This is a genomic window from Sphingobacterium sp. E70 (assembly GCF_019285695.1).
In the GTDB taxonomy this organism is placed as follows: Bacteria; Bacteroidota; Bacteroidia; order Sphingobacteriales; family Sphingobacteriaceae; genus Sphingobacterium; species Sphingobacterium detergens.
This window is the reverse complement of record NZ_CP079104.1, coordinates 3,775,630-3,832,599: the sequence shown is the minus strand read 5'-3', so window position 1 is coordinate 3,832,599 and position 56,970 is coordinate 3,775,630. Positions and strand designations below refer to the sequence as shown.

Here is a 56,970-nt window from a genome sequence, read left to right as displayed (position 1 = left end):
GTCCCTTCCCGGCTTAAATGCATCCGATCCAAAGGCAAAATAAGGTTCGTCATAATGAAGGTAATTTAATACCGTTGGCATAATATCGATCTGTTGGACCAGTTTATCGGCCTTGCCGACCAAGCCATCGCCCGGCGCATAAAATATAATCGGGATCTGGAAGCCCCGGCTGTGGTCTGGTACTCGGGAAGGTAACTTACAGTTGCATGATCAGCACAGATCACAAATAAGGTATTGTTGAACCAGGGCATTTTAGATGCTGTGGCAAAAAACTCGCGAAGTGCATTGTCAGTATAACCAATAGGTTCCTGTACCGGTAGCGGTCCTTTCGGAAATTTTCCTTGATACTTCTCTGGCACCTTAAAGGGATGGTGTGAGGACAGCGAAAAGAAGCTCGCAAAAAACGGTTGTTTTAACGTATTGATTTTATTCGCAGTAAACTGTAGAAAAGGTTCATCCCAGATCCCCAGATACCATCAAAATCCCGATCATTGTTATATTCGTTTTTACCAAAATAATGTTGAATTCCGGCTAACTTCATATAGGCGGAAAAACCCATACTTCCATTCGGCGCTCCGTGGAAAAATGCTGTTTCATACCCTTTTTCCCCAGGAGTTTAGCCAAGCTAGTGGTTTCATTACCCGAATACACCGAAAGCACAAAGGGTTCGCCAATGGAAGGGATACCTGTAATCACCGAAGGCAAAGCGTCGATGGATTTGCGACCATTCGCATAGGTATCTGTAAAGGTATAGCCGTTGCGAATCAAAGAATCTAAAAAAGGAGTATAACCTTTATATTTCCCACCTTGAATATCTTTATTCAGTTCACCAAAATGTTCCTTCGCGAAGCTTTCCAAAATCAAGACAACAACATTCTTTTTATTGAAGGGTTTGTCCGTTTGTGGAAAATGGATTGGATCATACAACTTGCTCAACTCTTGCTCTGGATAATAGTTCACCGGCTTGAGACTAACAGCTTTTAAGGTTTTCAATATACTAAATGGCGTATTCAGTACAATATTCATTTCTTCGGGGTGTCCACATAGTCACCGGCATTGCTCAATGTAATCGGACGGGTACTGTGTGCCCAGCCGCCACGAACGCCACCTATAAAAAAGAAAAGCCGTCAATAAAAAGAAAGGAACCTGAACAAGGAAAGATTTCCAGGAATAACGTTTTGGTCTTTCCAGTTGGATCAATTGATACGATTTCGATAAGCCATAAACGAGCAGTGCAAATACCAGCAGGAGATACCAGTAATCAAGACAAAAGTCAAATGCCAATTTAAACAAGTTGGACTCATTTGAAAACTGGCTCAATACCGTACCGGTGGTCCGTTTTAGTGTAAACGGGTAATAGGCATAGTCAATCAGATTCAAGGCGATCCCTAGTGAATTGACTACGACAAAGATCCATTTGGAAATCCGTTGATAGATTGGATTAGTTATGAATGATCCGGGGACCGTCTGCATAACAATGTAAAGAATATTTAGATAGAGCAAAGCAACAGTATCAAAACGCACACCTCCACCAAACATCACAAACAGTTTCCCTGCATTTACATTAGGAAATAATGAGGCATTAAGTAGGTAAAACCCCATCTAAGCAGGGCGTAAACGATTAAAAGAAAGGCAAAGCGAATGGCGACTGCAAAATAGGGTGCTAATATTCCTCTTAACTTCATCCGGTTAATATTTTAGAAATTCACGATAAACCTGCTGATAATACGCTTTGGCAATATTCAATATACTATCGGTTTTGGCAGCAGGATATTCTTTATTGGATCTATAATTGATGATACGGCCAACATTATCAAAAGATACCGACTGTTCAGGTGTAACTGCTCCAAAGGCATCTTTGGAATTATAGAAAGCGATCTGTGGTGTCGTCGGATTAAATAAATCCCGACTCCAGTGATATCTATTGGTCGGAAGTTTCAACTGCGTCAACAGCGTCGTGGCTAAATCCGTTTGGTTTCCGATCCGATTGAAGATCTTACCCCGGTATTCCGGTTTGATAACATCACCGAAAAAGATCAATGGGATATGGAATCTATTTGGATGGAAAAGCTCCCATTTTCCGATGGCAAGCGATGGCCATGATCCGCAACTATCACAAAAGGGTATTTTTGTACCAGGCTTCTTTCTTGGCTTTACCAATAAAATCGAAAACAGCCGAGTCCGTATAATTCGCTGTGCTTCTGAACTTATCGGCATTGTTGGTACTACCAAATTTATAACCGTGCTTTAATTCAAATGGTTCGTGATTGATCAATGTAAATATCGTTGAGAAAAAGGCTGTTTCTCCTTGTTAAAATCATGAATCATCTGGTTGAACACCACATGATCGTAGACTCCCCAGGAAGCCCGCTCGGCATCCAAACCAAAATTAGCGTTATCAACCACTCTGGAAATACCATGTGTCAACATATAGGACTTGAAATTATAAAACTCACTTTGTCCACCATGATAAAAAGAAGTTTCATAACCTGCATGGTCAAATTCCTGCCCAATAGCAGGCATATTTTCGTGCTTGTCGATATATTTAATAATACTTTCTGGTCCCTGTGCCGGAAATCCACTGAGTATAGCAACCATCCCCTTATCCGAACGATCGGCGGCAGAATAGATGTGATCAAATAAAATTCCACCTTTGATCAATTCTTCCATATGTGGCGTTATGCCCTTCTCTCCTCCCAAAGACTGGATGAGGTCACCGACAAAACTTTCCAGCATGATGATAACGACATTGGGGCGTGTCGTAGATAAAACTTCGACCGCAGAATCAGGTTGACTTTGGAAGGCAGGCTTCAACTGCTCCTGAATAACTTGTTGGTCTGAGCCGTAGAAATCATAAGGGCTTTTCAGTTTTGTGCTCTTGGTAAAAAAGTCGCGCAAAAGCGACCATTGTGTATTCACAGCCGCATGATTATAAAAGGTAACCTCAGAATAATAAGCTTTACTAGGGTTTAGTGTTGCGCGGCCATAGCCCCCACGGATAAAGGTAAAGAGAACAAAAACGCCGACGGCCAATTTTAAAAAGTTGCCAATCGGTGATTTAACATTAAAAAAATACACTTTTTGAACATCCAACGGTAGAGAAAATACCCACAAAATATCCCCACCAACATCCCGAGGATCGGAAGAAAAACAGGTGTAGACTCTGCAGAAGCTACCGCACCGGATGGTGATGCCAGGAAAGCATCTATAGCTCGTTTTGATATTTTATCCCCCATTCTCGATAGATATTAACATTGATAAAACTCGTCACAAAAAATAAAACCAGTACAACAATTGTGTAAATATCAAGGATGATGCGTTTTGGCTGAACCTTTGGGAAAAAGCTTAGTATGCAATAAACAACAAATGGAATAGCACATATATAGGATACGGCTGAAAAATCGAGGCTTAATCCATGAAAATAGATTCTAAAAATCTCCGTAAAATTGGCTGTTCCTATTTTCTCAAAAAAGCTGAAATAAAAATAAATCTATCTATAAAACAGATAATTAGCCAAAACAAAAATATTGTGTTAACGCTCTAAGTTCGTTCGCAAATCGTTGCATCCCTTCGTGTAAAAATAAAACAGGCAAATTTACATTAATTTACATTAAAACTAGGCTAATCGACTAGTAATATGAAGAAAAGATTAAAAAGTGTTAAGGGTTGAGTATTGAGTAGTGAGTAGTGAGATTCTGCTTGTACAAGCCTTCGGCTTATTCGGATGGTTCCGACTTTTTAATTTTTGCTCTTTAGACATTGTCTTCGATCTTTCATCTCTAATGCTTGCCCTTTTCATCTTTAGTTCCTCGTCCTTGATCTACAATCAATAACAAGATCAATGATAACAAGGAAAATAACATAGAATTCCTTACTTTTGTATTCCTTAAAAAATTGAATATAGAATTTAAAATGAGCATAGCGAAAACTTACAATCAAAAAGAAGCTGAAGAAAAATGGTACAGCTATTGGAAAGCGAACGGATTTTTCCGGTCTACTCCTGACGAACGTGAACCTTATACGATTGTAATGCCGCCACCGAATGTCACTGGCGTATTGCACATGGGTCATATGCTGAACAATACGATTCAAGACGTTTTGATTCGCCGCGCACGTATGCAAGGTAAAAACGCTTGTTGGGTACCGGGGACAGATCACGCCTCCATTGCCACTGAAGCTAAGGTCGTCGCTATGTTAAAGGAGCAAGGCATTGACAAAAGATCCTTATCCCGTGAGGATTTTTTAAAGCATGCTTGGGAATGGAAAGAAAAGTACGGTGGTATTATCTTAAAGCAACTGGAAAAACTAGGCGCTTCCTGTGATTGGGATCGTACCCGTTTTACCATGGATCCTGAATTGTATCAATCGGTGATTCGCGTATTTGTTGACCTTTACAATAAAGGGTTAATCTATCGTGGTTACCGCATGGTTAACTGGGATCCAGAAGCCAAAACCAATATCTCTGACGAAGAAGTGGTCTACAAGGAAAAGAACGGTAAATTATACCATCTGAAATATCAGGTTGAAGGAACGGACAAATATATTGTCGTTGCCACAACCCGTCCTGAAACGATCTTTGGTGATACAGCAGTATGTATCAATCCAAACGACGAACGCTACACCTGGTTAAAAGGAAAACAAGTGATTGTACCAATCGTCGGACGTAAAGTGAATATCATTGAAGATGAATATGTGGATCTTGAGTTTGGTACCGGCTGTCTTAAAGTAACTCCAGCGCACGATATCAATGACTACGAACTAGGTAAAAAGCATGATCTGGAGTTTGTGGACATCTTTACCGATGAAGCGAAATTAAACGACAACGGCTTACATTATGCTGGTATGGATCGCTTCAAAGTACGTAAAGAGATCGAAAAAGAACTGGAAGAAAAAGGATTATTGGAAAAAGTAGAAAACTACACCAATAATGTCGGAACATCTGAAAGAACTGGTGCTGTTATTGAGCCTAAGATCTCTAACCAATGGTTCCTGAAAATGGAAGACCTCGGAAAACCTGCACTGGATAATGTCATGGATGACACCATTAAATTCCATCCGACAAAGTTCAAAAATATCTACCGCAACTGGATGGAAAATGTAACAGATTGGAACATTTCAAGACAATTGTGGTGGGGGCATCAAATACCTGCTTACTTCTATGGTGATGGTAACGATGATTTTGTCGTTGCACAGACTGCCGAAGAAGCACTTTCACTGGCACAGCAAAAATCGGGCAATGCGGGTCTAACGCTTGCGGATTTGCGTCAGGACGAAGATGTGCTTGACACTTGGTTTTCAGCTTGGTTATGGCCAATTTCTGTATTCAACGGTATCAATGAGCCTGAAAATGAAGAGATCAAGTATTATTACCCAACGCAGGATCTAGTCACTGCACCCGATATTATTTTCTTCTGGGTAGCACGCATGATTGTATCGGGTTATGAATTCCGTGGACAGCTACCTTTTGAAAATGTTTATTTTACAGGTATTGTACGCGATAAATTAGGGCGCAAGATGTCAAAATCTCTGGGTAATTCACCTGATCCTATTGATTTGATGAACGAATATGGTGCTGATGCAACGCGCATGGGCATGTTATTGACAGCTCCTGCAGGAAATGACTTACCTTTTGACGTTGAGCTTTGTGTACAGGGCCGTAATTTTGCCAATAAAATCTGGAATGCCTTCCGTCTGGTAAAAGGCTTAGAGGTTATCGATGCTCCAGCTTCAGCAGCAGACAAAATCTCCGCTGCATGGTTTGATTCTCGATTCAATCAAGCATTAACTGAAATTGAAGAAAACTTCAAGCATTACCGTTTATCAGATGCCTTGATGACAACTTATAAATTGGTATGGGATGACTTCTGTGCCTGGTACCTTGAACTGGTGAAACCAGCTTATGGCTCACCTATTGCTTCGGAAACTTTGGAAATGGTAAAATCCTTCTTCCAACGTATATTGACTTTGGTACACCCTTTTATGCCTTTCCTAACGGAAGAACTGTGGCATGATGAGTTGTTCGGCACAAAAGAGGAAAAAGACTGTATCATTGTCGCTGAATTTCCAAAAGTTAGTGCATTTGATGAGCATATTATCAAAGATTTTGCTGTAGCACAACAGATCATTTCCGAAGTTCGTAATATCCGCAATTCGAAAGGTATCTCACCAAAAGTAGCATTACCTTTGGCAATCAACCAACAGTCTGACATTGATCTGGCACAGTATATTGCGATCATCACGAAAATTGCCAACCTAGAAGCCGTGACATTTGTGACAGAAAAAGTAGCTGGTGCAACAAGTTTCTTGGCGGGTAAGGATGAATGTTATGTACTCTTGGAAAACAATATTGATGTAGATGCAGAACGCGAACGTATTGAAAAAGAACTGGACTACCTGAAAGGATTCTTGGTGTCTGTAGACAAAAAACTTTCGAACGAACGTTTTGTACAAAATGCAAAACCGGAAATCGTTGAAAACGAAAAAAGCAAGAAAGCTGATGCAGAAGCTAAAATCAAGATTCTTCAAGATAGCTTGGCCACTTTAGCTTAAAACATATAGACAATATTTCCCTATAGGGGCCGTCCAAAAGAAAATCGGATGGCCCCTATTTTCTTTACGCCTAATCGTATTTCTCATCCTATTCCTATCCAAACAGCTCAGAGTTCGTTTTTACTTTGGGGCTTCTCCTTTTCACTTTCATACCCACATCTGATGCGATCGGACGATAAAAACTTTACGCTATTGTCTATCTGTTGATTTTTAACTTTATAAGAATTCCTGTAAAAAATGAATAACTTTATAAGAGCGAACTTAAATTATAGCATTATGGGATTCAAGGAAACATTTCAAATCAACGGTGAAAACCTTTACAAAAGATCAAAGAAATCATTGCAGAGGGCAATGTAAATAAAATCAGCATTTCGGACAAACATGGCAAAGAAATCATGAGTTTTCCAATTACTGTTGGCGCAATAGGGTTGATTTTAGCACCTGTATTTGCGGCTATTGGTGCAGTAGCGGCCCTGCTCACCGAGTGTACAATTACTGTGGAGCGAAACAGCGAAAAGAAAGAAGAGGAAAAGCCGGACGATTCTGCTGAGCCTCCAACAACAATCACCGTTAAATAATTGACCCTTAAATTTTACGATCATGAACATCATAAAGAATATCCTTTGTGTTTTGTTTGGCCTTCTTTTTGTCAATGCGGGCTTAGATAAAATCTTTCATTATATGCCTGTTCCACCTATGGACATGGATATGCAAAAGGTATTTCAGGCATTCATCACGATAAAATGGCTAATGCCGCTCGTTGCAATCATCGAAATCCTGGGCGGCTTATTATTTCTCCTCCCAAAGACGAGAACCTTAGGCGCATTGGTTATCTTTCCCATACTCATCGGCATTTTCACACATAACATGATTTTTATAGCCAAATGGGATTAATTATCTGGGCTGTACTTTTTATCATTTGGTTATGGGTGATTTTTGAAAATTGGGGTAAATATAAAAAGCTAATGGAGTAATTTCCTTGACAAATTGATCGATATTACGTGCTTTTGTTAGCATAAAATTAAAAAATAAAAAACTTTATACTCCAAAAATGGTTTGGTCAATTATTTGATGTGTTTTATATGCTATCCCTTCAATCACAAAGCTTTTAGGGATAAATGGGGAATTGTCTAAAATTTGCATACATATGTTGCACAAATTAAACTTGCATATACAAGCAAATTTATCTTAGTTTGCTTAAATGGCGGTGATATAAGTTAATATCTGAAAAACTTTGCAAACTTTTTTCCGTTTTAATTTTTATTAGTAGATACTTAAATCAAATTATACGTTGAACAGATTTACCCGAATTGCTTTCAAAACAATATTGTGGATTATTGGAGTAATAATTGCGCTGGTTATTCTAGTTGTATTTTTAATCCGAATACCCTCGGTTCAGAACTATATTGCAGGAAAAGTAACTCATTATGTCGAAGGAAAATAGGTACACCGGTAAAAATCGGTTATATTAATATTGATTTTCCCAAAAACTAGTGTTACAGGACATCTATCTGGAAGATCAGAGTAAGGACACCCTTGTTGCGGGAAAAAGCATCGCTGTGGACATCAATATGCTCAAACTATTGAAAAACACGGTCGAGATCCAAAGTATCGAAGCGGAAGGGATCACAGCAAAAATTCGCAGAACACTACCGGACAGTTCCTTTAATTTTGATTATATCGTCAAAGCATTTGCATCCGAAAAGGAAAGCAAACCTACAGCCGATACCACTTCTGCCCTGCTGTTCAATCTCGATAAAATAAAGCTTGATAAATTTCATATTGTTTACGCTGATGACGTTATCGGAACAAGTGCTGACGTCTATTTAGGTACACTAAACACCAATATCAAGAAATTTGACCTGACCAAAAACATGGCCTTCAATCTGCCAAAGGTAAAAATAGACGGCTTAAGCGCAACGGTCAAACAATGGAAACCTGTCGTAGATGGCACAGCTCCATCCGTCAAAGACTTTGGTATCACAGACAAAACCGCACAAACCACAACCCTACTTCCGGATGTGGGGATACAGATTGCCGACTTGGCCAATATCCTTATCCGCTATGAAGATCAATCCAGCTCGCTTAAAACAAAGTTCAACATTAAAAATCTCCGTGCAGATATCAACAAGATTGATTTAAACAAGGAGCTTGTTGATATCCAAACCATCCACTTGGATGGCTCCGACAATGAAGTACTCTTTGGAAAAGTAGCCAAGAAAACGCAGCCTACAGGCAATGCCACCGCTGATACCACAAAAATCAAATGGGTTGTCTCAGCCAAAGACATCAATATCAACAATACAAGTCTAGCTTACCGGGATGACAATCAAGCCCGTATGAAAGGCTTCGATTATTTCAACATCAAGATTCCGGGAATAAAAACAAATCTGACGGATTTATATTATAGCGCGGATTCGATCAGTGGATCATTAAATGAACTGACCGCATCAGATCACTCAGGCCTTGTTATCAAACAGCTTAAAGGGGACTTTAAATATACCAATACAGGAGCAGAGATTAAGAACCTCTATGCGGAAACGCCACGTACGCTCATTCGGGACTACCTCAAAGTAAGCTACCCTTCACTGGATATCATTACCAAAAAGCCGGAATTGATCTACGTGAATGCAACAGTCAAAAGAGCCATGTCGATATGCGCGACATTTATTTCTTTGCACCGTTCCTTGACACAATGCAGGTCATGAAACCGTTGATGGACAAAAATTCAATATCGACGGTCGCGTAGTGGGCAAACTTAATGATCTGAATATTCCAAGTATTGATTTTCAGACGCTCTCCAATACACGGGTTATTGCAAGTCTGCGCCTAAAGGGGCTGCCGGATGTAGATAAGATGTCCATGGACCTTAATCTGAAAAAATTAACAACTGGTCGCTCGGATATTGAAAAACTTGTCGCCAAAACCATGTTGCCAACAGGTCTTCAACTGCCCAATACGATCGGACTCACGGGGACATTTAAAGGCGGATGACCGCTTTTGACACCAATCTTTCGTTGGTTACTGAAAAGGAACGGCCAAAGTTGATGGGAAAGTGAGCATGGCGGGCAGAGATACGACCTACGATGCTTTTGTTAGCATCCGTGATTTTGATATTGGCCAGATCATGAAAATGGATAGCACCCTGGGCATTCTTTCCTTTGAAGGAAAAATAAAAGGACATGGAACAGATCCCAAGAAACTTGTCGCCAATTTCGACGGTAAAGTAAACCGTATGGATGCCATGGGTTATCGTTATCAGAATATCGATATGAACCTCACTGCAGACAAAGGAGATATTAAAGCTTCCGTAGTGAGTCCTGACCCCAATATTAAATTAAAGCTGGATGCCACAGCCAATATGAAATCTAAATATCCGCAAGTGGATTTTGAACTGATGGTGGACACCATCAACCTCAAAAATCTGAAGCTGATGGCGGATGATTTCAAATACCACGGTAAGATGGTCGGGCATTTTACTTCAGCTGATCCAAACTTTCTGAATGGGGAGGCACATATCACCGGCTCGTCCATCGCCTACAATGATGCTTATTATTCCCTGGATAGCATCTCGTTGATTGCAAAATCAGATACATCGAGAAATTTGCTACTTCTAAAATCGGCTTTTTCAATGCCCACCTAGTCGGAAAATATAAGATACTAGAACTACAGAATGCCGTTCGGGATATTTTGCAGGTTTATTACCAGCCCGGAAAGCCTGTTAAGGTTCCTCCCTATGAACCGCAGAATATCGAATTTTCGGCACAGTTGACCCGTACCAAATTTGTGCAGGATTTTGTTCCAGAATTAACCCAAATGAAAGATATCACGCTGGATGGAATGTTCAACAGTGCCACGAAAACAATATTGGCCAAATTAGATGCTCCGAAAATAGTCTACAACGGAACGGAAATAAACAACGTTACCCTGGATATAAACACCCTGGACAGCACCCTTTACTATTCGGCTTTGATCAATAAGATCAAGGTCAACAATATCGAGCTTATCAATACGGTATTTAGTGGTTCCGTCATTCAGAATAACCTGGATTTTGGACTATGGATAAAAGATAAAAAAGAGAAAGAACAGTATCATTTAGGTGGGGATATGCGCGTGGACAACGGAGCATTTGTTTTCAGCCTACATCAGGACGGCTTAATGCTGAACTACGACAAATGGAACGTAAATCCGGCCAACGTACTTAAATTTGGTAACACAGGTATTCAGGCAAAAGATTTTGTTCTGAGTAGTAAGGGGCAAGAATTGAGTATATCGTCACAAGACAGCGTATTAAATTCACCCGTAAATATTTCCTTTAAGAATTTCCGCATCGAAACCATAAGTAAAATGCTGGAGAGCGATATTATGGATCTAGGTGGTGGCATCAATGGCCAGGCAACAATATCACGTTTGGAAAGCAACCCTGTATTTGTTTCGGATTTGCTCATCGACAAATTCTATGTCGGAAAAGATACTGTCGGAAATGTGAATATCAAAGTCAACAACGAAAAAGAAAATACCTACAGTGCAAATGTCAGTATCAGTGAAAACGGCAATAATGTTGTATTAAACGGTGATTTTATTAGCCCACCGAAAGGAGAATCCAGTCTGGATTTCACATTGGATATCCAACCGTTGAGCATGCAAACTGTACAAGCATTTAGTTTAGGCTACCTGAAAGATTCAAAAGGAAACCTTGAAGGTCAATTGAAAATAACCGGTTCCCCTTCGAAACCTCGTATAGATGGCGACGTCAAATTTAAAGACGCTCAATTCAATATCGCCATGTTAAATGCCCTCTTTAAAGCAAAAGATGAAACTGTGCATTTTGACAATAGTGGCATCAGCTTTCCAAAATTTGCACTGGAAGACAAAAAGGAAATATTGCCAAAGTTACAGGTTCGATCGATACAAAAACCTATACTGATTTTGATTTTAATCTGAACGTGAATACGGACAATTTTGAGGTGCTAAATTCAACCCAGACGGACAACGACATGTTCTATGGTAAGATGTACCTGACATCCAACCTAAGGATCAGAGGAAATCTGGACAAACCTGTTGTCGATGGAACCATCAAAGTTCTTGACGACACCGATTTTACTTTCGTTATGCCAAATGAGAATCCGGGAATGGCTGACCGTAAAGGTGTGGTAGAGTTTGTTGATAAGAGCGATACAACCCATACGAACGTATTTGCCAAGCTGGATTCCATGACTGTTACCAAATTGACCGGAATAGATGTGGATCTGAATCTACAAACCGATAAAGAGGCTAAATTTAAGATTCTTTTGGATGCTGGTTCACAGGATGCCCTAAATATCCAGGGGCAGGCGGAATTAAATGCAGGTATAGACGCCAGCAGTAAGGTTACCCTGTCTGGGACATTTACCGTGGACAAAGGAAGTTATTCCTTTAGTTTTGGCCCAGTGAAAAAGATTTTACCTTCCAAAAAGGAAGTACCATCACCTGGAATGGGGACCCGTTGGACGCACGTCTTAATATCACGGCTGCATATATGATCAAGGCGCCTACCTTAGAACTGGTGGCAACGCAACTGGGATCAGAAAATGCCAATCTGTACAAACAACGTGTTCCGTTCAATGTTTTACTAAAAATTACAGACAAGCTCTTCCAGCCACAGTTGGGTTTTGATATTGATCTGGACGAGAATAACTCCATCGTATCCCAGGATGTCGTCAGTAAGGTAAACAATGCCTTGACTACACTCCGTGAAAATCCGTCTGAACTCAACAAGCAGGTGTTCTCCTCATTGTATTGGGGCGATTTATGTCGACCAATCCGTTTGAAAGTTTATCCGGTGGCGGTGGTACAGAAGCTATCGTTCGGAATAGTATCAGTTCGTTCCTGAGCGGACAGTTAAACCGTTTGGCTTCAGAGTTGATCACCGGTGTAGAACTGGATTTCAACTTAACCTCCGAGCAGGACTATGCAACCGGAGCTGGACAAACTCGAACCGACTTAAATATCGGTGTATCAAAAATGCTCCTGAATGACCGCCTGAAAATTACTGTAGGCTCCAATTTTGAGGTCGAAGGCAATACAAGACCCGGTGAAACCGCCAATAATATTGCGGGTGATATCCAATTGGATTATCAACTGTCTCAAGACGGTCGCTATTTTGCACGTGTTTATCGCAAAAACCAATATCAAGTGACACTTCAGGGGCAATATGTTGAAACAGGTATCGGGTTTATTATCAATATGGACTATAATAAGTTTAAAGAGATCTGGATGAGTTCCAAAAAACTTAAGGAATACTATGATACCGACAGCAAAGGGTTTAGAAAACGCTTTAATGTGGAACGGATGGAAACGGATTCCGTCTATCGGGACAGCGTCCGTACAGTCATTAGAGACAGTTTGATGCTCCATAGTCCGGAGTATAGAAAACGTATTGAAGAGCGTGAAAAAGAAAAACGTAAACAACAATTGGACTCAAGTAAAAATGCGCCAAAAAATCCAAGTCCAAAAACAAATTTAGATACGATCAGAACGACAGCGATTAAAAATGAAGATGAGGAAAGGAGTTATCATGCGAGCTAAACTGAAATTTGCTATCGGAATATTGACACTGGGCACAATAATAGCCTCCTGTTCTTCCACCAAGAACTTGAAAGAAGGAGAAAGCCTGTATGTCAAAGGCAATGTGATTATAGATTCGGATACCATTTCAAAGGAGAATAAGGAAAAGCTTGCAACCTATCTTCAGTCGGCATTGATGCCCAAACCCAATAAACGTCTGGCAGGTGTTCCGTTTAAGCTTTATTTTAATAATATGGCTGGTGATTCAGCCAATAAAAACATGATCAAGAGATTCTTCAAGAAAATTGGTGAAGAACCTGTTTTGTTGAGTGATGTCAACCGTGAATACAATGAGAACCTGCTGCGGAACCGTATGGAGAATATTGGTTTTTTCAATGCTGAGGTAAAATCCGACACACTGGTAGAGGAAAAAAAAGCCACCGTAAATTATACAGCCAAGCCAAATATCATCTACAAAATCCAGTCGGTCAAATTTGATATCGATAGCAACAGCCAATTGGGTCGGGATATCCGATCATCTTCGGACAAGAGCCTTTTGCAGGTGGGTAAACATTACAGTCTTGATGTCGTGCTGAATGAACGTGACCGCATTGACAATGACCTTAAAAACAAAGGTTATTACTATTTTAGCCCAGATTATATTTTGGTTGAAGTCGACAGTTCGCATCGGAACAACAGGGTTGACATGTATGTAACGGTAAAAAGGAAACACCAGCACAAGCAAAGGTTCCTTCGAAAATCAATAAGATCTATATTTTCCGAATTACACGGAGACCAGTTCAGGCTACCAACGGTCGACCCGAAATGCCGAGTTGTTTGACAGTAGTTACTATTTTATAGACCGGAGAAATACCTTTCGCAAACCCGTTATCGCAAAACATATCTTCTTCCATCCTGGAGATACATACAACCGTACGGCGCACAACCAGACGATCAGCCATTTGGTCAACCTGAACAGCTGGAAATTTGTTAAGAACAACTTTGTGGATAGTAAGGAGGTACCCAATGCACTAGATGTCTATTACTATCTCACACCACTACCAAAAAAATCCTTGCGGGTAGAACTACTTGGCAAAATGGCATCGGTCTATAATGGTACTGAAGTCAACGTCAATTGGACCCTGCGCAATGCATTTAAGGGTGCCGAGCAATTGAGCTTTAATGTCTTTGGAGGATATGAAACCCAAACCGGAGGAAATGCCGATCTGAATTCCAGCTATTACCGTTACGGAATGGAAGCTACCCTGACATTTCCTCGGATCCTGTCTCCTTTTGGCAGTATTAACCCCTCACGTCGATTTATCCCCAAAACCTATGTCAAAGGACGTTATGAATTCTTAAATCGCCGTAAGGCTTATACACTCAATTCAATCGCCCTAGATTATGGTTATATCTGGCAAGAATCGGAGGAAAAGCAGCATGACCTTGCCTTGATGGAAATTACCTATGTACAGCCTAAAGGTATTTCGGAGAATTACCAAAGGCAGATGGATACCATTCCCGCTCTGCGACATGCCATTGATCCACAGTTTACGATCGGACCAAACTACAACTTCACGTTCCAGAATACGATGAAGCAGCACTTGAAGAATACGTTCTATTTCAAAGGAAATTTGGATCTTTCGGGTAATATCCTGGTTTAATCAAAGGGCAGACTTCAATAAGGGCAAGACATTCAAACTATTCGATGCCTACTTCTCCCAGTATATTAAATTAAGCGGCGACGGAAGGCATTATATGAAACTGTCTGAGAATTCCCAATTAGCTTCCCGGGTGAGTCTCGGCTTGAGTTATTCCTATGGAAACTCGCGATCCCTTCCCTATTTAAAACAATATTATGTCGGTGGGCCAAACAGTATCCGTGCCTTTGGTGCCCGTGCGATAGGTCCGGGAACCGTTGCTCCAGAGAAATTGAGCAATGGGTTATTTTATGCTGATCAAACCGGCGATATCAAATTGGAAATGAATACTGAATATCGTTCTAAACTGGCTGGTTTTGTCCATTGGGCGGCGTTTATTGATGCAGGTAACGTCTGGTTACAACGAGAAGATGTGAACAAACCAGGAGCTAAGTTTAGCAAAAACTTTTTAAATGAACTTGCTGTAGGTGGCGGAGCCGGCTTGCGTTTCGACTTTACCTTCCTAATTATCCGAACAGATTTTTCCATTCCATTCCGTATCCCCTACTTACCTAAAGGGGAACGTTGGGTATTTAAGGATATAGATTTTGGCAGTTCGCAATGGCGCAAAGATAACCTGATGTTCAATCTGGCCATTGGCTATCCGTTCTAGAACTGAGTCATACGATTTGGATGAAATTTGAAATCAGTAAATTCTCATTCGAAAATTCACCTCAAACAAAAAAAACTGTCTTTTAGGACAGTCTTTTTTGTCTTTGGTTCTATAAGCATCCGCATCCATTCGTAAGCAAATAAGAGATTATACCATGATAGTGCCACAAGGGTATCACGATTAGCATAATCCGGATGAGCGCTTCTATTATCTTTTTAAAAACAAGTTATTCCGGTGAAATTGATTGATTTACTGACAATAATTCGTTAAATTCAAGCATTATTTACTAATCCACATAAATGCTCATGAAATATCCATGTCAAAAAACAGTACAAGCATTCGCGAAAATAGACTGGATATTCCATATGGCCATTAAAAAACAAATAATTTACATATGAAAGTAACTATTGTTGGTGCTGGAGCTGTAGGAGCAACTACAGCGGACAATTTAATCCGTCGAAATGTCGCCGAGGAGATTGTGTTATTGGATATCAAGGAAGGATTTGCAGAGGAAAAGCGCAAGATATGGCCCAAACGGCTGCCCTACTGGGTTTTGAATCCAAAATCAAAGGAGTTACCAATGACTATCTGTCTACTGCGGGTTCTACTGTTGCTGTCATCACCTCAGGTATTCCCCGTAAACCGGGAATGACCCGTGAGGAATTGATCGGGACAAATGCAAATATTGTCAAATCAGTTGTAGAGAATTTGGTAAAACACTCTCCGGATATCATTATTGTCATTGTCTCCAATCCAATGGATACGATGACCTACCTCGCGCTCAAGTCAAGCGGTTTGCCTAAAAATAGGATTATCGGAATGGGGGTACTTTGGATTCAGCTCGCTTCAAATATCAATTGAGTGAAAAATTAAATGCGTCGGCCGCAGACCTCAATGCCATTGTCATTGGTGGCCACGGTGATACGACCATGATTCCTCTGATAAAGCACTCCACGTGGAACAGCATTCCGGTCAGTAACTTTCTTACTGCTGAAGAACAGGCGGAGATTGTCCATAAGACCATGGTGGGCGGAGCAACTTTAACGAGCCTGATTGGTACGTCAGCCTGGTATGCTCCAGGTGCTGCTACTGCTGCAGTGGTCGAAAGCATTGTACGTGACCAAGGTAAATTATTTACCGCTTCTGTTTACCTCGAAGGTGAATTTGGCCAGGAGGATATTAATCTTGGTGTTCCGGTTGTTATTAACAAAAAGGCTGGGATCGCATTATTCCATTACAACTGGATGAGGAAGATAAGGAAAAATTCAGCAAAAGTGCTGACGCCGTACGCACCATGAATAATGTATTGAAAGAGATAAAGGTATTGTAATCAACATAAATTAGTGAGAAAAAGGCTGTTATTCTAAATAACGGCCTTTTTTCATGTTGCAAAAAAGATTTTACTTTCATAGGAACATCGGTGCGCTTCAAACTTTTTTTTTTTAATTAAATTTTTAGCTATGTTTGGGAATATGACAACAGTACCTTTTCAAATCTTAGATCTTCAGGGACAAGGAACACATATTCTTGTTGATGTAACGCTTTATGAACGCAGTTTTAAAATGGTCATCGATACGGGAGCATCTAAAACCGTATTTGATAAAACCCAAATGGGACATCTTTTGGAGGATCAATTGCTGTTGGAACCATCGGAAACCTTATCAACAGGTTTGGGCACCAACTCGATGGAAAGCTTCAACATGGAAATTCCCAGTTTGGCAATCGGCACCTGGCACATCAACAAATTGAAGACCGCCGTACTGGACCTAAGTTCGATCAATTATGCCTATCAGCAAATGGATCTGGAGCCTGTGATCGGGGTACTAGGTGGTGATATTTTCGCTGATTATGGTGCCGTTATTGATTATGCGAAAAAGACATTACGCTTGCGGGACCGAAAAATCAAGAGTAAGTAAGCCCGTAAAATATCCCGTACTAGACTGGTAAGCCTCCGGCTTGCTATACCAGAATCTCAATACGCAATACCAACTACTCAATACTACAGTTTAAAAAGCCGCTTATGGATATGCATCCGCAGGTAAGTATAATACAGTAGCGCAATAACGATCCCCAGTCCACCCATCAGGTATAAGGTCGTTCGTAAACCATAATAACTCGCCAGGGAACCGATCATAAGTGTACCTATTGGAAATATCCCTTGAAAGGCCATGACATAATACGAAATAGCCCGCGCCCGGTAGATCGGTATGGCATGTGTCTGAATATAGGTATTGATACTGGAATTCTGCATCATCATAGCAAAGGAAACCAGCATCACATAGACTAAAGCCATCTGTAACATAGTGGAATGCGCTAGGAACAGTAATGCTAGCCCCATCAGTGCAGCCGCTCCCATCACCTGATAGCGGAGATTCGTTCCCGATTTTAGTCGGGCCATGTTAAATGCACCGATCATGGCCCCCAATCCGGCAGCACTTTCAAACCAGGAAAATATACGCTCATCCCCATGAAACATCTCTTTCGCTATCGCGGGCAAAAGTGAGGTATAAGGAATGACGATCAAACTGGAAAAAGTCATGATAATAATCAAGGAGGAAATATGCGGTGAACGTTTGAGGTAGCGAAATCCCTCGACCAGTCCCTCCCAGTTGCTACCTTTACTTAGTTGCACCTTGGTTTCATCCACCTTCATCATCAACAATGTAATGATAACGGGTACAAAGCTGATAAAATTCAATGCAAAACAGACCAATTCACCATAGGTACTGAGTAAGATTCCACCGATGGCGGGTCCCAGCATCCGGGCAGCGTTAAAGATGGTTGAATTGAGCGCAATGGCGTTGGGCAGATCCTTGCGGTCACCGACCAGATACATCATCAAAGATTGTCGACCGAGCACGTCAAAGGAGTTGATGACCCCTTGTATCAGCCCAAGAACCGAGAGCCACAACACAGTCTCCAATTTAAGGTAAACCAGCAATGTCAGCATACCTGCTTGTATCATCAGGCCGATCTGCGTCAATAACACCAGTTTATATTTCTTATGTTTATCAACAAAACTTCCGATAAAAGGGGACAAGACCAAGGAGGGTAATAAGGAAATAAACTGAACGAAACCCAACCAGAAGACCGAACTGGTCAGTTCATAGACCAGCCAGCTGATTGCTATTCGCTGCATCCAAGTCCCCATGAGGGAAATTGCTTGTCCTATTACATGTAAACGGAAGTTTCTATAATGGAGCGATCTAAAATCTGCATATATAAAGATAATACTATAAAAGTATAACAAAAAAGAACGGGAAGAGATTCTATTTTGCAAAAATAATGATGTAATTCATCGAAATAGATGTGTAATACTGGAATATAATCAATAACTTTGCACCTATTATTTTGAACATTAAAATAATCAAATAATTATCATTCAATAACATACACAATGAAATTTTTATTGACACAGCGAACCTAGAGCAAATCAAGGAAGCCCAAGACTTAGGCGTATTAGACGGTGTAACGACCAATCCAAGTTTAATGGCTAAAGAAGGTATCAGCGGTGATGAGAACGTAATCAACCACTACAAAGCAATCTGTGCAATTGTTGACGGCGACGTGAGTGCTGAGGTTATTTCTACAACTTACGAAGAAATGATCAAAGAAGGCGAAGCATTAGCAGCTCTTGACAGCAAGATCGTTGTAAAAGTTCCTATGATCAAAGATGGCGTGAAAGCAATCAAATATTTCAGCAAAAAGGTATTAAAACAAACTGTACATTAGTATTCACTGCTGGTCAAGCTTTATTGGCTGCAAAAGCAGGCGCTACATATGTATCTCCTTTTATTGGCCGTTTGGATGATATCTCTACAGACGGATTGGCATTGATCGAAGATATCCGTTTGATCTACGACAACTACCAATACCCAACACAGATCTTAGCAGCTTCTGTACGCCATAGCGCACACATCTTAGGTTGTGCTAAAATCGGTGCAGATGTAATGACAGGCCCATTATCAGCAATGTTAGCATTGTTGAAACACCCATTGACAGATAGCGGTTTAGCAACATTCTTGGCTGACCACGCTAAAGCTGCGGGTAAATAAAATAGCCTATACCTCGGTATAGGTTTTGAACCGATAAGGGAAGATGACAATAATCTTAACCTTATCGGTTTTCTTATGTGGATAAATTCCGTATTTTTGTAATTGATCTAAGGTTATAACGAATAAATCCATGGAACAATCCAACACTGTATATCCAGAAATTCTGAAACGAAATAGTTTAAAAATCACCCAACCCAGGTTAAAGGTTCTTGAAATTATTTCAACGAAAGATTCGGCTATTTCGCAACCGGAACTGGAGAAATTGTTGGGTAAGGATATCGACCGTGTGACATTGTATCGTGTATTGGCCAGTTTTGAGGAAAAGGGTATTATCCATAAGATCTTTGATCTACACGGAACCGCTACCTATGCCATGTGTTCCACCAACTGTTCCGAACATGACCATCATGACCAACATGTGCATTTCATCTGTCGGGTATGCAACTCGGTCTATTGTCTGGACGAAATTACATTGCCAAAAGTGTCTATCCCCGATGGATTTAGCTTGGAGGCGATTGCCATTAACGCGCTTGGCGTATGTAATCATTGTAAAAATAAATCACAACCTACAGCTTCAAAACAATTTTCCGCTTGATCTGTCTATAATTTGGAAATCGGATTCACTCCGATTGGCTCGGCTATTGTACGGGTGAATGCTGATTTTTTTGTACCTTGTATCAACACCGTAATCATCATACAGATGAATGATTGCGCATAGCGTTGGTTTATTGTACCTACGGGATAATAACCGCTATTCGACACACTAGCGATCATACAAATGACTTGGTTGCTAATACAAATGAGTAAATAATAAAACGAATGAAGACAAGAAAAGATAATCCCTATAAAGAGGTATTAACCCAACTGATCATCGATATTTTCGAAAAATCAGGAAACAAGCCCCTCAACTATAAGCAAGTTTCTTCCAAATTGAATCTGACGGACAACGATTCCAAAGTTGCTATTGCTGATATTTTGCAGGAAAATGTACGAAGCGGACTTTTTGTGGAAGTAGAGCGCGGAAAATTTAACCTGAAACAAATTAAAGTATATGTCACCGGAAAAGTGGATATGACAGCCGATGGTTCCGCCTATATTATCCCTGAGGATGAATTTGAAAACGATATTTATATTGCGCCGCGTAAACTAAGACAAGCCCTGCATGGCGACATTGTCAAAGTACACACTTTTGAGAAAAGAAAAGGTGGCCGCAAAAAGAAGGTGAAGTTATTGAAATCCTACAGCGGGCCAAAACCGACTTTACGGGAACAATCAGCATTTCAAACAATTTCGCATTTTTATCGCCGATGATCGCAAGATGTTGCACGATATCTTTATTCCTTTGGACAACTTGAATGGTGCCAAGGACAAAGAGAAAGTTGTGGTTTCGATTATTGACTGGCCAAGTGGCAGTAAGAATCCGGTAGGAACGGTCAAACATGTTCTGGGTGTCAAAGGCGAAAACAACACCGAGATGAATGCGATCTTGGCAGACTACGGCTTCCCATTGGAATTCCCGAAGAAGGTAGAAGACGAAGCCAATAAAATCACGGATAAGATCAGCAAGGAAGAGATTGCCAAAAGACGTGATTTCAGAGGGGTCACCACATTTACAATTGACCCTGCAGATGCCAAAGATTTTGACGATGCCATATCTTTCCAAAAGCTGGAGAATGGCAATTACGAGATCGGTGTACATATTGCCGATGTATCGCATTTTGTGATTCCGGATACCGAGTTGGATAAAGAAGCTTTTAACCGTGCGACATCGGTCTACTTGGTTGACCGTGTTATTCCAATGCTTCCGGAACGTTTGTCCAATGGCGTATGTTCATTACGCCCACATGAAGACAAACTTTGTTTTTCGGCAGTATTCGAAATGGACGAAAAAGCTACTATTCATGAGCAATGGTTTGGCCGCACGATTATCCATTCGGACAGGCGGTTTAGTTATGAGGAGGCACAGGAAGTTATCGAGACGAAATCCGGTGATTTCAGCCATGAGATCTTAAAATTGAACGAGCTCGCTTATATCCTTCGTGAACGTAAGTTTAAAAATGGAGCAATTTCCTTTGAAAGTGAGGAGGTTAAATTCACTTTGGATGAGAATGGCAAACCTACAGGTGTATATACCAAAGTACGTAAAGATGCCCACAAATTGATCGAAGACTTTATGTTGTTGGCCAACCGTAAAGTGGCTGAGTATATCGGTAAACAAGGCCGTGGTAAAAACAAATTAACGTTTGTATACCGATACCACGATGTTCCGAACCCAGAGACGTTGACTACATTTTCGCAATTTGCGGCACGTTTTGGCCACAAGTTAACCATTAAAACAGACAAGGAAACAGCGAAATCCCTCAATGCGATAATGACGAAGATCGAAGGTAGCAAGGAACAAAATATGCTGACCTCCCTGGCGGTGCGTTCAATGGCCAAGGCAATCTATACAACGAAGAAAACAAGCCATTATGGATTGGCATTTGACTATTATACCCATTTCACCTCCCTATCCGTCGATATCCGGATGTGATGGTGCACCGTCTTTTGCAGTTCTACCTGGATGGTGGTACAAAGGTCAATGCCGAGCACTACGAGAAAATGTCGGAGCACTCTTCACAAATGGAGAAAAAGGCAGCTGAAGCGGAACGCGCATCCATCAAATACAAACAAGCGGAATACCTGCAAGATCAGATCGGTACAGAATATACGGGTATCGTATCGGGTGTGACCGAATGGGGTATGTATGTGGAGATTGAGGAGAACAAGTGTGAGGGTATGGTACGCTTACGTGATATCACGGATGATTTCTACGTACTGGATGAGAAGAACTATGCGATTATTGGCCAACGGAAGAAAAAGAAATTCCAACTGGGTGATGAGGTTCAGATCCGTGTGAAGAAAGTAGATCTAGATAAACGGCAGATTGATTTTACGTTGTTGTCGTAATACAATCTAGTTAGACATAAAAAAACCGTATTAGCGTTACTGATACGGTTTTTTTATGTGTTGTACTGAAGAAACTTATTGTTTGGTTCCTTCGAAAGTAAAAAATACATCACCGACTTTTGTTTCTTTCCCCTGACAAAGAAGTGTTTTATTTTTCACATCAAATAAAAATGATCCTTCTGGAGAAACACCAGATGTCTGAATTGATACGTCCATATTATTGATAACCTTGAACTCTTTTGTAGGTATTTTAAGTGCTTTGTCCCCAATCTCAACTTTCAATGTATTGTCAGATACTTTTGTAACAGTCAAAGTTTTATCAAACATTGGTCCATTGGTATTTGATAGATCTATACTACCCTTATAAGTTCCTACAGCTGCATCAATGCTTCCACCTGTTTGGATAGGCTCATCTTTATCCTTTGAACATCCCACGAAAGCGAACGCTACCAGCGCCAATACCACTGCATACATTAATTTCATTTTCATAATTTGAATACTTTAATTTGTTTTTACTAAAAATTATCTCTTCGTTTTTAACAAATGTCTTGCCAAAAGAACGCAACAACATGCAGAATAGACAATATACTCAGAAACCAGTAGATAGTCCATTTCAAGAATTCGCATCCTACCCATAGCTACCGAACAATAATAGAGCGACTTAACTGAATTTCTCGTTATGTTCCTTTTTTATTGCGCACCAATTAAAAAAATCCGCGGGCAAATCTGGTTAAGGACGAAGCAAAAAAATAAATAAGCTTGCTGTTGAATTAATCTTCATACAGAATAGCAACAAAGCCCCTATTGGGAGATCAGCAGGTCGATGTGGTCAGCGCTCCCGCTGTGTCAGTCAATTACCGGAGCAAAATATCGCTTCTCTCACCTGCCTAAGAGGCTTAGTGGGGTGGCGAAGCGCGTTCGACAGGTGAGTAAATGAAAACACACCCGGCTATGTCATCTAAACCCTGGACAAAACAGATAAACAGGTGACTAAATCCTTCCGACAGCCGACAAGTTCATCCAGTTGTTGCTGAAAAGAACTAAGACGGGGGTCGATTCAATTATGACAGGTGGGTACATGAACATTCCACCCGACTAAATCAATCTAGACCAAGGAGAATATACAGCAGCAGGAGCGCGAACTTGTCAACCCACGCGACGACATGGCTTCGCTTCAGGGAAAAGAGAGCTTCTATTTCAAAAAAATAATCTAAATTTTATATACTAACTATTTAATATTCAAAACGAAATCAGTATCTTTGCGAACTTAAAATAATTTAGGTATCAAATTTATAAACAAAAACAGGTAAATGCCTACTATTCAACAATTAGTTAGAAAAGGTAGAGTAGCTCTGGTTGATAAGAGTAAGTCACCAGCGTTGGACTCATGTCCACAGCGAAGAGGTGTATGTACACGTGTATATACTACTACCCCTAAAAACCAAACTCAGCAATGCGTAAAGTAGCTCGTGTACGTTTAACAAACGGTAAAGAGGTCAACGCTTACATCCCTGGAGAAGGTCACAACTTACAAGAGCACTCGATCGTATTGATCCGTGGTGGTCGTGTTAAGGATTTACCAGGTGTGCGTTACCACATCATCCGTGGTGCATTAGATACTTCAGGTGTAGCAGGTCGTAACCAACGTCGTTCTAAATACGGAACTAAGCGTCCTAAACCAGGACAAGCAGCTGCAGCTCCAACAAAAGGTAAAAAGAAATAATTAAACGGAGGAAAGAAAAATGAGAAAATCAAAACCGAAAAAGAGAATCATTTTACCTGATCCAAAGTTTAACGACGTTCAGGTAACACGTTTCGTAAACAATATGATGGTAGATGGTAAAAAATCTATCGCTTATTCTATTTTTTACGATGCAGTAGAATTAGTAGAACAAAAACACAAGAAAGCGGTTTAGAAGCTTGGAAAAAGCTTTGAACAACGTTATGCCTGCTGTTGAAGTTAAATCACGTCGTGTAGGTGGTGCTAACTTCCAAGTTCCTATGGAAGTTCGTCCAGACCGTAAAATCGCTTTGGGTATGAAATGGTTAATTTCATACGCTCGCAAACGTGGTGAAAAAACAATGTTTGAAAAATTAGCAGGAGAAATCATTCAGCTTCTAAAGGTGAAGGTGCTGCTGTTAAGAAGAAAGAAGATACGCACAAAATGGCGGAAGCTAACAAAGCGTTCTCACACTTCAGATTCTAATTTTGAAGACATTCAAAAAAATATGATTACACCGACCTCCGATAAACGAACAATCTTTTATCAAGGTCGGTGTACTTATTTAACATTACATTTAAACACATAAGGCCGATAAGGCCAGCTGCTTAAAAATATTATGGCAAGAGATTTAAAATTCACTAGAAATATCGGTATCGCTGCTCACATCGATGCTGGTAAAACTACAACAACTGAGCGTATCCTTTACTACTCAGGTGTAAACCATAAAATTGGTGAAGTTCACGAAGGTGCTTCAACAATGGACTGGATGGAGCAAGAGGCTGAGCGTGGTATTACAATTACTTCTGCTGCTACTACAGTTTTCTGGCAATACCGTGGTAGTAAATACCAAGTAAACGTAATCGATACTCCTGGACACGTGGATTTCACGGTTGAGGTAAACCGTTCATTACGTGTATTAGACGGATTAGTATTCTTATTCTCTGCGGTTGATGGTGTTGAGCCTCAATCTGAGACGAACTGGAGATTGGCAGATAACTATAAAGTTCCACGTATCGGTTTCGTTAATAAAATGGACCGTTCAGGAGCTGACTTCTTGAAAGTTGTTGGTCAAGTAAAATCAATGTTAGGTTCTGACGCTGTCGCTTTACAATTACCTATCGGCGCTGAAGATACTTTCAAAGGTGTTGTTGATTTAATTAACAACCGTGGTATCGTATGGAATGAGCATGATAAAGGGATGACTTTTACAGAAGTTCCTATTCCTGACGATATGTTGGACGAGGTTGCTGAATACCGTGAGAAATTATTAGAAGCAGTAGCTGGTTATGATGAGACTTTGATGGAGAAATTCTTCGAAGATCCAAATTCATTGACTGAGCGCGAAATCTTAGATGCTTTACGTAAAGCAGTATTAGATAATGCGATCGTTCCTATGGTATGTGGTTCATCTTTCAAAAACAAAGGTGTTCAAACCATGTTGGATCTAGTAATGGAATTATTGCCTTCACCTCTTGATGTAGAGGCTGTAAAGGTACTAACCCTGACACTGGCGAAGAAATCGAGCGTAAACCATCTGTTAACGAGCCTTTCGCAGCTTTAGGTTTCAAAATTGCGACTGACCCATTCGTAGGTCGTTTGTGTTTCATCCGTGCTTACTCTGGTAAGTTAGATGCTGGTTCTTATGTATTGAACACGCGTTCAGGTAACAAAGAGCGTATCTCTCGTATCTTCCAAATGCACGCGAACAAACAAAACCCTATCCCTTTCATCGAAGCTGGTGATATCGGTGCGGTGGTAGGTTTCAAAGACATCAAAACTGGTGATACACTTTGTGACGAAAAAGCCCCTATCGTATTAGAGTCTATGACTTTCCCTGAACCGGTAATCGGTTTAGCGATTGAGCCTAAAACTCAAGCTGACGTAATAGATTAGGTATTGGTCTTGGTAAATTAGCTGAAGAAGATCCTACATTCGTTGTTAAAACTGATGAAGAAACTGGTCAAACAGTTATCTCTGGTATGGGTGAGCTTCACTTAGAGATCTTGATCGACCGTTTGAAACGTGAATTCAAAGTTGAGGTTAACCAAGGTGCTCCTCAAGTATCATACAAAGAGTCTATCAACGGTACTACTGAGCACCGTGAGGTATTCAAAAACAATCAGGTGGTCGTGGTAAATTCGCGGATATCAAAGTTGTTATCTCTCCAGCGGACGAAGATTTCGATTTAACTAAATCACCTCTTCAATTCGTAAATGAAATCGTTGGTGGTAAAATCCCTAAAGAATTTATCCCTTCTGTTCAAAAAGGATTTGAAACTTCAATGAAAAATGGTGTATTAGCAGGATTCCCATTATCAGGAATGAAAGTTCGTTTGATTGATGGTTCATTCCACGCTGTCGATTCAGATTCATTGTCTTTCGAATTAGCTGCTCGTCAAGCATACCGTGAAGGATTGCCTAAATGTTCTCCAGTGTTAATGGAACCAATTATGAAAATAGAGGTTTTAACACCAGAAGAAAACATGGGTGATGTAATGGGTGACTTAAACCGTCGTCGTGGTCAAATGCAAGGTTTGGATTCACGTAACGGTGCACAAGTAATCAAAGCATTGGTTCCACTTTCTGAAATGTTCGGTTACGTAACTCAATTACGTACAATCACTTCAGGTCGTGCAACATCTACAATGGAATTTGATCACTTCGAAGAAGCTCCTCGTAACGTTGCTGAAGAAGTAATCGCAAAATCAAAAGGTAAAATCAAAGGTTCTGTTGAATAATAGAACCCAAAAATAAAGGAACAAAGGTTGAAGGATATTATCTTTTATCTTTGTTCCTTAAATCAAAAATACACACCGATTGCTAGTTGTGAATAGCTCTAATTAGCAATCATTTTAAATAAATAAAAATGAGCCAAAGAATCAGAATTAAATTGAAATCTTACGATTACAATTTGGTTGACAAGTCAGCTGAAAAAATCGTAAAAACAGTAAAACCTACAGGTGCAGTTGTTAGTGGTCCTATTCCATTGCCTACTGAGAAAAAAAAAAAATCTACACGGTATTACGTTCACCACACGTTAACAAAAAGCACGTGAGCAATTCCAATTGTGTGCTTACAAAAGATTGTTGGATATCTATTCATCAAACGCTAAAACTGTTGACGCATTGATGAAACTTGAATTACCTTCAGGTGTTGAAGTAGAAATCAAAGTGTGATAGATTTCAGTCACTGAAAACAAAAAGGGCCTTTCGTAAGAAAAGCCCTTTTTCGTTTATTATACCTTTGCTTAGAACTGGTAACCAACACCTACTGAGAATACGCGGTTTTTTGAAGTTACTCCATCAATATCTTTCAGCATATTTGTTAAACCTAATCCATAACCACCATTGATCAGAAATCCATTTGTCAACTTAAATCCCGCAAGAAAATTCAGTCCAGCATCAAAAGCCTTCAAACCCGCGTCGCTAAAACTGCCGCTTTCACTTAAATTTCCTGAGTAGATTTAGCATGAATACCTATTGCTGCATATGGACCTGCTCCGAAGAATACCTTCCCAGCCTCTCCCGTAGGAACATAATAAACAAAATTTACAGGAACTTCAATATACATCAAATTATCTTTTGTACTCACCTCTGTAAAATCACCTGCAGGTGCTTTTCCCCCTTTTCCCTGTAAGGAAATACCGGGTTGTACACTAAAGTTCATTGCTACGGGAACATCTGCATATCCTGTCACATAAAAAAAAGTTGCAGCATCTGACGTATAACTTGTATTCCCTCCGCTTACTTGAAATTTAGCGAAGTTAGCCCCAGCTTTTAAACCATAAGAAGTCTGTGCTTTGGCTCCAGCAATAAAACACAATGCTGCAACGATTGATAGTAATTTTCTTTTCATAAAAAAACAAATTAAATATAGAACGAAAATAGCATATAATTTACTGAAATACAACTAAAAAGCTGATATATTTCTATAACATTTTTTTAGAATTACAAAAATTGATGTATCTATAATTCAACATAAGGAAGTTGTTCAATTCGTATAACTGATCACTAAAACAGTAAAAGCCACATCTTATCTTGTGGCTTTTATAATTAATATTTTTGATATCGATCTAATTGCAATAAATCGTCAACAAAATCCATTACCTGTCATCCATACAGTACCCTTCTTGTTATTAATCAACCCAAGATGATAAATGGAAAGGTAATTCAACAGCCTGTTTTACCATGCGGTCCTCATCGAATATATCCATGATGATCAACCCACTATAATAAGGCTTACCATACCGATTATCAGACATTTTTGGATATTAACTAACTTTCCTCTTGTCTGAAAACGCTTCCAATTTCTGTCAATCGGCCCATAGGATTCTGAGAGCATATAAGGTCCAATATATTCCCAATATCGTACATTAAACATTTTATTTTCTTCATCAAATGCAATCTCTTGGCCCACCAATTTTGATATATCGCGATCTAGTCTCAAGCTCAGAAACTGACCAGCGTTGGAATAAACATTGTATGCAAACTCTTTATACTTATCTGGTCCCCAGTAGTATTCACAGAATTATTGGACGTTCCGGGAATAGCGAAAAAGTTGAAAGCCGGGTTAACTGTCATCACATCAAATATCAATGCCTCACATGGGACGTATTGAATTGAGTTAAGTTCTACTTTACCAGCCAATATACGTTCACTATCGGGTTTATTATTTTTGAAAACTTTCCCATCAAAGGAAAAGGACAAACGGCCTCCCTTTTTATCATATTTAAAATCTGAGATCTTAAAAGATTTCTCCGTTTGGAGATGCGGCGCAAAATAATTACCATCATCCGGCGAGTTTTGTTTCAAATACTGCACCTTGGCCAGTGCACCATTCTGAAGTAAAGTCAACCTCAACTCAGCGTAATCACCGTTGTCTTCCTTTACTGCGGTAATTAGATTAATCTGTCCACAATTATCCAAATTGTAATCGTAAGTCACCTTTCCTCTAACAGCATGATTGTTGTCCGAAAACAAAATACTCGCTTTGGAATCAGCACCACTTTCTTCCGACTTTTTACAACCAGCGACAAGAAACAAGAAAAAAACAGAAAATACAAGTAGAGATCTATTCATCATATCATCATAATTTTCACAAAAAGAATTAATTATTCACACAAAATACATTAATTCTTGTAAAATAACAAAAAATCAATACATTGTAAACAAAAATTTAACATTCGAATAGATAATGGGCCTTTAATGAATTCATCATCACGATGGGACTCGCATATGATCCCTTTGGCAAAAATTTAAGGGGAACTTAAATACAAAACACCTCACACCTGAACATAATCATAGCGCTCTCTTTTCAAATAGAAATACTATCTTGGAAGATCATTCCTTCGCTTCATTTTCAATAAACTTCTTCTCGATAGGATTTAAAGAATCGAATAGATCTTTGTAGACCTCATCTTTACTGTTCTCCTCCCCTAATAAAAATCCCCAAGGCTTAAGCTCTTTGATACGGTCCATGACGATCTTAACAATTGCCAAAATAGGAATAGCTAAAAACATACCCGAAATACCCCAAACCATCTCACCGATAATAATAGATAGCATGGCAAATAGTGAATTGACCTTGACCTTTGATCCCACAATTTTGGGGACGATAAAGTTACTATCAATCATATGTACAATAATCAAAGCTAAGATCACCAGTACAACATGGGTAAATGATGATGTAGCGAAGGTAAGAATAGCGATAATAAGCATTGACGAGAAAATACCCACATAAGGTAGTACGTTGAACACCCCGTAATTAAAGCCAGCAAGAGGCTATACTTGACACCGATCAGGATAATGTAACAAAGACCAAAAGGGAAACCAAACTCATCTGGATTAACAGGCCAATTAGGTATTTTTGACTACATATTGAATCTGATTAACCACATCCAACACAATCGGACGATCGTCGACACGGTTGGCAAACAGCAGGAATTTAACAATATGCCCTCTATAGATCAACAAAAAGAATGTATACAGGAATGTGAAGACAAACAGGATAAAAATAGAAGACAAGGACATGATAAATGTACCGAGAAACAGTGTTCCTGAATCAACAGATTTGGAAGCTGTTTTATTGATAAAGTCGATCTGATCTTTGTGCTGTATACCAAACTGCTGGCTAACCCAAGTCTGCAACTTATCCACGCCATCCATAATCTGATGTTTAAAAGCAGGAAAGTCCTCTTTGAGCAGCGTCAGCTGCGAGGCCAGCAAAAACAGGCCATAACCCAGAACACCAAAAACAGAATCACGCTCAGTATTCCGGCCAATGTTCGGGGAAAACGCAACTTCTTCTCCATAAAATTGCTCAACGGAATCAATAGCAAAGCAAATAGGAGCCCTAAGATCATAGGGATAAGTATCGTATCACCGATCTTCGCCAAATAGCCTAAAAGAAGGATACTAATTAATACGCAGGCTAATTTAACATAGAATGGTAAAGAGAGAAATCTTTTCATGCAGTATACTTTTGAATAAAAATAACAAATTTGGCGCACATAATTTTAACCCAATAAAAAGTCCCTACAAATGCAGGGACTTTCTCCTCATAATAAGTTTAAGTACTTATATTTCTTATAGTCCGAAACCGATACCGATCGACCAAACTCGGTTTTTGGTTGTAAAATTAGAATTCGGAGCAAGATTTGTCAATCCTAAACCATAACCAGCATTAATCTGAAAACCATTGGTTAATTGATAACCTGCCAGGAAGTTTACACCAAAATCAGTACGTTTTAATTCATCTCCATCTCCGCTACCAAATTTTACATCTTCCTCAGTCTTAAGACCAGAATCACCTAAATTACCTTCAAACTTGTTTTTTCCACTAAGAGCGAACCCTACATAAGGACCTGCACCAATAAAGAAATTACCTGAGCCGCCTGTAGGCAACTTAGCAACTAAATTCACGGGAATATCCAAAGACATAATACTCTGTTTTACAGCAATACTATTGTTATTGTTAGTTTCAGACCATTTACCTCCTTTATTTTGCAAAGACAATCCCGGTTGAATAGAGAAATATGGTGACACAGGTGCGTCTAAATAACCTGTTACAAAAAAACCTGTATTCGATTCAGAACTTCCATTTTCCATTGAATATTTAGGAATATTTACACCCGCACGTAGTCCGTATCCCAATCCACCTTGTGCAAAAGCTCCTAATGAACCAAATAAAATTGCCGCAGATAATAATAGTTTTTTCATGTTTCCTAATTTAATTTACTTTGTTCTTTTTATCATTTCCTCCCATATATTTCTTGTATGAGATTTCTGACAGTCTCATTTGCAATATCTATTCCAAAATCCATAAACTATTCATATCCACTTCAAAACAAAAGAAAAAACTCACGCCAGATTTTTTTGAATGTCCTCTAAAAGATACAGTAGGTCGAATAAACTTCAACTTTTTCAACTTCCCCACTTACGATAGACAAGTTGATCATAAATCTAAAATGACACCTGTATTAAAAACTACCAGCTTGGTTTTCAGAATAATGCTCAAAAACAGAAAAGTTTTATCACAAAGATTTCTTAATTCCAATTATAAGTTTTATTTTTGCAGACCTTCAAAGGAAAAAAATAGGGTCGGATGGCCGAGTGGCTAGGCTGAGGTCTGCAAAACCTCCTACAGCGGTTCGAATCCGCTTCCGACCTCGTTTTATTTAAACAATAAAAATATTATCAAAATGGGAGTTACACGTTTAAAAAGAAAAGATAGAAGAAATAAAACTGTTTCACGTGTTGAAGTTCAGTTCTTGAAATTAGGAACTAACGTTGAGTTAGGTTCTAGATCAAAAATGAAAGCTGACAACCAAATCGTTAAAAACGATGCTATCTTAAATCAATTAGCTAAGTAAGCAAAAAGAAATTAGCAGCCTTTAAAGTTATACTTTAAAGGCTTTTTAATAAGTCTACCATTTGGTGGACTTTTTCTTTGAGCTCATCCACTGCGCCTCATCCATTCCCTTGACCTGATCCTGCGAAAACTGCATCTTTGAAGGTTGGCTTTCTTTTGCTGAACTGTGTATAGCAACAGCCCCAGTCTCCGCCAATATCGTCCGAATATTCGAAGCATCCACCCCAGCGCCTGGCATAATGACAATACGCCCATTTGCCTGCTCGATCAATTGTTGTAGTAAAGGCGCTCCCGATAAAGCTGAATCTCTCAAACCCGAAGTCAGTATACGATCGATACCCAAAGCAATAACATCTTCCAATGCAACAAAAGGATCTTCCACACGATCAAAAGCACGGTGAAATGTCACATGCATCGGACGCGCAGCATCAACCAAACGCTTCGTATTGATCTTATCCACGGTACCATCTGCATTCAATACACCTATGACAACGCCATCCATGCCCAGTTCCTTACACAGTTCGATATCGGCGATCATTTCCAAGACTTCTTCTTCTGTATATAGAAAGTCTCCTCCACGTGGCCGAATCAGTACGTGAATACCAATATGCACAAGTTCACGCACCAACTTCAATTGACCATATGAAGGTGTAGTTCCCCCATTCTCCAAGTTTTGACAAAATTCAATACGTGTTGCTCCTCCTTTTTCAGCTTCAATCGCCGAAGCGACTGAATTGGAACATATTTCTAATTGATAATTTCCGATTGCTTTCTCCTTCATTCAATTCAATTTTTAATCTGTTTTTATCCTTTGCGAATAACGCAAAAAAAGCAAATTACCTATTTTTCCACCATTGAGAAAGTAAAGCTATTCTTTCTTGAATAAGCTTTAAATGGCATCAAATTTTCACAAAAACAGTTGTCCTCTAACTTAGATTGTGAAGCATTCCACAGATCGCCAGCGCATTATTATTCATCATTAGGAAAACATTTCTCCAAACTATTTGTATATACCTTACATGCTTTTATTTAAAACATTAATAACCAGCACTATATAAACTTTAAGTAAAATATCATGGCTATTATATCAAGAAATATGGAGACACAGGAACGGATCATCAGTACTTTTGAGGAGCTCCAGCCCGCTATAGATGGTCTAAAAAGCCAGATTGTTGAATTCGAAATGTTGTTTAACCAAGCATGTAATCGGCATATCGCATCTGATTTCAAAAAGAATGGTTATTGGATCGTATTTCCTCCCGTCATGCAATGATTATGATCCGACACGACAGCCTGCAACTTATCCAGGAAACTGTCTCAGCCTACCGCGATTATGATGGGCTCTTTCTGGATCACCAACAGTTACTTCACAGCATCGAACTATTGATGCTTAATCACGCCGAAGAGGAAGAATATGAAATTGCGGCCATTATAAAAAAATGGCATGAAAAATTTGCACATGCCGTCTATTTCACCCCTGACTTCAGCTATTAAGTCATTGTTTTGTTTTACATTTGCGGCACTGTAAAATATATTGAATCATGCGCAAACCACCCGCTATAGTTGATCTACATGCCGATGCTTTCCTTGAAGATTGGGAAGACTATTCAGCTGACGAACTTATGATAGAATCCATTGATTTCTTAAGATCCAACTTAGACGCAGCCATTTATTGGGAAATGAACGAAATCAAGTTTATCCACGGAAAGGGAAAAGGCACCTTAAAGAAAATGATCTTTAAGGAATTGCAGGAATATAAAGAAAGTGGTTCAATAGACCGGTATTATACTTCTTACCAGAATGAGGACATTGTCGTTGTCATCATTGGAGTTTAAAAAGAGACCACCTCAACGGCAGTCTCTTTAATAAATCTTATGATTACTTAATTGCGGGTGTAACCACGACCTTACGGAACTCAACAGGTCCGTGGTCTCCTTGGAAATACAAAGGTCCTGGTTCGGCTTCCCTACTATCCAACGCACCACCGGTAATCCCCGGAATCTCTTGGTTGCTGATCACTGTTTTGCCATTGGCTACAACCGTCACCAGACGTCCGACTAGTGTGATATCAAATGTCTGCCATTCGCCTGCCCCTTTATTCATCATCTCATTTGCTGCGAGGAAACCGTATACACCAGCAAAAAGCACGGCATTCGGATGCGCATCTTTCGGGCTATCCTCAATCTGTACCTCATAGCGTCCTCTCAGATAGACCCCGCTATTGCTTCCCGCAGGGATCTTAAACTCAACATGCAATTTAAAATCTTCAAATTTTTGTTCCGAAACAAGATTAGAACCCGATTGCGGACTCGTCAGGATCCCATTTTTCACAACCCATTGGTTTGTTTTACCCGTAGCTTTCCAACCCGAAAGATCCTTTCCATTAAAAAGCTGAATTGGTTTCCCCATTTAACGACAGCCGTTCTTTTTAACTCAGGCGCACGTACACCTTTAAAGCGATGTGTTTTTCCATCAGGCTCTGTTATCGTGCCCTGCAATGTTCCATTTTGGATCTCTCCTCTACACTCAAATTCATCTTTCCGCCCTCCCATTGTGGTGGTATCGCAAATTTAAATTTTCCATTTTCATAAAAAACCTGTGAAACAGGTCTTGCACTCCCGAAGTACTCACATAGTGGCCTACTAACGTCTTGTAACCTGACAATTTCACTTCAAGCCAGGAAGGCGCAGGGGTGCCATTGACATCAACCTCGATATCCCATCGCCCGATCAGCTCTTTTCCTTCAACTTCTTGGTCTTGAACAATTGACTCCTTTATAGAATCTTTAGCGAAAGTTGCTTGCGGTAGCGCAGCGGATGCCAAAAGCCCTAAAAGAAATGCCGCTTTTCTTTTCATATTGTTTATGTTTATATTCTAATTGACAATAAATTTCCAGCAATTTAACTGTTTCGGCTCTGGTATCCAAGGGATATCGTGTTAAAAAACGCTAAGAGTTCGCGTCCATTTGACCATATCAATGACAAAATATGTACGATTTGAATTATTACGAGCAACAATCATCTTCCAATTGATACAGACCGGTCCAGGTTACCATTAAGTTTCAAACTTATCCCTCAGCCTTTAAAGTAATCTGTTGTTTTTTTGCATAGGCACTTGGGGACATTTGTGTAATTTTCTTAAAATTCCGGTTAAAACTTGTTTTCGAGTTGAAACCGCACTCAAAGGCCAACGATAGGATCGTGTACTGCCTACTCTCGGGTCGGACCAATAGCTCCTTGAAGGCTTCCACCCGATAGTTATTGACAAAGTCATAAAACGATTTTTCCTCTTTAGAATTGATAACCTGTGACAGGATAACAGGGTGTACATCCAGTATTTTGGCTAAATCTCCCAAAGTTAGTTGAGGATCCTGATAACATTTCTGTTCATTCATGATGGTATTCAGTTTCGTATGGATGTGTGAAGCCTCGGATTCTTCCAGTCTCGTTTTTTCGTATTTCACCTTTTCGACAAGTTCTGGAGTAACATCGCCCTGCAGTATTTTTCCGGCAGTTTCCAATTCATTCAAAGGAGTACCTCATGCGTTGGTCGTGTATGAGAAAAAATACCGACTTGCTGAATGCCAAAATACCCGAAGAAGAAAATAAATAATGTGATCACCACAAAAATACAGCTGGGTTAGGGTCAAATATAACGACAATCCAGATCGCTCCCATACCGGAAATCAGATAACGCATCCAGTTCAGGGTAATTTTCTCAGTATTGGAAAACTGACCTATAATATTTTGTCTATGCTTGCGCAAAAGAAGAAAGGATAAGATGATATAGGTCACTCCTGAAATCATAAAACCTGCGACAAGAACCATGATTAAAGTATCATATTCACGGGCGAAGTAATATTTTTCTTTATATTCCACAATCGCAACAGGCAATACAAAAGCCAATATCATTGTGACGGTCACAGCTGGAACAAAATGCAAAAGATAAAGCCATTTATGCCGCTGTTGACCACTTACAAACAAAATATACAAATACAAAAAGGGCCGTGCAAAAGGGAATGGCATCTCCCATCCAAACAATGCGGGCATTTTTTGATTTGCCGCGAACCATACAAACCAATTAAAATCAAGTCAAAAAAAGCAAAGAAAAGCCAAACGCTTAAAATTTTATCCGCAGTATTTTTTTGATTTACTGATCAGCAGAATAAAAAGAAAGGCCGTCATAAAAATTCCGCCGATATAAATAATATGCCAAATCGAGGTCATAGCAAGCTAGTTAGGATAAAATTAAGATGATGCAGCTGTTTTTGCTCTACAGCTACATTCGTAGATATTATTGTTTGACAAATATTAGCGATAAGCAATATACTTTCTTTTCTATTGTTTACCAAATTGAAATAGACCTTCAGGCGCATCGAACCAATAGCGGATTTAGCGTAAAGGGTATTCTTATTTTACGGGTCTGAAATACGCCTTTTCTAATTGGAACCTTCTGATTTTTACATTGTAAAAAATTCGACCTGACCAGATACCCATTAGAGAGAAAGTGTCAATATTCTGGTTCGGAAGATTCTCAAAAAAATTTAGTCGCTATGATCCACATCAAGACGACAAAAATAAATTAAAGCCAATCATCCCCAATTTTCATTGCGGATGATTTCGCTTTAAGTCAATGTTTATTAGAAAATACTTTATGCTATTTAAGGAATTGATATCTCGCTTGCCCGATAACACTCACACTATTGGAGCTTGAAGTCTTATCTTCAACTAGCTTATTATCAATAAAGATCTTTGTTGTCACATTTGTATTCTGATTATTCACAACGGAAATTGAACCTACCAGAGCAACAATTTCTGCGAACTCTACTTTTTCTTCACCTCTTTGGAAAAGGGTAGTGCCGCATTTTCTAAACTTGTATCTTCACCGGTTTCATTCGTGTAGCTCACACGAGCTTTATTGTTTGTTGTGGAGCTCACTTCATACCTGATCGTTACATTTTTGGGAAAGCCTTTACGCGGATCATCTCCGCCCCCATTATCATCTTTACCACAACCGGTAAAAAGGGTAGATGTAAAAGGATCATTAACAGACCTAGAAATGTAGTTTTCAAATTTGCTATTTTCATTCTATTTTGATTTATGTGATTTTATAGTAGCGCTTTGCTATAGACAAAACTGCGTAAACCTTTTACTTAGGTCGCCCCGTCTTATAAGACGGTACTTTTTATTCCATCATCTAATCCAGATAAATCGGATTCTTCTTAGCTATATCAGCTGACATCCTATCCAGACCTACTAAAAACAATGATTATCAACTGGTTTACCACAAAGAATTTCATCCAACAAAAAGGACCACCTTATAAGATGGAACGTTTGGCACAAAAAGAAAATGTAATTTCAAACAAATTATTACACGACAATCAGCATTAATGCATATGAAAACTCCCTTAATTATTCTACTCGTATTACTTTCTTTGCCGGGTTATCTCATGGCGCAGAAAGATCCGAAAGTGGTTTTCCCGAAGTCTTCTTTTGACGTGGAACTGGCCAAGCGTATGATCGGAAGTAATGGAACTGCTACACTAAAAGGTATGATTGCCGGAAAGACCAAGTACCTGAGCAATGTCGTAGAACTTTATCCTTGCACCAACTATTTTTATGAATGGTATGAACTGAAGAAAAAAGATAAAAAGGGTAAAAAGCAGATCTATATGTCAGATGAGGCCTATAGCTATCGAATACTAACGCGGATTGACACGGATGGTTCATTTGGGTTCACAGGCCTAAATCCGGGAAAATATTATATCAATACGTTGGTCTATGAAACAAAATCTGGAATAGCGGAGCGACAGGTCGGAACTGAAACCATTAGAAGTTTTAATGTTTATGGACATCAATTATCTTCTTATGACAGGCCTATCATGGAAAAATACCAGTACTTATATAATACGGTAGAACGACTGGAGTCCTTTATCGAAATCTCGGCGGAAGGTCAGATTCTTAATGTATCACTTTAAAATCATTGCCATGTCTCTCAAATTATTTGTCAGTTGCCTTTTATTGATTAACGTATTTTCAGCGGCAATTGCCCAAGAGGTCAGGATCCCCGATGCCAATTTCAAAAAAGTCTTATCGCTCAAGGAATTGACACCAATGGCGACGGAAAAATCCAGCTTTCGGAAGCAAAAATGTAAAAGTACTATATGTAAATAAAGCCGGTATCACTTCGTTGGAGGATCAAAAGTTTCAGCAATGTGGAAGACCTTGGCTTCTATGAAAACGATATCAAAGATGTAGATCTTTCGGGGATGACAAACCTAAAATTTATTTATGGATTTGACACTCATATGGAATCCATGAATATTAAAGGTTGTATCAATGTACTTAACATTAGCTGCCATAAAAATAATTTACGAGAACTTGATGTTTCAGACCAGAAAAAGCTAATTGAACTCAGTCTTGGATTCAACCAACTGACACGTCTCGATATCAGTGGTCTTAAAGACTTAAAAAAGTACATGCTTATCTAAATCAAATTCAGGAATTCAAATTTGACAGTAGTCCGCAATTAGAGGAAATATGGATCAATGAAAACAGGATCAGTCACCACCTGGATTTAACAAAATTCCCAAATCTCAAGTTTTTTATAGCGTTTAAAAACCCTATTCAGTCAGTAAATATCGTTGGTCTGGAATTTCTAGAAGATTTCAGCTGTCATGGCTCTCATATCAACACCCTTAATTTAAGCGGCACAAAGCGGTTAAAAGAGATAAGTTGGTATTAAGAGATGGATCTTCTTTATCTATTTTTATTTCTAAGATTAAATAGATTCACCATTTTCAGATTAAAACATAAAGCCAGCTATTTCATAATAGCTGGCTTTAAACAACGCGCTTGCATTTATGCACTTGAATCTAAAAGTAAAAAATTAGGAATTTAACTTTAATCCAAGCATCGATATATTAATCCCAAATTAGACATAAAACCCTAGCCAAAATAATTAAAATCATTAAAACAGCGATTAAAATCCTCACTTGTCCTTAAAAAAACCAAAAATCTAGTCATTTTTCAATAACTGATTCTCAAGTTACCATTTCAGGACGAATATATATACCATCAGTACCGCTAAACCTAATGGATAATAACACGATTAGATGCTCGCCATGGAATCAATGAACTGATAAGTATTACTGTGGCAATTCCACCAACTAATGGAGAACGGTCGGCAAAGAAAAAGCACAGTACATAAAGCAACAACGCAATAAAGGTGAGCGAAAATGCAATCATCTTCAATCCAAATTTATTCTGATTTTTCAGTGCCATCTGTTCTTCTATATCAATCTGCTGTACAGCTTCCTTGCGTGCCGCTTTAGTTTGTTTGAGCGCGAGGTACTCTGCACTTATCTTCCCACGTGATTTCGCATACAGTTCGACACAAACCAACAAAACGAAGGGCAGTACAACTCCAAGCAGCATCTCGTTTGCTCGGCTAAGTTTAGAGTTTATCAACAAAGGAAAAATAATCTTAAACAGCAGATTGACGCTTAAGCTAACAGCGGTTATATACACAGTAGCCTTTCCTGTCAATCGCTTTGAAAACAACGCCCATATCGGTGGTGCCAATAATGGTCCACCAGTAATGGCACCTATACTTAGGGTGAACTCGACTATTCCGCCAATCAATGGCACGATCAGCGCAACAATAATCATAAAAAACCAAAAAACCAAGATGATGCGCGAGCAATAAACATCAGCTTTTTTTCTGAGGCTTGTGGATTTAAAGTTCCTTTATAGATATCGTTTGTAAAAACAGCCGATACAACATTTAAGGCCGTATTTGCGGATGCCGAAGTCGAGAAATACATTCCCGTCAGCATCAATCCAAGTAATCCTGCTGGGAGCACCTGCTTACAAACCATGATGTAAGCCGTTTCTGTCGCCAAGCCGGTCAAATCCGGATTGATGGCTTTGTAAACCATTGGCGGAATCATCCACAAAATCGGGCTAGCAATATACAATGCAGCAAATAAATAAGCGACCTTGGAAGCTGATCGTGGCGTATCAACACTGGTATACCGCTGTACAAATGTCCAGTTGCCCCAATATAAAAATATGATACAACGCAAAAGCTAAAATAAAACCCCAGGTATATTCACCGTTTACAACATTGAAGAAATCATCTGGCACTTTGTCCAAGAAGGACTCTACACCACCCACTTCCTGAAAAACCAATGGAATGACAATCACAATAGCTGCTGTCAGGACGACAAACTGTAGAATATCCGTCACCATTACGGCCCAAAACCGCCGATGGCGGTATAGGCGATCATTAAGATGCCCAGCACAATGGTAACTGGGATCAGGGGATAGTCCAGCGATTCGGAAACAAGTTTGGCCACAGAATATAATACGGAGCCCTTGAGAAATACCGAAACGATCATGAAGACATAGATGTAACACTTCTGTACAGCGCTTCCTAGGCGCTCCTTAATAAACTCAGCCGCAGTAAGATTTCCTGTGGCCTTCCATTTGGGTGCAAGATAGAGACCTGTAATCAGCCCACCTATACACATGGTCCACTGAATGGTAATCGCTACCCAACCATGACTATACGCTATTGAACCCCAAGCGACAAAGGTACCTGCTGAAAAAAACTCATAAATAGGGACATTCCGCCTATAAACCAAGGCACGGATTCACCTCCAGCAAAAAGGACTTCAAATTTCTTCCAGTTCGTGAAAAGCTTATCCCAACCAGCATGATGAATACTGAAAAAACGATTATGACTACTGTATCTATCATCTTGTATCGACTATTAAATTACTGAATATTATCATTTCATAAACTATGCATAACACCGGATAGCGAAAACGGCTGCTGGTACATCTGGAGAAGGGTGCTCAAGAGATATAGTCAGCTCATCTGTAACACAAGGTTCCGGAAGTTCTATCACATTTCTAGTCTGAAAATTTGCCCGCTGCGTGTAAATAATCTTTCCATTTCCATCTTCAATGCTATAATTCCGAATACAAAATGGCATCACGGTCTCAGGATGAGTCATTAATACCGATTCCATCGCGTGATCCCAATCGGTATCAAAACTAATTTCGATCCTTCTTATGCACTGCTTCTGCTTCCATTTAATCGAAATTATTGGCTGCTGATCGTCCGTTGCTGCGACCCAGGCATTCGGACGGATTGCCGGCCGATCAATACCATTCCGCACATTTTCGATCCCAAAGACGGACAGTCCTGATGATAGTTGAATGGCGAGATTATGTCCTTCGGGCCGACGTTGTGGGGTCCAAAATTCAAATGAATCTACTCCAGATCCCGACAGGGCTACTTGTTTACCATTATTTGAAACGGCTTTATTCACTCCATTAAAAACAGAAAGCAATCCAGATATTCGCTGCGGAGTATAGGCCAATCGCACATGTTTGTTTTGGAGAAACGTAAGGAAAACATATTGATCCTCATATATCTTCAATCCAAAATCTAATGTTACTGTCTGAATACCACGTTTTAAACTAATTTTAATTTTCCCTAGCTCTGATCTGGCGTAAAACCACCTTTCCTTTCACTACTTCTCAACTCGACTTCCAATATTGTTGGCTGCATCGCTTCAATCTCCAAAAGAAAGATAGGCAACGCGCCTGCAACTACAGGAAGAAGTTGTGCTGCGGAAATGTCCAGATTTTTCCACAAAATATTTTCTTTGAAGAATCCTTTAAAGTCCAAATTGCTCGAAGAAGTGAGTTCTGCCTGCTGTACAAGATCGCTGTTATCGGACAAATGAAAACCAGGGATATACTGACCGACTCGTTGCAGCTCTTTTGCAATTCCGTCATATAATAGGATTGTCCAACTTCTCGTGGTGCAAGTTGGTGCTGAATACATAGTTTTGCCGCTACCGCCACAGCCTGCGCAACATAAGCACATGTCGCCATTACCCGAGTCGCACCAAATGCGACATGGGATACACTGATCAGACGCCCCGCCAAAAAGAGGTTTTGAATATTACGACTATATAAACAACGATAAGGGATATGGAAAATACCTTTACTATGCCATTGGTTGCAGGGCTGACGGTCGCTAAAGACACCATCCGCAGGATGCAGATCGATGGACCAGCCTCCATAGGCTACGGCATCTGGATGTTGACGCTGCTCGACCACATCCTTTGTGTCAGGATATAATCGCCTTCAAACCGACGACTTTCTCGTTTTCCGGGAACCATTCCAACCCACTCCAATGTCAGCGTGTCGGCTTCAGGAAATTGTCCTGAATTTTTGATATAATCCCACACACCATAGATGATTTTCCAAAGTTCCCATTTGATCTCTTCGGTATCATGTACAGTATCTAGACGCCCCCATATTCCACCCACCACAACTTGCAGCCATGTTCTTTGGCATTGAAATTTTTGAACCGTGGTATTTCTTTGGTAACATCCATGGCAAAAGCTGGGGCAGTATAAGACACAGATTTTCCGACATCTTTGGTATAGAAATAAAGAGTATGGCCCAAAAGCTCACCATAGGAAGTATCTGGTGCCATAGCCTCATCAAATTCTTCTCGTGTTTCAGCCCCCATGCGAAAAGCAGCTCCGGAGAGAAAACCAATTATACCATCTCCAGAAGCGTCGCAAAATAAAGATGATTCAAGGGTATATTGCGTGGAGTTCTGGCTGCAAAAAGCAGTTAATGACTTGATCCGTTCGTCAGCTTCTTTATGGACTTCATAGACACTGGTATTAAGCAACAATCGGATGTTGGGTTCTTGTTTTACCTTGTCAAGTAAAATCATATCCAATATCACGGCATTACCCTCCGGATTGCGATACACATTTTCAACCAATATTTCGTCAATAACTCCACCTTCTCGACTCCAACGATTGTTGTTACCCATATGGGAAGTGGCCCCCAGTATCCACAATCTAACCTCACTGGAGGCATTCCTCCAAGTACAGACCGATCCTGTACCAACACGACACGCAAACCTTGCCTAGCTGCTGTAATCGCAGCGCACACGCCAGACATACCACCACCCACAACCGCTAAATCGGCGGTAACAACTTCATTCTTTAATGTTCTGGAGATTCCCCCTTGCTATAAATCATATATACTTTCTTTTTATCTCGTTATCACCTTATTCAATACCCCTTATACTGGGGCAAATTCGTCTATTTTATAAATTTGGAAATCACATCTTTCCAGATAGTGTATCCTTCAGCTGTCAGATGGAGACCATCTTCCCGATAGTATGTTGATACTAAATCACCATTGACATCCAGCATTTTAGAATATACATCCGCGTAGGCAGTTCCAGACTGTTGTTCTAAAAACTGTTTAATGCGCACATTAACCTCTTCGATCTGTATTTTATCTTTCAATCGGCGCGGTGAAGGTTTGATGGAGATATAAATTATTTCAGCATGCGGTTTGGTTTTTCGTATTTCACTAAACAGGGCAGCAAACTGCGCTACAATACGATCTGTAGGCCAATGCAGCCCAATGTCGTTGTCGCCTTCATAAATAAAAATTTGCTTTGCATTGTATGGTGTAATCAATCGGTCTCTATAGGTATACAGATCGATTGTCTTGGTTCCAGAGACCCCTCTATTCAGCACAGCCCGACCGACGAAATCGTCCTTTAGTGTTTTCCAATTTTCAATGGTCGAACTACCTACAAATAAGATGACATTGTCGGGTGGTGGATTTTGCTTATCCAGACGTTCATAGCGCTGTATCTTCTCCTCCCATTTCTGCTGCTGTGTCAATACAGTTTGGGCATTGGTAAACGATATGCCCAAACAGAGGGACAGACAGCTAAATAGCTTTATTAATTGAGTTGCTTTCATCTAATTATTTTTTTATTCATTAATCGATTTCCCCCTTTAAGACATTATTCATAAGTATTTATTTCCAATGCTATTCATGAGCTCGTTTACTCATTATATTGGTATTCTAAGGTATTCGTAGGCTCAATCGTTCGGTTCGCCCGGTTCACACTACCCTTGGCGATATATCTGTGGTCTCATGTCTCCTATTTCTTGTTTTCTAGTCGTCTTTAAAATTGGTTTCCCACGTAGGAGTATCCGTCCTAAATAAATTACAGAGGAGTCATATTTTGCAGGATGTTGAACAATATCCTCTTGTTGAGATGGCCCCAAAATCAGCCGCTTATCTGCTTTCAATGATGATATACGAAAACTGATTTCATGCTTCCCTTGTGGCAATTTGATCAAATCATATTGACCTCTATATCGATTATTACAGTAGGCATTAAAACGATTCAATGGGGTATTACCGTTATCCCCTGTTATTATTTCATAGGGCTGAAAACTATCTGATTGCAATTTATGTAGGTTTACTCGATGGCCATCTACCCAGACTTCAAGCTGTCCCACCTCAGGTCCACCGATATCAAATAGGCCAAATATATCGCCTTCAAAAGCGAATGAACACTGCGCTCCCTCTTCCCCAGCTACCATCACCGTATCAAACCATCCATTGAACGCCTTTAGCTTGGATTCTTTTGTTGAAATCGCCCCCATTTAACATCAAAATCAGCAATATCATCGGGTCTGTACATCCCCGCGATATCCCATTCGGAAGAAACTAGCGGTTTGGGCAATGGATGAGACGCCGGCCTTGACAATCCTTTCATTTTGTCAATTCCACGAGCAATGGCCGCTGCATATAGATTGCCTCCGGCTTTAAGCGGATGGATACCATCAGTTGAAAATAAAATGCGTTCTCCAGCAGCTTGCGCATCTCCCTTCCATAACAACTTATCCTGAAATTCCAGATGGGAAATCTCCATTCCCAGATGTACTGTAGGAATACGGTAATGATCGGCTAATGCTTCCAGGGCTTCAATATGTAACGGTATTTTTCCGTTGCGATATAGTTTGGTTTGCCCTCCCAAAATGGCATAAATTAAACAGATATCGGTATGATGGTCATGCTGGATAATCTGTCTGATCATTCCCTCCATGCCCGCGGCATAAGCGCCATTGACTGCAAAGTCTATGATAACCAGATCGGGATGCTGTGTCAATACCTGCTCCTGAATTCTAAAGGCTCCCAGATCTGTACCTGTACCAGATACGCCGGCATTGACCCACTTAAATTTGGTGGATGGATAACGTGCCTGCAAATAGGTGGAAATCTGCATTCTGTAACAATAATTTGCCTGTGTCAGACTTCCACCAATAAATGCGACGGTTACATCTTGACCATCGGTAATTTTAGCAAGAAAATTAGGGATACCACCGCGCACTATACACTCGTCATCTCGCTCAAAATCGCTTGGATGAATAAGTTCCTCTTTATGGAGATCCACAGAAAATAATAGCTGCGAGGCGGCACCTTGCGAAGCTGCAATCTTATCGAGCTCCCGGGTATTCTGCGCACTCAAATCAGTCATTGTAAAAAAGCAATAGGATCGTTATGATTAATTGATAGCTACGCATACCATTTGAATACAAGTCCTCGTAAAATATTTTTAACATCAATCTACAACCGTGATATTCGAAGTAAAGGAATTCGCGACGATATCAGATTGCAACATATTCCTGCCCCCACTTTTACATTTTTGAAGGTCACGTCTTTAATCATATGCTCCGCATCATAGCCCTCGAAAGTAGCCGCTGTGGCACTGCTGACACAATCAATAAATCGAATATTAGAAATGGTTCCGGGTCTATAGACTGGATTTGAATTCGAGTTCTGCTTAATATACATCAACACGAATCGTGTATTTCCAATGGTCTCATCACGGATACCTTCGAAGGTGATATTCCTCACATCGGCCCAATCCGAATGTGGTATCGCCACAGAATGACCTCCCAAGTCATTTTGGCTATATCAATATCCTTGAATGTGAGCTGTTCGACACTACTGGTTTCCAATGAAGAACCTATACGAATACCTACACCCACCTGGTTTTTCCAGATCATACAGTCGTGAGCGCTACAATTTAGAAGTGGTGTTTCACCATCTGCAGCCGCATTTGTTGCGTGCCAACCAAAACCATCATCCCCGATCCAATAAAACAGTGGGAGAAATGCACATCTTGACATCCTGAACCTAAATCCAAACCATCATTGTTCTGCCCAAAGCTTAGTAGGTTAAGATGGGACACGTTGACATTCGACGAATTGACCATATCCACTTGCCAACCTAAAGCGGCATGCCGGACGCCAAATCCCCTAAGTTCCACATTTTGACTACGGTAGACTTTGACAAAGTTTCCAGCGACAGGAGCGGTACGATCATCAATATAACCTCGACCGATCAATTTGACATTAGACACGTTTTCTATCAATACCTTTCCTCTTAAAATCGCTCCCTCTTCTAAATAATAGGTTTTATTGGACTCAAGTTTAAAAACTCCGTTTACGCCATGATGTATTCCCTTGGCAAAAACAACAGCCCCAGGTTTATAAGCACTGTAATCGGGAGATCCAAATAATAGCAAGGGTGCTCGACCAGGGATAGCTAACGCATAATTGTAATATTCCGGGAGGGTAAAGGTCAATTCATTTCCATTCTTCACAACCGGTATATTCAATCTTTGAGGCGAAAGCGTAAAATTTGAGAATGCACTGCTACAAATAATCTTGACCTGAGTACCGGGCACATAATTAAACAATGCGGTATGTACATCCGTTTGTCCGCCATTTTGGGCCAGATCATAACAGGTTTCTTGCCATACGTCCAAGGTATCATTGTTGACGATAACCTGATAAGCCAGACTTTTCACCATAGGTGAATCCAATTGCCCGGCAACAGACGCCATTCGTGCAAGTTTATGCTCTACTTGTTGTTGATTTTGCTGTTCATTTTGCTGTAAGCTCTTTTCGATCCCTGTACAACTTAAAACCGTAAACATTAGTCCAAAGAATCCTGGTAAAATCCAACAGTTTTTTAAATGTTTAATGTTGCTATTCATACTATTAGTTGATTTAAATGGTTATTGATAGTTGATTTTCATTACTTTTAGTCCCGTTGCTGGCAGGGTGATTTTCCACCCTGAAGATGCTGACATTCCGATTTCATTCTCCCCATTGGCATTGATAAGAAAAGCCTCCCGCTGCTCTGATCCAAATAGACGCCGGGATTGACCTTTATCCACCCTGAGTCGAATCTCCTGCTGATCCACACTATTGTTTAGCAAAACAATATAGAGTTCCTTAGCATCACTGTTCGTTGCCAGGATATAATCTATCTGTGCATTATCGAGGCTGATAAGTCCCTTTTTCATTTTCAAATCGACAGATCTGCCAAATATTCTCCCTTTATCAAAGCCGTAACTGCGGTGTGGCCCAACTTTAGGTGTTATAAATCCACTCGGAAAGGAGATTTTACCATTGGAACGAACCGTTGCTTCGGAGAGCAGATAATCGGTAATCCATCCCAATTGCCACCAGGCATGATGCGGAAATGGCCCAGCTCCTTTATTCATTGCATCCCAGTAATAGGAAGCGACTCCGGTATTGGCATCCACAAAAGCATCCCGTCCCCAGGCTGCAGCTCTTGCCATATCCAGCAATAGACTATCTTTCGTCTTTGCATACAGTCTTACAAACAGCCCCGCATGACTCGATAACAGAATAGGGCCATGATGATTTGCAGAGCCCATAATACCTCCATGTTCAAATCCCAGCCCCGCTTGACTGATTTCCCAATCTTGACGAGCGGTCCCATTCACACGTTTGATCTCGCGAGAGGGGATCGGATGCGTATAGATCGATGTTGTATAGTATTTGGTGACCTGATAAGCTGCTGCTTGATAGCGTGGATCCTTGGTCAATGTATACATATCGAGGAGGGCTTGTATAGACTGTGCTGTTGCAAAATCAGGTGCAAATCGCGTATCACCACAGACACCCAGGAACCATCCTTTTTTGCTGCATGTTCGACAAACCAGTTTGCGGCCTTAATTGCTCCATCTCTATATTTTTCGTCCTTTAGCAACTGATGCGCAACCAAGAGTCCATAAAATGTTGGTCGGAGATCAGATAGGTCCTCAAACATGGGACGGCCTGATTTATTATCATATGCAACCTCCCAATGTCCATCGGGATGCATTGTTGACAACAGCCAATCTGCGGCTTTACGCAAGGCTTGTTTAAGATCAGATCGATCTGGTTCAAAAAGCAATATATTGCCGATATCCATCAACATGTAATAGCTGGTACCAATGGGTTCGCTATACGGACCCCATTCTTCGGTAAACTGTTGACTGCGATATAGGTAATACTGGCCGGCAGCTGATCCATAAAAGAACCCGGGCTCTCGCTGTTGTTGCTGCAACTTGAAGTTTAAGGCTGCAGGAGTCGTTGCTGTTTGAGTGTGGTATCTCCAGTAAGTCTAGCCAGCATCCACATCGCACCATAATCAGAGTTTTTCATGGCATCTTTTGCAGATCCATACACGCCACCCAGATAATCCTGAGCACCAATCACCGTATTCCTGTCATTTACGGTCCGCCATTTGGAAGTGCTATCTGCTAAGACATAATCATACATCGCGTAAAGGCGATCCGTTAAGGAACGATTCGTCTCTTTCAATTTTAAAAATTACTAAACTTATAAACATCTTTTATCACATGCCCTAGGACATTGTACCACGAAGTTTGCTGAATTGTATATCGAAAAGAAAATGTGATCTCTTGTCCTTCGTTCAAGTAGGACCCAGCCTCACCCAGTACTGGATGATAGAGTGTCGGTGTAAGCTCGTTATTTCGATTCATCAATGACAATCCAAGTTTCCAGTCCGCATGAGTCTTTGTATCATGCAACCAGGGATCCCTTGCAGTTCCGGGTTCAGCTACGGTCGCTAAGGTCACTCCAGATTGTGTCGTTAACAGCGCCGCTAATGTAGAGGCTGTACGTTCACGGACAATGACCGGACGATCAGGGATACCATGTCCGTAAGCATAGGCATCCACAAAGTCAGGATTGAGCGCTGCTCCTTGGAATAATCCCGGAATCACCGCCCACTGAAACTGCTTGCGATCACCAATCGCTAGTGATGGCGACGACAGGGAATAATATCCGCTTTGTTTCGCTTTTAAAGTCATCTGTACACGGATATCATGCGTATGATCTGGATCAAGGTTCCATTCTTCTGACAGGGCAATTTTTTTGTTTTCGTATTGAAATCTCAACCCCGAGGGTGAAGCTGAAGCCACTATAGTAGGCTGATAGTGTAATACTTCACCAGCTGTATTTAGGCTTACAGGTGATAAACTTTGCGACCAGATTGGAATTACATAACGATATTGAGAGTCTGGAAAATGAATGAGCTTCCCATCATAATCATAAACAGTCGCAGATTTATCTAGTGGCTTATGTTTAGCGTAAAGGATCGTTCGCTGCTGTGTCGCCATCGTAAGCTGTTTTTTCCTCCCGCTCCATCTTTCAAGGCGAGGGATTGAAGCTGATAGCCATTTTTACCCCCACGCCAGATCAATTGCAGCACACTATTTTCTAGGTGGACATCAGCCCCACTTTGTGCGAAAACATTTGCCAAGCATAAAAATGGCAGTATCATCATCGTCTTCCATACCCCTGCGCAATGACTGTATCCTCTATTTAACCGTTGCATATCGATCATGGTGTAATGGTTATTGTCACTTCGGCGTACCCTGCTTTGCGACCACTATACCAGTCGGAGGAGGTTTCAAACACAGCTTTATAGACACCTGAGGTCTTGTACACATAGCTGTATTCCCGCAGATTTGAACCAATATTTTTAAGTGCTATTCCTTTGTCCGCGATGGATTCCTTTACTTTAAAACCTTTGCTAATCACCCAATCATCATTATCGGTATCGGATGCAACACCGCCATACATCAATAGTTGTGTTGTCGAAATTGTCCATCCCTTACTGTCATTTAGAAAACTTACAGCATTCCAGCCTGCATTGGATATCGTAGCAACATTCGTCTGCACACCTTCTGGCGATATTTTTACTGCATTAAAACTGCGAATGACCCATCTGTTCTGTTGCGGCTTTTGAAAGTCGGTATATCGGAATGCCAGATATATTGATCCTGTATCCACTGGACTGAGATACGATTTTAAACTTACAGTTCCAGAGGGCGTATTATCTTGCCCGGTGGAGAAAACGGCTTTGTCTGAAATATCTGTCCAGGCGGCTTTATCAACCTCTTCTTTCGTGTATATTCCGCTGAAATTATTGGAAACCAATAATTTTAGATTGTCATAGATAACACCCCATTGTACGAGTGTTTTGAAATCTACCTGTAAATCGTTATCTGCATAAAGGCGATCTTTCAAGTCATAGTTGTGTCCGCTCTCTCCAGAATAGAATACAATATTGTCAGGGGTTCCCTCAAATCGGAATACAACGGTATCACCTACCTTGTAACTTGAGGCATTCGTCCTGACCTCCATATCGGCACTAGCGATATCCTCTTTCATACAACTGGCACACAATACGGCCAGCATGAGATACATCATCGATATTTTCATCTGTGTCTATTTATTTTGTGATCCACCAGATTTACCAACCTGGATTTTGGACAATCTGTTTATTAATGGTTATCTCTGTATTTGGTATGGGAAACAGCACATTTCTCTCCGTCGTGTTCAGGCCAGCATTACCACCATATCGATGTGCCGCAGGTGCATTGACTGAAATATCGCGTCCCAAGGCATTCATAGTGGGCATATAAATTCCCCAACGAATTAGATCATGTCTCCGGATACCCTCGAAACAAAATTCACGCAGGCGTTCGTCTTTTATATAGTCTAGAAAGGCTATTTTATCCATTCCGCTAGGCGCATCACTATCTCCATTAACCTCATTTAACGCCTTACCAAAAGCTCTCCTACGCACTTGATTGATTGCTTCATAGGCGGCTGCAGTCGGGGATTCGTTGACCTCATTTTCTGCCTCAGCTTTCATTAGTAATACATCGCTATACCTTATAATTGGAAAATTGGTTGAATTGGCACTTCTTACTTTGGTACCAGTCTCATACTCCCGTCTCCATTTTCCAGGGTTTCGATCATAAAGTTGAGCTGCACTATAATATTGTTTTTGCGTAACTCCGCCGTGGTCACAAATCGGTAAGGGCTGATACTCCAATCGCGCCGCATTGTATCTTTCTGACCAAACAAATCGTATAATTTGGCTGTAATCCGCATTGCTCCGCCTGAATACCCAATACGTTCATCGGGACATTCGATACCGTTCTCAATACCAACCATACCAGCCTGATCGATGTTTCCGATCTTATTTCCAAACATGCCAACTTCCCAAAGGCATTCTTTCGGCTCATTGATATCTTGTGAATGATTGATAAATATTTGCTTATAATTGGGATTGAGCTGATGCTTTCCTGAAGCAATCACTTTATCCGTATATTCGATAACATTTTGATAGCGAGCGTGATCATTGAGGGGCTGTCCCGCCATTTTTAGAAACACACGGGCTAGTACGGCCTGAACAGCCGTTTTGCACACTCTTTCATTAGCCACTACTCCACTTTCGTAAACCAGGTTTTCCGCTTCCTGCATATCTTTTACAATTTGCGTATACAAAGCCGCCAGGGTCGCCTGAGCTGGGTAAGGGTCGTTGGGAGACTGGGTAGAAGATAGTTTTAAAGGAACTTTTCCAAAGAAATCGGTTAGGATATAATAGTAATATCCGCGCATAAAGAGTGCTTCGCCCTTGATGGCGTTTCTTTTGGTGATATCCATCTCTACACGATCAACATTTTCCAATAATAGATTTGCTCTATTTATCCCTTCGTATAAGGTTTCCCATAATCTAGTAATGTCCAAATCAGCTGCGTCCATGACCATCACTCGAATATTGTTGATTGATATATTCTTGAAATAGGCCTCATCACTAACGACAAGATAGCTAAAAAGCCCACGGCTATACATCCGCCCATAGGTGTCAATCAGCCTGTTATAGACTCCATTGAGACTATTCATCAATTCGCTTTCATTTCGAAAATATTTTTCAGTGGTCACAAAGTCAGGTTCTTTATCCAGCAATTTGGAACATGAACTGGTTAAACAAGCGATACATATAGAAAAAATAAAAATGCGTTTCATCTTGATCAAAGGTTAGTTTAAAAATTAAGGTCAATTCCGACTGTCATCGTACGAGGGCGCGGATAAGCGGACCAATCAAACGAAGGTGTCAATGCTCCAGGACGGGTGCTCACTTCGGGATCGAGCCCTGAATATTTTGTCCATGTAACTAGATTTTGTGCAGCGACATAAAGTCGTATGGATTTCATTCGTAATCTTCGGAGCTGATCAGCATTGAAAGTATATCCTAAAGACAGGGTCTTGAGTCGTAAATAGGATCCATCCTCAATCGTTCTGGAAGAATACACTGCTGGCCCCTGACCGCCGACACGATATAGCGCATTGGTCTGGTTTTCCGGGGTCCAACGATCAGCAAAAGAAGCAAACATATTCAGAAAACCGCGAGCGACAGGATCTCCGCCTTCAAACTCAATGCGATTGGCATTTAAGATATCCCCACCATAGCTCCATTGTAAAAAAACATTCAGATCGAAGTTTTTATAATTGAAGTTATTGTTAAATCCGCCGATATGTTTTGGATTTGGATTGCCTATTATTGTCAGGTCATAATTGTCAACCTGTCCATCGCCATTGATATCCTTAAAGCGAATATCACCTGGTTTAATGCTTGCTCTGGGGACTCCATTATTGGGTTGCCCCGCTTTCAGTAGATAGTTTCCGTTGACGAGGTCAAAATCTGCGTACTGATAGACACCATCAAAAAGATACCCATAAAACAAGGCTATTGGCTGTCCTGGTATTGCGATATAAGGATATGCATTATTGAAATTTCCCCAAGTGACACGTGTTGCCAAACTCGGCTCTCCTTCATTGAGTTCAAGAACTTTGTTTTTATTAAATGCAATATTAAAACTTGAACTCCATGAGAAATTTGGAGCCTGTATGTTTTTGGTCTCCAATGTAAATTCGATACCGCTGTTAGATACCCGTCCAATATTTTTGAAACCTGTCAGGAATCCCATACTGGGAGCCAACGTTGCATTCAATAATAGGTCACGTGTCTCCTTGTGATAATAATCTGTTGTAAGGAACACTCTATTCTTGAGTAGGGAGAGGTCGAGACCAACATTGGTTTGAACGGTGGTCTCCCATTTTAAGTTTGGATTTCCAAGATTCGTCGGCACCATTCCCTGACCGGCACTGTTACCTACACTGTAGCCTGAAGCGGGATTCATCTGTAAGGCCGTTAGTGATGCATACTCTGATACACGATTATTTCCGGTAGAACCTATGCCTACGCGCAATTTTGCATCACTGATAATCTTGATCGGTTTCAAAAAGTTTTCCTCTTTCAATCGCCACGCAAAAGATCCCGAAGGGAAATAAGCCCATCTGTTGGATTTCGGAAATTTAGAGGAGCCGTCACTTCTGAAAGACAGTGTCAGCAAATACTTTGATCGATAATTATAATCAACCCGCCCCAAATAAGATATCAGTCCATTGGATGCGTCAGTCACTGGCGCCATCGTAATCTGTCCTTCGTCCAGGCCTTTAATACCTAATGATTCATTGGGTACCAAAATGGACGTAAATCCGTTGGTATAATTTCGGACATCTTGCACAGTGAACCCGACGACCGCCTTTAGCCGATGCCCCCATTAAATTTCTTGTCATAAGACAGGGTATTCTCATTTAATAGATTAGTGACTTCGTTATTCCAAATAGAACCATTTACTTTATTGTTTGAAAAGGGATGTCCTGCTCTGGATTTTGAGTTAAAGAATACTTCCCGTCGTTGGTTTATACGCGTATAGCCACCAGTAGCCCTAAACGTCAACTCCGATCCCAATTTATATTCCAGATAACCATTAGCAACAAGATTTGTACTGAACAGGGGATTATACTCATTCTGCACAGCGAGATAAGGATTGATCCGTAAATCGGTACCTAAGCTTGGGTCCATATCCGGATCAAACAGATCGTCTATCAAAGAAGCATCCGTCAGCGCATTTCCAGTGATCGGTCGAAACCCCCAGAGCCCATACATCAGGCTCGCAGTCGGGCTAGGTTGAGATTCTGACACCACGGTACCATATCGTTTGAAGGCCGTATAGTTTAGATTCAAGCCTACTTTCAATTTGTTATTTATAGTCTGATCCAACACTACTCTTCCTTGATATTTATTAAATCCACTGTTTAGGATTATCCCATCCTGATCCAATAATGATCCAGAGATTGCATATCGTGTACGATCGCCCCCACGTATCGCTATAGAATGGTTGTGGGTAACAGCTTTTCTAAAAACTTTGTCCTGCCAATTGATTCCCTCCATATTGCGATAATCTTCAAGGGTTTTACCATCCTTTAGGTATATATTTGTATACAGGGTGGGATTCTGTTCCAATTGATATTTCACAAATTCGTATGGATTTAGCAGTTCTTGCGTTTTTAGGATCTGATTGAGTCCTACCCAACCGTTGTAGTTAATGACCGGGGTTCCAACTTTACCTTTTTGGTAGTAATAAGAATCACCCCGTTGGCTCCTCTAGCACCATAAATCGCTGTCGCAGAAGCATCCTTCAACACCTCCAAGGATTCAATCTCTTCGGGATTAATGGTATTCCCAACAGATGTTTCAACCGGAAATCCATCAACGACATAGAGTGGAGAGTTATCTTGTGTCACCGAGTTATTACCCCGAATAACGATATTGAGTTCCGCCCCGGCTGTCCATCATTTGAACTTACCTTAACCCCAGCCACCCGACCGGCTAGGGCTTCCTCGAAATTGGCAACAGGGGCTTTACGCATATCTGTCAAATTAGCTTGACCTACAGCTCCAGTCAAATCGCGTTTGGTTGTTGTCCCATAGCCGATGACAACAACATCATCGAGTATCTGTTCGCTTCGTGAAAGCTGGATATTCTGAGGACGATCCAATTTGGCCGCATGTTTTACAGTAACATAGCCAACCATTGAAAAAAGTAATAATTCACCTTGAGAGATGGGCGATATCGAAAAATTACCCAATGAGTCTGTGGAAGTTGTTACAGTTTTATACTGATTAGATACTGTAACTCCGACCAAAGGAAGCCCTTCGACATCCATCACTCTTCCTTTGACAGAAGTGGGCTGTTGTCCAAAGGAGGACAACGTTAGAAAAAAATCCCCAATAAAAGCAGAGCCGCCTTTAGATGAAATAGAGTCATAATAGTATTTATAATTAGTTATTCGTTGCAATCTAGTCTGGTCTAGACTGGTTTGCTTTTATAAAAGTATAAATTATATTTGCCCCTGCAAAAAAAAAAAATTAAAAAAGATGTAGTTTCTTCTTGAGAATATCTTCAAGGGGAGAAAATCATCAAACTTATTCCGTTATCTGAATAATATCAAGACTTGCATATAAAAACAAGTTTATCTAAGTTTGACTCTATTATCGTAAATGACTATTCATCACATGTCCACTACAAACGAAACAGGCAAGGGGTCTCGCATGAAGTATCTTCAACTAGTAGATCACATTCATGCATTGATCGAAAAGAACGACCTACATATTGGAGACCGTATTCCCTCTTTAAATCAATTGCAGGACCAACTCGGCATGAGCAAAGAGACGGTTTTGAAAGGTCTTAATTATCTACTCGAAAAAGGGATAATTGAGTCTGTCTATCGTAAAGGTTATTATGTAAAGAAAAAACAGGTGGAGCATTCTTATCGCATCCTGTTACTTCTGGATAAAATGAATACCATGCGTGAACAGATTTATCAATCTTTGTTAGTTGAGACCAAGGGGACCGCAGCGATCGACGTCTATTTTCATCATCACAACTTTAATGTCTTTCGCAATATTATCACCGAAAACATCAACAACTATACGCATTTTGTTATTGTTACATTCCTGAAAGATGATCCATCTTCGATCATCAATCTCATACCTCCGAACAAAAGGATTATTATCGACTACAATCAATTGGGACTCTCCGGAAATTATACGGCTATCTATCAGGATTATGAATACGATATTTACAACAGCCTTTCCTTATTGCAGAATAATATTCAAAAGTACCAAAGAATCATATTGATCGCACATCCTGAAGCTTTACATGCCGAACATGTCATCAATGGTTTCGTCCGATACTGCGAAGAGTCAAGCATCAATTATGACATTATTCCAGACGTAGATGAGACAAAGTTTAAGAAGCATACAGCCTTTATCACCTTTAGTCGCTACGATTCGGATGACGTATCCATAATTAAATTGGCAAAAAAACATGAATTTACATTGGGCGAGGATATAGGCCTTATTTCCTATAATGATACTGACGTCAAAGAGATCCTTGAGGGGGAATTACGGTAATATCTACTGATTTTCGGGCGATGGGAAAAGCAGCAGCTAAGGCTGTACTTCAAAAGAAAACTTTAAACCAACGCAATCCTACTCAAGTTATCATTCGGAAATCTCTTTAACATTGTGAGGCTGAGCCTCCTCCGGATCGAACCTCGCAGCTCCTTAAGAGGTCGTAGGTCTCGTCCCGCCTAGAAACAAAAAAAGCCTAACTTTCGTTAGAGCTTTTTAGTCGGGGTGGCAGGATTGGCTCAGCCACACAATGCCCAAACACGACCCTGAGCCTCCTCCGGATCGAATATCGCAGCTCCTTAAGAGGTCGTAGGTCTCGTCCGCCTAGAAACAAAAAAAAGCCCTAACTTTCGTTAGAGCTTTTTAGTCGGGGTGGCAGGATTCGAACCTACGACCTCCACATCCCAAATGTGGCGCGATACCGGGCTACGCTACACCCCGAAAAGGTATCACCTTTGTTTTGTGTGGCACAAAAGTACACTAAAAATATTTTTTTCAAAATTATTTTCAACAATATCGTTAACCAACTGATACGTTGATAAATAAATTTACAACGAACAAATTACTCCAAAAATATTGTCGATTATTTTCGTTTAAACCATC

Annotated in this window: 68 protein-coding genes, 2 tRNA genes and 9 pseudogenes (1 of these 79 only partly in view); 29 read left to right on the top strand and 50 right to left on the bottom strand. The window is 40.3% G+C overall.

The window, feature by feature from the left end; genetic code table 11:
* The 7 genes from KUH03_RS46815 to KUH03_RS26900 all read right to left on the bottom strand — a co-directional run.
* Positions 1-123, bottom strand: the beginning of a protein-coding gene (locus KUH03_RS46815) for a hypothetical protein (RefSeq protein ID WP_306429185.1). 237 nt of this gene lie to the left of the window's left edge; 123 of the gene's 360 nt are visible here — the first part of the coding sequence; its start codon is at positions 121-123; its stop codon lies off the left edge, out of view.
* Complete coding sequence (locus tag KUH03_RS46810) at positions 66-425, bottom strand: sulfatase-like hydrolase/transferase (protein WP_306429808.1); 360 nt, start codon at positions 423-425, stop codon at positions 66-68. The genes KUH03_RS46815 and KUH03_RS46810 overlap by 58 nt, the downstream gene beginning before the upstream one ends.
* A gap of 112 nt (positions 426-537) precedes the next feature.
* Entirely contained in the window at positions 538-1,026 is a 489-nt protein-coding gene (locus KUH03_RS46805; RefSeq protein ID WP_306429184.1) for a sulfatase-like hydrolase/transferase, read from the bottom strand.
* A gap of 21 nt (positions 1,027-1,047) precedes the next feature.
* Positions 1,048-1,602 (bottom strand): hypothetical protein, encoded by a 555-nt coding sequence (locus tag KUH03_RS46800; RefSeq protein WP_306429183.1) that lies wholly within the window; start codon positions 1,600-1,602, stop codon positions 1,048-1,050.
* A gap of 87 nt (positions 1,603-1,689) precedes the next feature.
* Entirely contained in the window at positions 1,690-2,040 is a 351-nt protein-coding gene (locus KUH03_RS26910; RefSeq protein WP_257087561.1) for a hypothetical protein, read from the bottom strand.
* Positions 2,041-2,113: 73 nt separating this feature from the next.
* On the bottom strand, positions 2,114-2,275 hold the full coding sequence (locus tag KUH03_RS26905) for a hypothetical protein (protein WP_257087560.1): 162 nt from the start codon (positions 2,273-2,275) through the stop codon (positions 2,114-2,116).
* The gene (locus tag KUH03_RS26900; RefSeq protein WP_257087559.1) at positions 2,272-3,114 is read right to left on the bottom strand and encodes an LTA synthase family protein; all 843 of its coding nucleotides are present in this window, start codon (positions 3,112-3,114) and stop codon (positions 2,272-2,274) included. The genes KUH03_RS26905 and KUH03_RS26900 overlap by 4 nt, the downstream gene beginning before the upstream one ends.
* 798 nt (positions 3,115-3,912) lie before the next feature.
* Between KUH03_RS26900 and KUH03_RS26895 the strand changes: the two genes are divergently transcribed.
* The 14 genes and pseudogenes from KUH03_RS26895 to KUH03_RS26825 all read left to right on the top strand — a co-directional run bounded on the left by KUH03_RS26895 (position 3,913) and on the right by KUH03_RS26825 (position 17,324).
* Positions 3,913-6,549, top strand: coding sequence for a valine--tRNA ligase (locus KUH03_RS26895; protein ID WP_257087558.1), 2,637 nt, complete (start codon positions 3,913-3,915; stop codon positions 6,547-6,549).
* A 326-nt stretch (positions 6,550-6,875) separates the two neighbouring features.
* Positions 6,876-7,127, top strand: coding sequence for a DUF4342 domain-containing protein (locus tag KUH03_RS26890; RefSeq protein ID WP_306429807.1), 252 nt, complete (start codon positions 6,876-6,878; stop codon positions 7,125-7,127).
* Positions 7,128-7,149: 22 nt separating this feature from the next.
* Complete coding sequence (locus tag KUH03_RS26885; protein WP_257087557.1) at positions 7,150-7,443, top strand: MauE/DoxX family redox-associated membrane protein; 294 nt, start codon at positions 7,150-7,152, stop codon at positions 7,441-7,443.
* Between the two features lie 599 nt (positions 7,444-8,042).
* Positions 8,043-9,257, top strand: coding sequence for a hypothetical protein (locus tag KUH03_RS26880; RefSeq protein WP_257087556.1), 1,215 nt, complete (start codon positions 8,043-8,045; stop codon positions 9,255-9,257).
* Between the two features lie 40 nt (positions 9,258-9,297).
* The gene (locus tag KUH03_RS26875; protein ID WP_257087555.1) at positions 9,298-9,543 is read left to right on the top strand and encodes a hypothetical protein; all 246 of its coding nucleotides are present in this window, start codon (positions 9,298-9,300) and stop codon (positions 9,541-9,543) included.
* Positions 9,544-9,610: 67 nt separating this feature from the next.
* Entirely contained in the window at positions 9,611-10,192 is a 582-nt protein-coding gene (locus tag KUH03_RS26870) for a hypothetical protein (RefSeq protein ID WP_257087554.1), read from the top strand.
* A 47-nt stretch (positions 10,193-10,239) separates the two neighbouring features.
* The gene (locus tag KUH03_RS26865) at positions 10,240-11,493 is read left to right on the top strand and encodes a translocation/assembly module TamB domain-containing protein (RefSeq protein WP_257087553.1); all 1,254 of its coding nucleotides are present in this window, start codon (positions 10,240-10,242) and stop codon (positions 11,491-11,493) included.
* On the top strand, positions 11,406-12,071 hold the full coding sequence (locus KUH03_RS26860; RefSeq protein WP_306429806.1) for a translocation/assembly module TamB domain-containing protein: 666 nt from the start codon (positions 11,406-11,408) through the stop codon (positions 12,069-12,071). The genes KUH03_RS26865 and KUH03_RS26860 overlap by 88 nt, the downstream gene beginning before the upstream one ends.
* Positions 12,035-13,116: pseudogene (locus tag KUH03_RS26850) on the top strand (translocation/assembly module TamB domain-containing protein). The gene KUH03_RS26860 and the pseudogene KUH03_RS26850 overlap by 37 nt, the downstream one beginning before the upstream one ends.
* Positions 13,106-13,936, top strand: a complete 831-nt coding sequence (locus tag KUH03_RS26845; protein ID WP_257087550.1) for a hypothetical protein — start codon at positions 13,106-13,108, stop codon at positions 13,934-13,936. The pseudogene KUH03_RS26850 and the gene KUH03_RS26845 overlap by 11 nt, the downstream one beginning before the upstream one ends.
* Positions 13,929-14,759: a hypothetical protein gene (locus KUH03_RS26840; protein WP_257087549.1), complete on the top strand. Its 831-nt coding sequence runs from the start codon at positions 13,929-13,931 to the stop codon at positions 14,757-14,759. The genes KUH03_RS26845 and KUH03_RS26840 overlap by 8 nt, the downstream gene beginning before the upstream one ends.
* A 94-nt stretch (positions 14,760-14,853) precedes the next feature.
* Entirely contained in the window at positions 14,854-15,408 is a 555-nt protein-coding gene (locus tag KUH03_RS26835) for an outer membrane protein assembly factor (protein ID WP_257087548.1), read from the top strand.
* A gap of 394 nt (positions 15,409-15,802) precedes the next feature.
* Positions 15,803-16,738, top strand: a pseudogene (locus tag KUH03_RS26830) (malate dehydrogenase).
* 130 nt (positions 16,739-16,868) lie between these two features.
* Entirely contained in the window at positions 16,869-17,324 is a 456-nt protein-coding gene (locus KUH03_RS26825) for an aspartyl protease family protein (RefSeq protein ID WP_244211865.1), read from the top strand.
* 83 nt (positions 17,325-17,407) lie between these two features.
* Here KUH03_RS26825 and KUH03_RS26820 read toward each other — a convergent pair whose 3' ends face one another.
* Positions 17,408-18,658: an MFS transporter gene (locus tag KUH03_RS26820; protein ID WP_257097339.1), complete on the bottom strand. Its 1,251-nt coding sequence runs from the start codon at positions 18,656-18,658 to the stop codon at positions 17,408-17,410.
* A gap of 140 nt (positions 18,659-18,798) precedes the next feature.
* Here KUH03_RS26820 and fsa point away from each other — a divergent pair.
* Positions 18,799-19,463 (top strand): annotated as a pseudogene (fsa, locus tag KUH03_RS46795) (fructose-6-phosphate aldolase).
* A gap of 130 nt (positions 19,464-19,593) precedes the next feature.
* Complete coding sequence (locus KUH03_RS26805) at positions 19,594-20,058, top strand: Fur family transcriptional regulator (RefSeq protein WP_257087546.1); 465 nt, start codon at positions 19,594-19,596, stop codon at positions 20,056-20,058.
* A gap of 5 nt (positions 20,059-20,063) precedes the next feature.
* Here KUH03_RS26805 and KUH03_RS26800 read toward each other — a convergent pair whose 3' ends face one another.
* The gene (locus KUH03_RS26800; RefSeq protein WP_257087545.1) at positions 20,064-20,237 is read right to left on the bottom strand and encodes a hypothetical protein; all 174 of its coding nucleotides are present in this window, start codon (positions 20,235-20,237) and stop codon (positions 20,064-20,066) included.
* Between the two features lie 45 nt (positions 20,238-20,282).
* On the opposite strand from KUH03_RS26800, the pseudogene rnr reads away from it, so the two are divergent.
* Positions 20,283-22,412, top strand: a pseudogene (rnr, locus tag KUH03_RS26795) (ribonuclease R).
* Between the two features lie 75 nt (positions 22,413-22,487).
* Here rnr and KUH03_RS26790 read toward each other — a convergent pair.
* Positions 22,488-22,901, bottom strand: a complete 414-nt coding sequence (locus tag KUH03_RS26790) for a hypothetical protein (RefSeq protein ID WP_257087544.1) — start codon at positions 22,899-22,901, stop codon at positions 22,488-22,490.
* 821 nt (positions 22,902-23,722) lie between these two features.
* Between KUH03_RS26790 and rpsL the strand changes: the two are divergent.
* The 4 pseudogenes from rpsL (at position 23,723) to rpsJ (ending at position 27,311) form a co-directional block, all read left to right on the top strand.
* Positions 23,723-24,135, top strand: a pseudogene (rpsL, locus tag KUH03_RS26785) (30S ribosomal protein S12).
* A gap of 19 nt (positions 24,136-24,154) precedes the next feature.
* Positions 24,155-24,722 (top strand): annotated as a pseudogene (gene rpsG / locus KUH03_RS26780) (30S ribosomal protein S7).
* Positions 24,723-24,752: 30 nt separating this feature from the next.
* Positions 24,753-26,873: pseudogene (gene fusA, locus KUH03_RS26775) on the top strand (elongation factor G).
* A gap of 128 nt (positions 26,874-27,001) precedes the next feature.
* Positions 27,002-27,311: pseudogene (gene rpsJ / locus KUH03_RS26770) on the top strand (30S ribosomal protein S10).
* A gap of 71 nt (positions 27,312-27,382) precedes the next feature.
* Here the strand turns inward: rpsJ and KUH03_RS26765 are convergent.
* From KUH03_RS26765 to KUH03_RS26740, 6 genes are all read right to left on the bottom strand, one after another.
* Positions 27,383-27,550, bottom strand: coding sequence for a hypothetical protein (locus KUH03_RS26765; RefSeq protein ID WP_257087543.1), 168 nt, complete (start codon positions 27,548-27,550; stop codon positions 27,383-27,385).
* Positions 27,551-27,579: 29 nt separating this feature from the next.
* Entirely contained in the window at positions 27,580-27,990 is a 411-nt protein-coding gene (locus tag KUH03_RS26760; RefSeq protein ID WP_257087542.1) for a PorT family protein, read from the bottom strand.
* Between the two features lie 593 nt (positions 27,991-28,583).
* Positions 28,584-29,216 carry a hypothetical protein gene (locus KUH03_RS26755; RefSeq protein ID WP_257087541.1) on the bottom strand — a complete coding sequence of 211 codons (633 nt, stop codon included), beginning with the start codon at positions 29,214-29,216 and terminating at the stop codon, positions 28,584-28,586.
* Positions 29,217-29,474: 258 nt separating this feature from the next.
* Positions 29,475-29,891: an AI-2E family transporter gene (locus KUH03_RS26750; RefSeq protein WP_257087540.1), complete on the bottom strand. Its 417-nt coding sequence runs from the start codon at positions 29,889-29,891 to the stop codon at positions 29,475-29,477.
* 99 nt (positions 29,892-29,990) lie between these two features.
* Positions 29,991-30,359: an AI-2E family transporter gene (locus KUH03_RS26745; RefSeq protein ID WP_257087539.1), complete on the bottom strand. Its 369-nt coding sequence runs from the start codon at positions 30,357-30,359 to the stop codon at positions 29,991-29,993.
* A 360-nt stretch (positions 30,360-30,719) separates the two neighbouring features.
* Complete coding sequence (locus tag KUH03_RS26740; protein ID WP_120262148.1) at positions 30,720-31,352, bottom strand: porin family protein; 633 nt, start codon at positions 31,350-31,352, stop codon at positions 30,720-30,722.
* Positions 31,353-31,731: 379 nt separating this feature from the next.
* Here KUH03_RS26740 and KUH03_RS26735 point away from each other — a divergent pair.
* Together KUH03_RS26735 and KUH03_RS26730 are read left to right on the top strand one after the other, a co-directional pair.
* Positions 31,732-31,802 (top strand) — tRNA-Cys (locus KUH03_RS26735).
* A 32-nt stretch (positions 31,803-31,834) separates the two neighbouring features.
* Positions 31,835-32,005: a spore protein gene (locus KUH03_RS26730; protein WP_120262149.1), complete on the top strand. Its 171-nt coding sequence runs from the start codon at positions 31,835-31,837 to the stop codon at positions 32,003-32,005.
* Positions 32,006-32,059: 54 nt separating this feature from the next.
* Here KUH03_RS26730 and KUH03_RS26725 read toward each other — a convergent pair whose 3' ends face one another.
* Positions 32,060-32,785: a copper homeostasis protein CutC gene (locus KUH03_RS26725; protein ID WP_257087538.1), complete on the bottom strand. Its 726-nt coding sequence runs from the start codon at positions 32,783-32,785 to the stop codon at positions 32,060-32,062.
* A gap of 294 nt (positions 32,786-33,079) precedes the next feature.
* Between KUH03_RS26725 and KUH03_RS26720 the strand changes: the two genes are divergently transcribed.
* Genes KUH03_RS26720 through KUH03_RS26710 form a run of 3 tightly spaced genes read left to right on the top strand, consistent with a single transcriptional unit; the run spans position 33,080 to position 33,839 of the window.
* On the top strand, positions 33,080-33,277 hold the full coding sequence (locus KUH03_RS26720) for a hypothetical protein (protein WP_257087537.1): 198 nt from the start codon (positions 33,080-33,082) through the stop codon (positions 33,275-33,277).
* Between the two features lie 2 nt (positions 33,278-33,279).
* Positions 33,280-33,498, top strand: coding sequence for a hypothetical protein (locus tag KUH03_RS26715; protein ID WP_257087536.1), 219 nt, complete (start codon positions 33,280-33,282; stop codon positions 33,496-33,498).
* A 47-nt stretch (positions 33,499-33,545) separates the two neighbouring features.
* Positions 33,546-33,839, top strand: coding sequence for a hypothetical protein (locus tag KUH03_RS26710; protein WP_257087535.1), 294 nt, complete (start codon positions 33,546-33,548; stop codon positions 33,837-33,839).
* Between the two features lie 43 nt (positions 33,840-33,882).
* On the opposite strand, the gene KUH03_RS26705 is transcribed toward KUH03_RS26710, so the two are convergent.
* The 5 genes from KUH03_RS26705 to KUH03_RS26685 form a co-directional block, all read right to left on the bottom strand.
* Complete coding sequence (locus KUH03_RS26705; protein WP_257087534.1) at positions 33,883-34,413, bottom strand: DUF1080 domain-containing protein; 531 nt, start codon at positions 34,411-34,413, stop codon at positions 33,883-33,885.
* Positions 34,332-34,556 (bottom strand): hypothetical protein, encoded by a 225-nt coding sequence (locus KUH03_RS26700; RefSeq protein ID WP_257098062.1) that lies wholly within the window; start codon positions 34,554-34,556, stop codon positions 34,332-34,334. Before KUH03_RS26700 ends, KUH03_RS26705 begins: the two co-directional genes overlap by 82 nt.
* Positions 34,537-34,860, bottom strand: coding sequence for a hypothetical protein (locus tag KUH03_RS26695; protein WP_257087533.1), 324 nt, complete (start codon positions 34,858-34,860; stop codon positions 34,537-34,539). Before KUH03_RS26695 ends, KUH03_RS26700 begins: the two co-directional genes overlap by 20 nt.
* 211 nt (positions 34,861-35,071) lie before the next feature.
* Positions 35,072-35,533 carry an AraC family transcriptional regulator gene (locus KUH03_RS26690; RefSeq protein ID WP_257087532.1) on the bottom strand — a complete coding sequence of 154 codons (462 nt, stop codon included), beginning with the start codon at positions 35,531-35,533 and terminating at the stop codon, positions 35,072-35,074.
* Between the two features lie 88 nt (positions 35,534-35,621).
* A complete protein-coding gene (locus KUH03_RS26685) occupies positions 35,622-36,053 on the bottom strand; it encodes a hypothetical protein (RefSeq protein ID WP_257087531.1) in 432 nt (143 codons plus the stop codon).
* A gap of 1,346 nt (positions 36,054-37,399) precedes the next feature.
* Here KUH03_RS26685 and KUH03_RS26680 point away from each other — a divergent pair.
* Positions 37,400-37,981, top strand: a complete 582-nt coding sequence (locus tag KUH03_RS26680; RefSeq protein ID WP_257087530.1) for a hypothetical protein — start codon at positions 37,400-37,402, stop codon at positions 37,979-37,981.
* Here the strand turns inward: KUH03_RS26680 and KUH03_RS26675 are convergent.
* Positions 37,973-38,104, bottom strand: coding sequence for a hypothetical protein (locus KUH03_RS26675; RefSeq protein WP_257087529.1), 132 nt, complete (start codon positions 38,102-38,104; stop codon positions 37,973-37,975). The two genes, KUH03_RS26680 and KUH03_RS26675, sit on opposite strands and share 9 nt — an antisense overlap.
* A gap of 114 nt (positions 38,105-38,218) precedes the next feature.
* Here KUH03_RS26675 and KUH03_RS26670 point away from each other — a divergent pair, with 114 nt between their 5' ends.
* Positions 38,219-38,494, top strand: coding sequence for a hypothetical protein (locus KUH03_RS26670; protein ID WP_257087528.1), 276 nt, complete (start codon positions 38,219-38,221; stop codon positions 38,492-38,494).
* 601 nt (positions 38,495-39,095) lie between these two features.
* Here KUH03_RS26670 and KUH03_RS26665 read toward each other — a convergent pair.
* The 26 genes and pseudogenes from KUH03_RS26665 to KUH03_RS26540 all read right to left on the bottom strand — a co-directional run bounded on the left by KUH03_RS26665 (position 39,096) and on the right by KUH03_RS26540 (position 55,163).
* Positions 39,096-39,674, bottom strand: coding sequence for a hypothetical protein (locus KUH03_RS26665; protein ID WP_257087527.1), 579 nt, complete (start codon positions 39,672-39,674; stop codon positions 39,096-39,098).
* Complete coding sequence (locus KUH03_RS26660; RefSeq protein WP_257087526.1) at positions 39,671-39,982, bottom strand: hypothetical protein; 312 nt, start codon at positions 39,980-39,982, stop codon at positions 39,671-39,673. The genes KUH03_RS26665 and KUH03_RS26660 overlap by 4 nt, the downstream gene beginning before the upstream one ends.
* A 43-nt stretch (positions 39,983-40,025) precedes the next feature.
* Positions 40,026-40,256, bottom strand: a complete 231-nt coding sequence (locus tag KUH03_RS26655) for a hypothetical protein (RefSeq protein ID WP_257087525.1) — start codon at positions 40,254-40,256, stop codon at positions 40,026-40,028.
* The gene (locus tag KUH03_RS26650) at positions 40,256-40,651 is read right to left on the bottom strand and encodes a hypothetical protein (RefSeq protein WP_257087524.1); all 396 of its coding nucleotides are present in this window, start codon (positions 40,649-40,651) and stop codon (positions 40,256-40,258) included. Before KUH03_RS26650 ends, KUH03_RS26655 begins: the two co-directional genes overlap by 1 nt.
* 158 nt (positions 40,652-40,809) lie before the next feature.
* Entirely contained in the window at positions 40,810-41,454 is a 645-nt protein-coding gene (locus KUH03_RS26645; RefSeq protein WP_257087523.1) for a hypothetical protein, read from the bottom strand.
* Positions 41,455-41,626: 172 nt separating this feature from the next.
* Positions 41,627-42,273, bottom strand: a pseudogene (locus KUH03_RS26640) (FAD-dependent oxidoreductase).
* Between the two features lie 56 nt (positions 42,274-42,329).
* Positions 42,330-42,875: an FAD-dependent oxidoreductase gene (locus KUH03_RS26635; protein ID WP_257087522.1), complete on the bottom strand. Its 546-nt coding sequence runs from the start codon at positions 42,873-42,875 to the stop codon at positions 42,330-42,332.
* Complete coding sequence (locus KUH03_RS26630; protein WP_257097328.1) at positions 42,782-43,006, bottom strand: FAD-dependent oxidoreductase; 225 nt, start codon at positions 43,004-43,006, stop codon at positions 42,782-42,784. The genes KUH03_RS26635 and KUH03_RS26630 overlap by 94 nt, the downstream gene beginning before the upstream one ends.
* A 143-nt stretch (positions 43,007-43,149) precedes the next feature.
* Positions 43,150-43,827, bottom strand: coding sequence for a GDSL-type esterase/lipase family protein (locus KUH03_RS26625; protein WP_257087521.1), 678 nt, complete (start codon positions 43,825-43,827; stop codon positions 43,150-43,152).
* A 150-nt stretch (positions 43,828-43,977) separates the two neighbouring features.
* Positions 43,978-44,463 (bottom strand): hypothetical protein, encoded by a 486-nt coding sequence (locus KUH03_RS26620; RefSeq protein WP_257087520.1) that lies wholly within the window; start codon positions 44,461-44,463, stop codon positions 43,978-43,980.
* A gap of 26 nt (positions 44,464-44,489) precedes the next feature.
* A complete protein-coding gene (locus KUH03_RS26615) occupies positions 44,490-45,398 on the bottom strand; it encodes an SGNH/GDSL hydrolase family protein (RefSeq protein WP_257087519.1) in 909 nt (302 codons plus the stop codon).
* An 89-nt stretch (positions 45,399-45,487) separates the two neighbouring features.
* On the bottom strand, positions 45,488-45,808 hold the full coding sequence (locus KUH03_RS26610; RefSeq protein WP_257087518.1) for a hypothetical protein: 321 nt from the start codon (positions 45,806-45,808) through the stop codon (positions 45,488-45,490).
* On the bottom strand, positions 45,775-45,930 hold the full coding sequence (locus tag KUH03_RS26605) for a hypothetical protein (protein WP_257087517.1): 156 nt from the start codon (positions 45,928-45,930) through the stop codon (positions 45,775-45,777). The genes KUH03_RS26610 and KUH03_RS26605 overlap by 34 nt, the downstream gene beginning before the upstream one ends.
* Before the next feature lie 20 nt (positions 45,931-45,950).
* Complete coding sequence (locus KUH03_RS26600; RefSeq protein ID WP_257087516.1) at positions 45,951-46,925, bottom strand: hypothetical protein; 975 nt, start codon at positions 46,923-46,925, stop codon at positions 45,951-45,953.
* A 21-nt stretch (positions 46,926-46,946) separates the two neighbouring features.
* Complete coding sequence (locus tag KUH03_RS26595; protein WP_257087515.1) at positions 46,947-47,795, bottom strand: hypothetical protein; 849 nt, start codon at positions 47,793-47,795, stop codon at positions 46,947-46,949.
* A complete protein-coding gene (locus KUH03_RS26590; RefSeq protein WP_257087514.1) occupies positions 47,783-48,289 on the bottom strand; it encodes a prenyltransferase/squalene oxidase repeat-containing protein in 507 nt (168 codons plus the stop codon). Before KUH03_RS26590 ends, KUH03_RS26595 begins: the two co-directional genes overlap by 13 nt.
* Before the next feature lie 8 nt (positions 48,290-48,297).
* Positions 48,298-48,546, bottom strand: coding sequence for a hypothetical protein (locus KUH03_RS26585; RefSeq protein ID WP_257087513.1), 249 nt, complete (start codon positions 48,544-48,546; stop codon positions 48,298-48,300).
* 2 nt (positions 48,547-48,548) lie between these two features.
* Entirely contained in the window at positions 48,549-49,367 is an 819-nt protein-coding gene (locus KUH03_RS26580; protein ID WP_257087512.1) for a hypothetical protein, read from the bottom strand.
* Positions 49,319-49,594 carry a hypothetical protein gene (locus KUH03_RS26575; protein ID WP_257087511.1) on the bottom strand — a complete coding sequence of 92 codons (276 nt, stop codon included), beginning with the start codon at positions 49,592-49,594 and terminating at the stop codon, positions 49,319-49,321. The genes KUH03_RS26580 and KUH03_RS26575 overlap by 49 nt, the downstream gene beginning before the upstream one ends.
* The gene (locus KUH03_RS26570) at positions 49,591-50,475 is read right to left on the bottom strand and encodes a DUF5017 domain-containing protein (RefSeq protein ID WP_257087510.1); all 885 of its coding nucleotides are present in this window, start codon (positions 50,473-50,475) and stop codon (positions 49,591-49,593) included. The genes KUH03_RS26575 and KUH03_RS26570 overlap by 4 nt, the downstream gene beginning before the upstream one ends.
* A gap of 31 nt (positions 50,476-50,506) precedes the next feature.
* Entirely contained in the window at positions 50,507-51,073 is a 567-nt protein-coding gene (locus KUH03_RS26565) for a RagB/SusD family nutrient uptake outer membrane protein (protein WP_257097325.1), read from the bottom strand.
* On the bottom strand, positions 50,965-52,071 hold the full coding sequence (locus tag KUH03_RS26560) for a RagB/SusD family nutrient uptake outer membrane protein (RefSeq protein WP_257087509.1): 1,107 nt from the start codon (positions 52,069-52,071) through the stop codon (positions 50,965-50,967). The genes KUH03_RS26565 and KUH03_RS26560 overlap by 109 nt, the downstream gene beginning before the upstream one ends.
* 17 nt (positions 52,072-52,088) lie before the next feature.
* Entirely contained in the window at positions 52,089-53,633 is a 1,545-nt protein-coding gene (locus KUH03_RS26555) for a SusC/RagA family TonB-linked outer membrane protein (protein WP_257087508.1), read from the bottom strand.
* Positions 53,634-53,653: 20 nt separating this feature from the next.
* The gene (locus KUH03_RS26550) at positions 53,654-54,427 is read right to left on the bottom strand and encodes a hypothetical protein (protein ID WP_257087507.1); all 774 of its coding nucleotides are present in this window, start codon (positions 54,425-54,427) and stop codon (positions 53,654-53,656) included.
* Between the two features lie 50 nt (positions 54,428-54,477).
* A complete protein-coding gene (locus tag KUH03_RS26545; protein WP_257087506.1) occupies positions 54,478-54,696 on the bottom strand; it encodes a TonB-dependent receptor plug domain-containing protein in 219 nt (72 codons plus the stop codon).
* On the bottom strand, positions 54,693-55,163 hold the full coding sequence (locus KUH03_RS26540) for a carboxypeptidase-like regulatory domain-containing protein (RefSeq protein ID WP_257087505.1): 471 nt from the start codon (positions 55,161-55,163) through the stop codon (positions 54,693-54,695). The genes KUH03_RS26545 and KUH03_RS26540 overlap by 4 nt, the downstream gene beginning before the upstream one ends.
* Positions 55,164-55,503: 340 nt before the next feature.
* On the opposite strand from KUH03_RS26540, the gene KUH03_RS26535 reads away from it, so the two are divergent.
* Positions 55,504-56,367 carry a winged helix-turn-helix domain-containing protein gene (locus tag KUH03_RS26535; RefSeq protein WP_257087504.1) on the top strand — a complete coding sequence of 288 codons (864 nt, stop codon included), beginning with the start codon at positions 55,504-55,506 and terminating at the stop codon, positions 56,365-56,367.
* Between the two features lie 367 nt (positions 56,368-56,734).
* On the opposite strand, the gene KUH03_RS26530 is transcribed toward KUH03_RS26535, so the two are convergent.
* Positions 56,735-56,808 (bottom strand) — tRNA-Pro (locus tag KUH03_RS26530).
* Between the last annotated feature and the right edge of the window lie 162 nt (positions 56,809-56,970).

Excerpts from the sequence above, each read along its gene's own strand:
- KUH03_RS46805 (WP_306429184.1), bottom strand. The coding sequence starts at position 1,026 with ATGAATATTGTACTGAATACGCCATTTAGTATATTGAAAACCTTAAAA.
- KUH03_RS46800 (WP_306429183.1), bottom strand. The coding sequence starts at position 1,602 with ATGGGGTTTTACCTACTTAATGCCTCATTATTTCCTAATGTAAATGCA.
- KUH03_RS26895 (WP_257087558.1), top strand. The coding sequence starts at position 3,913 with ATGAGCATAGCGAAAACTTACAATCAAAAAGAAGCTGAAGAAAAATGG.
- KUH03_RS26885 (WP_257087557.1), top strand. The coding sequence starts at position 7,150 with ATGAACATCATAAAGAATATCCTTTGTGTTTTGTTTGGCCTTCTTTTT.
- KUH03_RS26870 (WP_257087554.1), top strand. The coding sequence starts at position 9,611 with ATGGCGGGCAGAGATACGACCTACGATGCTTTTGTTAGCATCCGTGAT.
- KUH03_RS26845 (WP_257087550.1), top strand. The coding sequence starts at position 13,106 with ATGCGAGCTAAACTGAAATTTGCTATCGGAATATTGACACTGGGCACA.
- KUH03_RS26835 (WP_257087548.1), top strand. The coding sequence starts at position 14,854 with ATGAAACTGTCTGAGAATTCCCAATTAGCTTCCCGGGTGAGTCTCGGC.
- KUH03_RS26825 (WP_244211865.1), top strand. The coding sequence starts at position 16,869 with ATGTTTGGGAATATGACAACAGTACCTTTTCAAATCTTAGATCTTCAG.
- KUH03_RS26805 (WP_257087546.1), top strand. The coding sequence starts at position 19,594 with ATGGAACAATCCAACACTGTATATCCAGAAATTCTGAAACGAAATAGT.
- KUH03_RS26800 (WP_257087545.1), bottom strand. The coding sequence starts at position 20,237 with ATGATCGCTAGTGTGTCGAATAGCGGTTATTATCCCGTAGGTACAATA.
- KUH03_RS26790 (WP_257087544.1), bottom strand. The coding sequence starts at position 22,901 with ATGAAAATGAAATTAATGTATGCAGTGGTATTGGCGCTGGTAGCGTTC.
- KUH03_RS26760 (WP_257087542.1), bottom strand. The coding sequence starts at position 27,990 with ATGAAAAGAAAATTACTATCAATCGTTGCAGCATTGTGTTTTATTGCT.
- KUH03_RS26755 (WP_257087541.1), bottom strand. The coding sequence starts at position 29,216 with ATGATGAATAGATCTCTACTTGTATTTTCTGTTTTTTTCTTGTTTCTT.
- KUH03_RS26740 (WP_120262148.1), bottom strand. The coding sequence starts at position 31,352 with ATGAAAAAACTATTATTATCTGCGGCAATTTTATTTGGTTCATTAGGA.
- KUH03_RS26730 (WP_120262149.1), top strand. The coding sequence starts at position 31,835 with ATGGGAGTTACACGTTTAAAAAGAAAAGATAGAAGAAATAAAACTGTT.
- KUH03_RS26725 (WP_257087538.1), bottom strand. The coding sequence starts at position 32,785 with ATGAAGGAGAAAGCAATCGGAAATTATCAATTAGAAATATGTTCCAAT.
- KUH03_RS26720 (WP_257087537.1), top strand. The coding sequence starts at position 33,080 with ATGGCTATTATATCAAGAAATATGGAGACACAGGAACGGATCATCAGT.
- KUH03_RS26715 (WP_257087536.1), top strand. The coding sequence starts at position 33,280 with ATGATCCGACACGACAGCCTGCAACTTATCCAGGAAACTGTCTCAGCC.
- KUH03_RS26710 (WP_257087535.1), top strand. The coding sequence starts at position 33,546 with ATGCGCAAACCACCCGCTATAGTTGATCTACATGCCGATGCTTTCCTT.
- KUH03_RS26705 (WP_257087534.1), bottom strand. The coding sequence starts at position 34,413 with ATGGGGAAACCAATTCAGCTTTTTAATGGAAAGGATCTTTCGGGTTGG.
- KUH03_RS26700 (WP_257098062.1), bottom strand. The coding sequence starts at position 34,556 with ATGGGAGGGCGGAAAGATGAATTTGAGTGTAGAGGAGAGATCCAAAAT.
- KUH03_RS26695 (WP_257087533.1), bottom strand. The coding sequence starts at position 34,860 with ATGAAAAGAAAAGCGGCATTTCTTTTAGGGCTTTTGGCATCCGCTGCG.
- KUH03_RS26685 (WP_257087531.1), bottom strand. The coding sequence starts at position 36,053 with ATGCCCGCATTGTTTGGATGGGAGATGCCATTCCCTTTTGCACGGCCC.
- KUH03_RS26680 (WP_257087530.1), top strand. The coding sequence starts at position 37,400 with ATGAAAACTCCCTTAATTATTCTACTCGTATTACTTTCTTTGCCGGGT.
- KUH03_RS26665 (WP_257087527.1), bottom strand. The coding sequence starts at position 39,674 with ATGATTATTGTTGCGCTGATCGTGCCATTGATTGGCGGAATAGTCGAG.
- KUH03_RS26655 (WP_257087525.1), bottom strand. The coding sequence starts at position 40,256 with ATGGTGACGGATATTCTACAGTTTGTCGTCCTGACAGCAGCTATTGTG.
- KUH03_RS26635 (WP_257087522.1), bottom strand. The coding sequence starts at position 42,875 with ATGGGTAACAACAATCGTTGGAGTCGAGAAGGTGGAGTTATTGACGAA.
- KUH03_RS26630 (WP_257097328.1), bottom strand. The coding sequence starts at position 43,006 with ATGTCTGGCGTGTGCGCTGCGATTACAGCAGCTAGGCAAGGTTTGCGT.
- KUH03_RS26625 (WP_257087521.1), bottom strand. The coding sequence starts at position 43,827 with ATGAAAGCAACTCAATTAATAAAGCTATTTAGCTGTCTGTCCCTCTGT.
- KUH03_RS26615 (WP_257087519.1), bottom strand. The coding sequence starts at position 45,398 with ATGACTGATTTGAGTGCGCAGAATACCCGGGAGCTCGATAAGATTGCA.
- KUH03_RS26605 (WP_257087517.1), bottom strand. The coding sequence starts at position 45,930 with ATGATCTGGAAAAACCAGGTGGGTGTAGGTATTCGTATAGGTTCTTCA.
- KUH03_RS26600 (WP_257087516.1), bottom strand. The coding sequence starts at position 46,925 with ATGAATAGCAACATTAAACATTTAAAAAACTGTTGGATTTTACCAGGA.
- KUH03_RS26595 (WP_257087515.1), bottom strand. The coding sequence starts at position 47,795 with ATGTATACATTGACCAAGGATCCACGCTATCAAGCAGCAGCTTATCAG.
- KUH03_RS26580 (WP_257087512.1), bottom strand. The coding sequence starts at position 49,367 with ATGGCGACACAGCAGCGAACGATCCTTTACGCTAAACATAAGCCACTA.
- KUH03_RS26575 (WP_257087511.1), bottom strand. The coding sequence starts at position 49,594 with ATGATCGATATGCAACGGTTAAATAGAGGATACAGTCATTGCGCAGGG.
- KUH03_RS26570 (WP_257087510.1), bottom strand. The coding sequence starts at position 50,475 with ATGAAAATATCGATGATGTATCTCATGCTGGCCGTATTGTGTGCCAGT.
- KUH03_RS26560 (WP_257087509.1), bottom strand. The coding sequence starts at position 52,071 with ATGAAACGCATTTTTATTTTTTCTATATGTATCGCTTGTTTAACCAGT.
- KUH03_RS26535 (WP_257087504.1), top strand. The coding sequence starts at position 55,504 with ATGAAGTATCTTCAACTAGTAGATCACATTCATGCATTGATCGAAAAG.